Origin of the sequence: Streptomyces rubellus (assembly GCF_036323805.1) — a bacterium.
Taxonomy (GTDB): domain Bacteria; phylum Actinomycetota; class Actinomycetes; order Streptomycetales; family Streptomycetaceae; genus Streptomyces.
This window is the reverse complement of the sequence record NZ_JAZDCX010000027.1, coordinates 53178-95160: the sequence shown is the minus strand read 5'-3', so window position 1 is coordinate 95160 and position 41983 is coordinate 53178. Positions and strand designations below refer to the sequence as shown.

The 41983-nt window shown below is 73.9% G+C and carries 44 protein-coding genes and 1 pseudogene (1 of these 45 running past the window's edge); 15 read left to right on the top strand and 30 right to left on the bottom strand.

Features of this window, described 5'->3' with window-relative positions:
• Nucleotides 1-162: 162 nt before the first annotated feature.
• From V1L54_RS25525 to V1L54_RS25495, 7 genes are all read right to left on the bottom strand, one after another.
• Nucleotides 163-621 (bottom strand): protein-tyrosine phosphatase family protein, encoded by a 459-nt coding sequence (locus V1L54_RS25525; RefSeq protein WP_330120478.1) that lies wholly within the window; start codon nt 619-621, stop codon nt 163-165.
• A complete protein-coding gene (locus V1L54_RS25520; RefSeq protein WP_330120477.1) occupies nt 618-2183 on the bottom strand; it encodes a P-loop NTPase family protein in 1566 nt (521 codons plus the stop codon). The genes V1L54_RS25525 and V1L54_RS25520 overlap by 4 nt, the downstream gene beginning before the upstream one ends.
• A 2-nt stretch (nt 2184-2185) precedes the next feature.
• Nucleotides 2186-3631 (bottom strand): ATP-binding protein, encoded by a 1446-nt coding sequence (locus V1L54_RS25515; protein ID WP_330120476.1) that lies wholly within the window; start codon nt 3629-3631, stop codon nt 2186-2188.
• 14 nt (nt 3632-3645) lie between these two features.
• The gene (locus V1L54_RS25510; RefSeq protein WP_330120475.1) at nt 3646-5196 is read right to left on the bottom strand and encodes an SCO6880 family protein; all 1551 of its coding nucleotides are present in this window, start codon (nt 5194-5196) and stop codon (nt 3646-3648) included.
• On the bottom strand, nt 5193-6518 hold the full coding sequence (locus V1L54_RS25505; RefSeq protein WP_330120474.1) for a hypothetical protein: 1326 nt from the start codon (nt 6516-6518) through the stop codon (nt 5193-5195). The genes V1L54_RS25510 and V1L54_RS25505 overlap by 4 nt, the downstream gene beginning before the upstream one ends.
• Complete coding sequence (locus tag V1L54_RS25500) at nt 6508-7356, bottom strand: hypothetical protein (RefSeq protein ID WP_330120473.1); 849 nt, start codon at nt 7354-7356, stop codon at nt 6508-6510. The genes V1L54_RS25505 and V1L54_RS25500 overlap by 11 nt, the downstream gene beginning before the upstream one ends.
• Before the next feature lie 481 nt (nt 7357-7837).
• On the bottom strand, nt 7838-8146 hold the full coding sequence (locus tag V1L54_RS25495; protein ID WP_100202093.1) for a DUF8827 family protein: 309 nt from the start codon (nt 8144-8146) through the stop codon (nt 7838-7840).
• 110 nt (nt 8147-8256) lie between these two features.
• Between V1L54_RS25495 and V1L54_RS25490 the strand changes: the two genes are divergently transcribed.
• Both V1L54_RS25490 and V1L54_RS25485 read left to right on the top strand, forming a co-directional pair.
• The gene (locus V1L54_RS25490) at nt 8257-9225 is read left to right on the top strand and encodes an NlpC/P60 family protein (protein WP_330120472.1); all 969 of its coding nucleotides are present in this window, start codon (nt 8257-8259) and stop codon (nt 9223-9225) included.
• Between the two features lie 247 nt (nt 9226-9472).
• Entirely contained in the window at nt 9473-10135 is a 663-nt protein-coding gene (locus V1L54_RS25485; protein WP_330120471.1) for a phosphatase PAP2 family protein, read from the top strand.
• A gap of 124 nt (nt 10136-10259) precedes the next feature.
• Here the strand turns inward: V1L54_RS25485 and V1L54_RS25480 are convergent, their stop codons facing one another.
• The gene (locus V1L54_RS25480) at nt 10260-10454 is read right to left on the bottom strand and encodes a hypothetical protein (RefSeq protein WP_330120470.1); all 195 of its coding nucleotides are present in this window, start codon (nt 10452-10454) and stop codon (nt 10260-10262) included.
• A gap of 87 nt (nt 10455-10541) precedes the next feature.
• Between V1L54_RS25480 and V1L54_RS25475 the strand changes: the two genes are divergently transcribed.
• On the top strand, nt 10542-11423 hold the full coding sequence (locus V1L54_RS25475) for an SCO4651 family lipoprotein (protein ID WP_503676907.1): 882 nt from the start codon (nt 10542-10544) through the stop codon (nt 11421-11423).
• A gap of 150 nt (nt 11424-11573) precedes the next feature.
• Nucleotides 11574-11777, top strand: a complete 204-nt coding sequence (locus V1L54_RS25470; RefSeq protein ID WP_330120468.1) for a hypothetical protein — start codon at nt 11574-11576, stop codon at nt 11775-11777.
• Between the two features lie 84 nt (nt 11778-11861).
• On the opposite strand, the gene V1L54_RS25465 is transcribed toward V1L54_RS25470, so the two are convergent.
• Nucleotides 11862-12182, bottom strand: a complete 321-nt coding sequence (locus V1L54_RS25465; protein ID WP_100202088.1) for a metal-sensitive transcriptional regulator — start codon at nt 12180-12182, stop codon at nt 11862-11864.
• A 203-nt stretch (nt 12183-12385) separates the two neighbouring features.
• Here V1L54_RS25465 and V1L54_RS25460 point away from each other — a divergent pair, with 203 nt between their 5' ends.
• Nucleotides 12386-13006 carry a DUF47 domain-containing protein gene (locus tag V1L54_RS25460; protein ID WP_330120467.1) on the top strand — a complete coding sequence of 207 codons (621 nt, stop codon included), beginning with the start codon at nt 12386-12388 and terminating at the stop codon, nt 13004-13006.
• 5 nt (nt 13007-13011) lie between these two features.
• Nucleotides 13012-14007: an inorganic phosphate transporter gene (locus V1L54_RS25455; RefSeq protein ID WP_330120466.1), complete on the top strand. Its 996-nt coding sequence runs from the start codon at nt 13012-13014 to the stop codon at nt 14005-14007.
• Between the two features lie 141 nt (nt 14008-14148).
• On the opposite strand, the gene pstB is transcribed toward V1L54_RS25455, so the two are convergent.
• The 4 genes from pstB to pstS form a co-directional block, all read right to left on the bottom strand.
• The gene (gene pstB, locus V1L54_RS25450; RefSeq protein ID WP_330120465.1) at nt 14149-14925 is read right to left on the bottom strand and encodes a phosphate ABC transporter ATP-binding protein PstB; all 777 of its coding nucleotides are present in this window, start codon (nt 14923-14925) and stop codon (nt 14149-14151) included.
• Between the two features lie 33 nt (nt 14926-14958).
• A complete protein-coding gene (gene pstA, locus V1L54_RS25445) occupies nt 14959-16038 on the bottom strand; it encodes a phosphate ABC transporter permease PstA (RefSeq protein WP_330120464.1) in 1080 nt (359 codons plus the stop codon).
• Complete coding sequence (gene pstC / locus V1L54_RS25440; protein WP_330120463.1) at nt 16038-17018, bottom strand: phosphate ABC transporter permease subunit PstC; 981 nt, start codon at nt 17016-17018, stop codon at nt 16038-16040. Before pstC ends, pstA begins: the two co-directional genes overlap by 1 nt.
• Before the next feature lie 149 nt (nt 17019-17167).
• On the bottom strand, nt 17168-18298 hold the full coding sequence (gene pstS, locus V1L54_RS25435) for a phosphate ABC transporter substrate-binding protein PstS (protein ID WP_330120462.1): 1131 nt from the start codon (nt 18296-18298) through the stop codon (nt 17168-17170).
• A 433-nt stretch (nt 18299-18731) separates the two neighbouring features.
• On the opposite strand from pstS, the gene V1L54_RS25430 reads away from it, so the two are divergent.
• Both V1L54_RS25430 and V1L54_RS25425 read left to right on the top strand, forming a co-directional pair.
• Nucleotides 18732-19871: a C40 family peptidase gene (locus V1L54_RS25430; RefSeq protein WP_330120483.1), complete on the top strand. Its 1140-nt coding sequence runs from the start codon at nt 18732-18734 to the stop codon at nt 19869-19871.
• Between the two features lie 155 nt (nt 19872-20026).
• Complete coding sequence (locus V1L54_RS25425; protein WP_330120461.1) at nt 20027-21313, top strand: PP2C family protein-serine/threonine phosphatase; 1287 nt, start codon at nt 20027-20029, stop codon at nt 21311-21313.
• A gap of 36 nt (nt 21314-21349) precedes the next feature.
• Here the strand turns inward: V1L54_RS25425 and V1L54_RS25420 are convergent, their stop codons facing one another.
• The 5 genes and pseudogenes from V1L54_RS25420 to V1L54_RS25400 all read right to left on the bottom strand — a co-directional run bounded on the left by V1L54_RS25420 (nt 21350) and on the right by V1L54_RS25400 (nt 25632).
• On the bottom strand, nt 21350-21697 hold the full coding sequence (locus tag V1L54_RS25420; protein ID WP_330120482.1) for a DUF2516 family protein: 348 nt from the start codon (nt 21695-21697) through the stop codon (nt 21350-21352).
• A 103-nt stretch (nt 21698-21800) separates the two neighbouring features.
• Complete coding sequence (locus V1L54_RS25415) at nt 21801-22685, bottom strand: hypothetical protein (protein WP_330120460.1); 885 nt, start codon at nt 22683-22685, stop codon at nt 21801-21803.
• Entirely contained in the window at nt 22682-23140 is a 459-nt protein-coding gene (locus V1L54_RS25410; protein ID WP_330120459.1) for a helix-turn-helix domain-containing protein, read from the bottom strand. Before V1L54_RS25410 ends, V1L54_RS25415 begins: the two co-directional genes overlap by 4 nt.
• Nucleotides 23141-23266: 126 nt before the next feature.
• Nucleotides 23267-24556 (bottom strand): annotated as a pseudogene (locus tag V1L54_RS25405) (sensor histidine kinase); the annotation flags it as partial.
• A 110-nt stretch (nt 24557-24666) separates the two neighbouring features.
• Nucleotides 24667-25632, bottom strand: coding sequence for a helix-turn-helix transcriptional regulator (locus V1L54_RS25400; RefSeq protein ID WP_330120458.1), 966 nt, complete (start codon nt 25630-25632; stop codon nt 24667-24669).
• A 64-nt stretch (nt 25633-25696) separates the two neighbouring features.
• On the opposite strand from V1L54_RS25400, the gene V1L54_RS25395 reads away from it, so the two are divergent.
• Both V1L54_RS25395 and V1L54_RS25390 read left to right on the top strand, forming a co-directional pair.
• A complete protein-coding gene (locus V1L54_RS25395) occupies nt 25697-26329 on the top strand; it encodes a TIGR03086 family metal-binding protein (RefSeq protein WP_330120457.1) in 633 nt (210 codons plus the stop codon).
• Nucleotides 26330-26383: 54 nt separating this feature from the next.
• A complete protein-coding gene (locus V1L54_RS25390) occupies nt 26384-27127 on the top strand; it encodes an HAD family hydrolase (RefSeq protein ID WP_330120456.1) in 744 nt (247 codons plus the stop codon).
• Here the strand turns inward: V1L54_RS25390 and V1L54_RS25385 are convergent.
• Entirely contained in the window at nt 27099-28130 is a 1032-nt protein-coding gene (locus V1L54_RS25385) for a DUF368 domain-containing protein (RefSeq protein ID WP_330120455.1), read from the bottom strand. The two genes, V1L54_RS25390 and V1L54_RS25385, sit on opposite strands and share 29 nt — an antisense overlap.
• Before the next feature lie 378 nt (nt 28131-28508).
• On the opposite strand from V1L54_RS25385, the gene wrbA reads away from it, so the two are divergent.
• Both wrbA and V1L54_RS25375 read left to right on the top strand, forming a co-directional pair.
• A complete protein-coding gene (wrbA, locus tag V1L54_RS25380; RefSeq protein WP_330120454.1) occupies nt 28509-29120 on the top strand; it encodes an NAD(P)H:quinone oxidoreductase in 612 nt (203 codons plus the stop codon).
• Between the two features lie 189 nt (nt 29121-29309).
• The gene (locus V1L54_RS25375; protein ID WP_330120453.1) at nt 29310-29867 is read left to right on the top strand and encodes a GNAT family N-acetyltransferase; all 558 of its coding nucleotides are present in this window, start codon (nt 29310-29312) and stop codon (nt 29865-29867) included.
• Between the two features lie 116 nt (nt 29868-29983).
• Here V1L54_RS25375 and V1L54_RS25370 read toward each other — a convergent pair whose 3' ends face one another.
• From V1L54_RS25370 to V1L54_RS25350, 5 genes are all read right to left on the bottom strand, one after another.
• Nucleotides 29984-30418 carry a VOC family protein gene (locus V1L54_RS25370; protein ID WP_330120452.1) on the bottom strand — a complete coding sequence of 145 codons (435 nt, stop codon included), beginning with the start codon at nt 30416-30418 and terminating at the stop codon, nt 29984-29986.
• Between the two features lie 86 nt (nt 30419-30504).
• A complete protein-coding gene (locus V1L54_RS25365) occupies nt 30505-31392 on the bottom strand; it encodes an LLM class F420-dependent oxidoreductase (protein ID WP_330120451.1) in 888 nt (295 codons plus the stop codon).
• Nucleotides 31393-31518: 126 nt separating this feature from the next.
• On the bottom strand, nt 31519-32229 hold the full coding sequence (locus tag V1L54_RS25360) for a class I SAM-dependent methyltransferase (RefSeq protein WP_330120450.1): 711 nt from the start codon (nt 32227-32229) through the stop codon (nt 31519-31521).
• A 78-nt stretch (nt 32230-32307) separates the two neighbouring features.
• Nucleotides 32308-33240 (bottom strand): DUF3152 domain-containing protein, encoded by a 933-nt coding sequence (locus V1L54_RS25355; RefSeq protein ID WP_443076783.1) that lies wholly within the window; start codon nt 33238-33240, stop codon nt 32308-32310.
• A gap of 117 nt (nt 33241-33357) precedes the next feature.
• On the bottom strand, nt 33358-34395 hold the full coding sequence (locus V1L54_RS25350; RefSeq protein ID WP_330120449.1) for a sulfotransferase: 1038 nt from the start codon (nt 34393-34395) through the stop codon (nt 33358-33360).
• 354 nt (nt 34396-34749) lie between these two features.
• Between V1L54_RS25350 and V1L54_RS25345 the strand changes: the two genes are divergently transcribed.
• The gene (locus V1L54_RS25345) at nt 34750-35283 is read left to right on the top strand and encodes a hypothetical protein (protein WP_330120448.1); all 534 of its coding nucleotides are present in this window, start codon (nt 34750-34752) and stop codon (nt 35281-35283) included.
• A gap of 78 nt (nt 35284-35361) precedes the next feature.
• On the top strand, nt 35362-35553 hold the full coding sequence (locus V1L54_RS25340; RefSeq protein ID WP_330120447.1) for a glycine zipper domain-containing protein: 192 nt from the start codon (nt 35362-35364) through the stop codon (nt 35551-35553).
• A 42-nt stretch (nt 35554-35595) separates the two neighbouring features.
• Here V1L54_RS25340 and V1L54_RS25335 read toward each other — a convergent pair whose 3' ends face one another.
• The gene (locus V1L54_RS25335; RefSeq protein WP_330120446.1) at nt 35596-35859 is read right to left on the bottom strand and encodes a hypothetical protein; all 264 of its coding nucleotides are present in this window, start codon (nt 35857-35859) and stop codon (nt 35596-35598) included.
• A 358-nt stretch (nt 35860-36217) separates the two neighbouring features.
• Here V1L54_RS25335 and V1L54_RS25330 point away from each other — a divergent pair, with 358 nt between their 5' ends.
• Nucleotides 36218-36784, top strand: a complete 567-nt coding sequence (locus V1L54_RS25330) for an NADPH-dependent FMN reductase (RefSeq protein ID WP_330120445.1) — start codon at nt 36218-36220, stop codon at nt 36782-36784.
• Nucleotides 36785-36836: 52 nt separating this feature from the next.
• Here the strand turns inward: V1L54_RS25330 and V1L54_RS25325 are convergent, their stop codons facing one another.
• The 5 genes from V1L54_RS25325 to V1L54_RS25305 all read right to left on the bottom strand — a co-directional run.
• A complete protein-coding gene (locus V1L54_RS25325) occupies nt 36837-37256 on the bottom strand; it encodes an ankyrin repeat domain-containing protein (RefSeq protein ID WP_330120444.1) in 420 nt (139 codons plus the stop codon).
• 126 nt (nt 37257-37382) lie between these two features.
• Nucleotides 37383-38678 carry a PP2C family protein-serine/threonine phosphatase gene (locus V1L54_RS25320; protein WP_330120443.1) on the bottom strand — a complete coding sequence of 432 codons (1296 nt, stop codon included), beginning with the start codon at nt 38676-38678 and terminating at the stop codon, nt 37383-37385.
• A 523-nt stretch (nt 38679-39201) separates the two neighbouring features.
• Nucleotides 39202-39930: an HAD family hydrolase gene (locus V1L54_RS25315; protein WP_330120442.1), complete on the bottom strand. Its 729-nt coding sequence runs from the start codon at nt 39928-39930 to the stop codon at nt 39202-39204.
• Nucleotides 39931-39937: 7 nt separating this feature from the next.
• Nucleotides 39938-41167 carry a phosphotransferase gene (locus V1L54_RS25310; protein WP_330120441.1) on the bottom strand — a complete coding sequence of 410 codons (1230 nt, stop codon included), beginning with the start codon at nt 41165-41167 and terminating at the stop codon, nt 39938-39940.
• Between the two features lie 131 nt (nt 41168-41298).
• On the bottom strand, nt 41299-41983 hold the 3' portion of the coding sequence (locus tag V1L54_RS25305) for a winged helix-turn-helix domain-containing protein (protein ID WP_330120440.1). Its footprint extends 203 nt past the window's final position; the window shows 685 of its 888 coding nt (coding positions 204-888); the start codon falls outside the window, past its right edge — the gene reads right to left on this strand; its stop codon occupies nt 41299-41301.

Below are 41983 nucleotides of genomic sequence, written 5' to 3'. Positions count from 1 at the left end.
ATGGGGGACCGTGTGGGAGAGTAGGACGCCGCCGAACAATTCTGTGAGAAAGCCCTGCGGGCCCTTTGGGTCCGCAGGGCTTTCTTGCGTTCCGGGAATTTCCGGCTCCGGATTTCGGTTACGGCTGCCGGCTGATGAAGCGAATGGGACGGGCGTGAGCCCTCAGTCCGGGAAACGGCGTACGAAGCGGCGTTGCCGGGGGGTCTCGACGGCCCGGCGGGAGTAGTGGTCCCGGACGTAGGCGACCGCCTCCCGGGCCGGTACCCCGTCCAGGACGGCGAGGCAGGCCAGCGCCGTGCCGGTCCGCCCGTACCCGCCGCCGCAGGCGAGTTCGACGCGTTCGGCGGCGGCACGCTCCCAGGCCTCCCGCAGCGCCCCGGCGGCGGCCGTACGGTCGGAGGGCAGCCGGAAGTCGGGCCAGCGGACCCACCGTGCCTCCCAGTCGACGGCGGGCGGTTCCCCGCCCAGCAGGTACAGCGCGAAAGTGGGGCGCGGTCCCTCCGGAAGAGGACGCCGCAGACCGCGTCCGCGGACCAGTCGGCCCGAGGGCAGGCGCAGTACGCCCGGCGCGGTGGGGTCCCAGGTGCCGGGAGGGCCGTGCCGGCCGGGCGCGCCGGTCACGGCACGGGCCTCGACGGGGTCGGTCCGGCCTCGGCGAGCCGCGGCCACCAGACGCGCGCCTGGTCCTCGGAGCGCAGCAGCGCCAGGGTGGGCATGCCCACCGTCTCACCGGAGGTCAGAAGCTCGGGGAGCTGGGGGATGGGGGCCACCGACGCGACGTTGTCGAGGACGAGGGTGAGTGGTGGGTCGAGCCGGCCGGCGGATGACCCTGCGGCCATGCGGCGGCCGTGCTCGACCACGCTTGCGGTGAGGGCGGTGAGAAGCGGCATCGTGCCGGGGGCACGGCGCGGGTCCTCCACGGACTCGCCCATCACATAGAGCGTTCCCCCTTCGGAGGCAAACGATTCCAGGGCGGCCGAATCCGTGCGCGGCGCGGTGCAGGCGTTGCGCACGTGCAGCTGGGAGAGGGACGCGAGGACGCCGCGGACGAGACGGACGGCGGCGTCCCTGCGCTCCGGGTGGGCGATGAGGGTGGCCTCCAGCTCGCCCGCCGCGCCGGACGCCGCTCTCGGGTGCGTGCGCAGGATGTGAACCGCCTCGGTCGGCGAGCCCGCGGTGGCCGAGGCCCAGCGGTGGACCTGCCGGAACGGCTCGCCGGCGACGGCGGCGGCGTGGAGCCAGCAGCCCAGCAGGGTCTCGGCGGCGCTGTGGGTGGTCGCCTCGGCGCGGGCGGGGCTGCGCACGGGGGCGAGCAGGGCGGCGGCGCGGGCGGCGGCGGTACGGCGGTCCTCGCAGCCCTGGTGGGGGGACCAGCGCAGCCGGGTGGGCGCGTCGGTGAGTTGACCGGGGTCGTAGAGGAGGACGGGGCCCAGTTTGGCGCGGGCTCCCACGGTGTCCGCCCACAGGGCGGGATCGGCGGTGACGACGAGGGCGGGGCCGGGGGCGGCGCGCAGGGCGTCGGCGGCCCGGTCGGCGTGCTCGCGGCCGTGGCCGTACACCACGCCGGCGGGCGGCCCGGCGAACGCCTCGGGTACGGGACGCGCCCGCACGGCGGGCTCGGGGGCCGGGGGAGCAGAAGGAGCCGGGGAAGGCGCCGGGGACGCCGGTCCGGGCGGCGTCGCGGGGACGGGGACCTCGTGGTGGGGCGGGTCCGCGGGCGACGCGGTGCGGGGGGCGGGTACGACCGCGGCCGGCGCCTCCCCCACCGGGCCGCGCCGGGCGTTCGCGCGGCGGGCCGCGCGTACCGCGCGCAGGCGGGCGAGGGTGCCGACGGCGAAGACCGCCAGAACGGTCAGGACCATCAGTTCGCCGATGAGGACGCCCCAGAACAGGCCGGGCCCCGGCAGGGCCTCGGCCGGGGTGTCGGGCCAGGCGGCGGCCAGGTCGGACGGTTCGGCGAGCAGGGCGCGCATGGCCGGCGGGGTGCGGGTGAAGGCGGTGCCCGGCGGCCAGGCGCCGTGGGCCAGGAGTCCGGCCAGCCCGGTCGCGGTCCAGCACGCGGTGGTGACGGCGAGCAGGAAGCCCAGCAGGCCCACCAGCAGTCCGTCCGGGATGCCGCGCTGGGAGGAGGAGGGCGCGGTACCGCCGCCGTTCCCCGGTGCTCTGCCGTGGCCGTACGGCACCGTCAGGCCACCGTCTCGTCGGCGTGCGCGAGCCGCTCCATCTCCGCGGCTCGGGAAGCGGTCTCGGCCTCGAACTCGTCGGCCACGGTGTCCTCCAGGGGTACGGGTGCGGCGGAGTCCACCGAGTCTGCCGGGTCCGCCGAGGATTCCGTCATGGCGCGGTCGGTGAAGACCAGCGGCTTCTCCGCCTCGGTGATCAGGTGCTTGACGACCTGTACGTTGCCGTTGACGTCCCAGACGGCGATGCCGGGCGAGAGGGTGGGGATGATCTCCACGGCCCAGCGGGGCAGCCCGAGCACCTTTCCGGTGGCGCGGGCCTCGTCGGCCTTCTGGGCGTAGATCGTGCGGGTCGAGGCCATCTTGAGGATGGCCGCGGCCTCCCGGGCCGCGGCGCCGTCCACCACGTCGGACAGGTGGTGGACGACCGCGACGAAGGACAGGCCCAGCCGCCGCCCGAACTTCAGCAGCCGCTGGAAGAGCTGGGCGACGAACGGGCTGTTGATGATGTGCCAGGCCTCCTCGACCAGGAAGATGCGCTTCTTCCGGTCGGGGCGGATCCAGGTGTGCTCCAGCCAGACGCCGACGATCGCCATCAGGATCGGCATGGCGATGGAGTTGCGGTCGATGTGGGAGAGGTCGAAGACGATCAGGGGCGCGTCGAGGTCGATGCCCACTGTCGTCGGGCCGTCGAACATGCCGCGCAGGTCGCCGTCGACCAGCCGGTCCAGGACGAGTGCCACGTCCAGGCCCCAGGCGCGGACGTCCTCCAGGGCGACGTTCATCGCCTCGGCCGACTCCGGTTCGGGGTGGCGCAGTTGCTCGACTATGTCGGTCAGGACGGGCTGGCGGCCGGTGACGGTCCCGTTGACGTAGGAGTGGGCCACCTTCAGGGCGAAGCCGGCCCGCTCGTCGAGGCCGTGGCCCATGGCGACCTCGATGATGGTGCGCAGCAGGGCGAGCTGGCCGGTGGTGGTGATGGACGGGTCCAGCGGGTTGAGGCGGATGCCCTGGTCGAGCGCGGCCATCGGGTCGAGGCGGATGGGGGTGACGCCCATCTGCTCGGCGATCAGGTTCCACTCGCCGACGCCGTCCTCGCCCTGCGCGTCCAGGACGACGACCTGGCGGTCGCGGAAGCGGAGCTGGCGCAGGATGTAGGTCTTCTCCAGCGCTGACTTGCCGTTGCCGGACTCGCCCAGCACCAGCCAGTGCGGGGCCGGGAGCTGCTGGCCGTAGAGCTGGAAGGGGTCGTAGATGTAGCCCTTGCCGCTGTAGACCTCGCGGCCGATGATCACCCCGGAGTCGCCGAGGCCGGGGGCGGCGGTGGGCAGGTAGACGGCCTGGGCCTGGCCCGTGGAGGTGCGCACGGGCAGCCGGGTGGTCTCCGTCTTCCCGAAGAGGAGACCGGTGAAGGCGTCGGTGACGGCGGTCAGCGGATCGAACGCGGTCATGTGGATGCGCCTCCTCAGCGGCGGATGCCGGTCGCGAACGGCAGGGTGTTCACGAACGCGCGGTGATGCTCGCGGTCGCACCACTCCAGCTTCAGGTAGCTCTTTCCGGCCGACGCCCGGATCGTGCGCTTGTCCCGGGCCAGGGCGTCGGGGTTGCGGGAGGAGACGGTGAGGTAGCCGACGAGGTTGACGCCCGCGGCTCCGGAGGCCAGGTCCTCGCCGCGCTGGTCGATGCGGCTGTGGGCGGCCACGTCGCGCGGGTCCACGGTGCGGTTCATCTTCGCGGCGCGGCTGGCCTCGGCGGCGTCGTTGGTCTTCTCCGTCAGCATCCGCTCGATGGCGATCTCGGTCGGTTCCAGGTCCATGCAGACGGCCACGGTGCGGATCACGTCCGGGGTGTGGACCAGCAGCGGGGCCAGGAAGTTGACGCCGACCGGGGTCATCGGCCACTCCTTGACCCAGGCGGTGGCGTGGCACCAGGGGGCGCGGGTGGCCGACTCGCGGGTCTTGGCCTGCAGGTACGTCGGCTCGGACGCGTCCAGCTCGGCGGGCCAGGCGTTGCGCCGGGTCATGGCCTGGATGTGGTCGATGGGGTGGTCCGGGTCGTACATGGAGTGGATCAGGGACGACATCCGGGCCTGGCCCAGCGGCTGCCGCACCCGGATGTCGGCCTCGGTGAGGCGGGCGCAGATGTCGGTGAGCTCCCGGGCCATGACGACGGCCAGGCCCTCGTCGCGGGTGAGCCGGCGGCCGGTGGCAGAGCGGGTGGCCTTGGCGATCGCGGCGGCCTCGGCGGCCAGGTCGCGGCTGTGGTGCATGCAGGCCACCAGGTAGGCGCGGTGCTGCTCGCTGGAGGTGGAGACCATCGACAGGAGCTGGTCGTAGGAGTCCTTCAGCCAGGGTGCGGCCCGCTCGTCGCCGCGCTGCGCGACGTCCTTGGTGTGGGCGTCGGGGTCGGCGGGGAGGGTGCGGGCGAGCATCTGGAGGCGGGTGACGAAGCCGTCGCCGTTGGCCACGTGCTTGAGCAGGGTGCCGAAGCGGTCGACGAGGGCCTCCTGGTCCTCGCTGTCGCGCAGGCCCACGCCCGGTCCCTCGATCTCGATGGCGGCGGTGACGGTGCGCCGGTCGGCGTGGAGCAGGACGGCGATCTCGTCGGGGCCGAAGGGCGCGGACAGCCAGGTGACGCGGCCGACCCCGGGGGGCGGCGGGATGTCCACCTCGGTGCCGTCCAGCCGGACGCCGGCCTCGGCGGCGGCCGAGCGGTAGGCGGTGCCGCGCCGCAGCAGCCTGCGGTAACTGCGGTTGATCTCGAACCACTTGTAGTACGTCCGCCCGCGGTAGGGCACGTACACCGCGGCCAGGGCGAGCATCGGGAAGCCGACCAGCATGACGATGCGCAGGGTCAGCTGGGGGACGAGGAGTCCGCTCATCATGCCCAGGAAGGCGCCCGCGACGATCAGCGCGATCTCGCCCGTCTCCCGGTTCCTGCCGACGATGGCGTTGGGACGGGCGCGGCCGATCAGATACGTGCGGCGCGGTGCGACGGTGTGGGACGGGGTCGTCACCCGCGATCACCTCCGGTACGAGGGCTGGTGGAGCCGCCGCCTGTGCCGCGGGGCGGGGGCGGTGCTGCGGGCCGGGCGGGCTGGGGGGCCTGGGCGCCGCGGGAGGCGTGTGCGGCGACGCCTCCGGAGACGGGGTTGGCGGGTCTGGGCGTGCCGCCGGACGGGCCGCCGCCGCCCTCCGCGCCGCCGCGGGCGCTGTGGGTGTTGATGCCCTGGCGGAGCATGGCGGCGGGGGAGGAGACGACGGCGGCGGCCGTACGGGAGGCCGGGTCCGCGCTGGCGTTGCGCTGGCGCACGATCTCGTCGCCGAAGCCGGGGACGAAGCGGTAGATCATCGCGCTGGCGAAGATGGCGAGCAGGATGATGGCCAGGCCGGAGACGATCGCGGAGAAGGAGTCGGGGCCCTCGTCGCCGGCCAGCGCCCCGGCCAGGCCGAGGACGATCACGACGACCGGTTTGACGAGGATCACCGCGATCATGATGCCCGCCCAGCGGCGCACGTGGCCCCACATGTTCTTGTCGACGAGCCCGGCGTAGACGACCGTCCCGAGCAGGGCGCCGACGTACAGCAGGGCGGCGCGGATGACGAGCTCCAGCCACAGCACGCCGGCGGCGAGGACGGAGACGAGGGAGACGACGATCAGCATGATCGGTCCGCCGCCGATGTCGTCGCCCTTCTTGAGCGCCTCGGAGAAGGCGCCGAAGAAGGCGTCGTTGTCGGCGCCGGTGCCCGCGGCGATCGCGTCGGTGACGGCGTCGGTCGCGGTGACCAGGGTGTAGAGGAGCAGCGGGGTGAAGGCGGAGGCCAGCACCGTCAGCCACAGGAAGCCGATGGCCTCGGTGATGGCCTCGGTGAGCGGGATGCCGCGGATGGCGCGCTTGGCGACGGCCAGCAGCCACAGGGTCAGGGTGAGGATCGTCGAGGCGGCGAAGACGACGGCGTACTGGCGCAGGAAGGCCGGGTTGGTGAAGTCGACGGTGGCGGTGGCGGAGACCGCCTCGGAGAGCTTGGTGACGATCCAGGCGGCGGCGTCGGCGCAGCCCTGGGCGAGGGAGGCCAGCGGGTCCAGGGTGGTGGACAGGGGCTCGTTGGTGCCCCCGCCGCCGGAGCCGCCTTCGCCCTCGCAGTACTCCCGCGCGGCGCCGCCGATCTCCGCGCACGGGTTCTCGCTCGGTTCGCTCCCCGGCTCGTCTCCGGGCTCGTCCTCCGGTGCCGGCGTCGGGTCCGCGGCCGCGCGGGCGGCCAGCCAGAGCCCGCCGGCCTGTACGCCCGCGAGGAGCGCGGCGAGCGACAGGACGCGGCGGCGGCGGTCAGCGCGCATAGGTGAACCCTCCGTACTCCTCGACGGCCTTGCTGATGTCCTTGGCGGTGGCGGCCCGGTCGTCCCCCGGTACGGGGGCGGGGCCGTCCTGCTGGGAGTCGCCGGTGATCTTCCAGTCGGAGCCGGTCCAGCGCAGTTCGAAGGTCCAGGTCTTCCAGGCCGTGGTGACGGGGACGGTGGAGTCCTCGCCCGCCATGCCGATGAGGCTCGTGTACCAGACCTCGACGGTGGCGTCGCCGTCCGCGTACTCCGTCACCTTGGTGCCCACCGGGATGGCGCGCGAGACGAAGGTCATGCCCGCGGGGGCCTCGCCCTGCGGGGTGAGGCCCAGCCGCTCGAGGAAGTCCGGCGAGTACGCCTCGTCCTGGCGTTCCTTCAGCGGGGCGGCGGCCTCGGGGGTGTAGAGGTTGTCGACGATCCGGTGCCGTTCCGCGGTGTTGAACATGCCCGTCCCGCCCAGCGCCACCGCGTAGTTGGCCGCGGCGCTCTGCGCGCCCTGCTCGGTCTCGGGGAAGCCGGCGGGGATGCCGCCCACCCGGGTGCCGACGGGGCGTTCGCCGGTGGGGGCGGTGGGCGGTGCGGCGCGCCCGTCGTCCCGGCGGCTGTCCGACGGGCCGTCACCGCCCCTGGTGGCGATGGCCAGTGCGGCTATCAGCAGGGCGACGACGCCCACCACGGTCAGCATGTTGCGGCCCACCCGGACCGGCTGCCGCCGGGGATCGTCGTAGGCGTCGACGACGTCGTCCTCGGGGAGGCGGGTACGCGTGCGGACGCGGCCGCCCGCCCCGGGGCCGGGACGCCGCTCGTCGCCGTACCCGCCGTCACCGCCGATGCTCATCGCCGTATGCCCTCTCGGTCGCCCGGTCGCCGCCCGGTTGGCGTGCCGCTCCCCTCACGACGGTAACGCCGCCCCGGCGGTTGTGGGGTCCGTGCGTACGGGATCGCCTCCGCACGGTGACCGGCGCGTTCGCGGTGCCGGTGGCGGTGCGGAGGGCGTACGCCGGGGGCCAAAGGGGGCGGGGCGTGGACTGGCGCATGGCTGGGGGTCTTCTTCCGGTGTGGGCGTTGGCGGCCGTACGGGGGGCACGGCGGGGCGCCCGGGCCGCCTCGGCGGCCGCGTGCACCGTTCCGCCTGCCACGGTGACGTGGCAGGTCTCACATGAGGTCCGCCGGTCCGCCGCCGACCGGGCACGGCCCGGGCTCCTGGCCCCACGGGCATGCGGTACGGCCCTGCCGGGCAGGCAGAGCGGGCGCCGGGGGCGGGAGTCGGGAGGCCCGTGATCGGGGGAGGGCCGGGGAGAGGGGGGCGGGGGGCGGCGCTACACGGCCATTCCGTAGACGATGGTGAAGACCGTGCCGAGCGATCCGATGATGAAGACGCCGGTCAGTCCTGCCACGATCAGGCCCTTGCCCTGCTCCGCGCTGAAGGTGTCGCGCAGTGCCGTGGCGCCGATGCGCTGCTTGGCGGCGCCCCAGATGGCGATGCCCAGGCAGAGGAGGATGGCCACGGCCATCACGACCTCGATCATCACCCGGGCCTCGTTGCCCAGAGATCCGAACGGGCCCCAGTCGGGGGCGATTCCGCCGATGATGGTGTTGATGTCGCCCTTGTCGGCCGCATAAAACATGATGTGTTCACCGCCCCGGGTGGGTTGTTGGAAGACGTTTCCTTATGGATTCTGACACGGTCGCGGTCGAATCGGCAGTGAACCGGGTTCCGGTGAGGGAGGGTTGAGGGGTGCGGAAGGCGTGGGTGGCCGTCGGAGTCGGCTTCGGGCTCGTCATGTGCTTCATGGCGCTGCTCGTCGTCGGCACGTACAGCGCCGCTTCGAGCCTCTTCGGCGGTCGCGGGGGGAGCGTCGCACTGGCGAAGAACGCGGTGCCGGCGGCGTACGAGCCCCTGGTGGCGCGGTGGGGCAACGAGTGTCCGGAGCTCAACCCGGCGCTGCTGGCGGCCCAGCTCTTCCAGGAGAGCGGCTGGAACCCCGGTGCGCGGAGCCCCGCCGCGGCCCAGGGCATAGCCCAGTTCATCCCGGGCACCTGGGCGACGCACGGCGTCGACGGGGACGGCGACGGGGACCGGGACGTGTGGGACCCCGCGGACGCGATCCCCGCGGCGGCGAAGTACGACTGCGCGCTGGCGGAACAGCTCAGGGGCGTACCCGGCGATCCGACGGACAACATGCTGGCCGCCTACAACGCCGGCCCGTACGCGGTGGTCAAGTACGACGGTGTGCCCCCCTACCGGGAGACGCAGAACTACGTACAGGTCATCCGGAAGATGGAGAAGAGCTTCGCCGCGCCCGCCGGGCGGCTGTCCCCGACGAAGCAGGCGGCCGGGGCGATCGACTTCGCGCAGAAGAAGCTCGGGACGCCGTACCTGTGGGGCGGTGACGGGACGCCGGAGGACGGCGGGCGGTTCGACTGCTCGGGGCTGACGAAGGCGGCGTACGCGAGTGTGGGCATCGAGCTGCCGCGCGTCGCCAACGACCAGTGGAACACCGGCCCGCACCCGAAGCGGGACGAACTGCTCCCCGGCGACCTGGTGTTCTTCGCCCACGATCTGAGCGACTCGAGGTCGATCTATCACGTGGGGATCTACGTCGGCGGTGGCTATATGATCGACGCGCCGTACACCGGTGCCACGATCCGCTTCGACCCGATCGACACCCCCGACTACTTCGGAGCTACCAGGCCGACGGCCTGAGGCGGGTGCCGACGGCCTGAGGCGGGTGCCGGCGGGCACCGGGAACTCCGCGCGGGCCCGGCCGGCGGCGGGCTCGGAGCCGGTTCCGGAACCGTCCGGAGGCAGGGAGCGGATCACCCTCCGGTAACGTCCCGGTGGTCGTTCGGTGGAGGTTGGAACGCGCGGCCCGGACAGGGCGTTGTCCTGTCCGGACAGGGCATTCCGCTACCACGGGGGTCGGCAGCGACGAGTGAAGGGCAGCATCACCATGGACGAATGGGACAATCCTGACGTCGGGCTGCTCTACGACATCAACGGATTGGCCAGGGAAGCCCCCAGCTGGGCCGACCACCTGATGGAGTACGTCGGCGAGTACGGCACCGTCGTGGCGCTGATGGTGCTGGGCCTGTGGGCCTGGTGGACCGCGCGGCGGCGGCCGGACGCGGTGGCGGCCGTGGCCGGGCTGGTCTGGGCGCCGGTGGCCGCCGGGGTGGCGCTGCTGGTGAACGTGCCGATCCGGGGGTTCGTGGAGCGTCCCAGACCCTTCCTGACCCATGACGGGCTCGAGGTGCTGGTGGACGGCAAGACCGACTTCTCGTTCGTCAGCGACCACGCGACCCTGGCGATGGCCCTCGCCGTCGGGATCTTCATGGTGAACCGGAAGCTGGGGACCCTCGGCATCCTGGTGGCGGTGTTCGCGGGGGCCTGCCGGGTCTACATGGGGGTGCACTACCCCACCGACGTGATCGGCGGGCTGGCGCTGGGCACGGCCGTGACGCTGCTGCTGGCCCCCGCGGCGCTGGCGCTGCTGACCCCGCTGCTGCGCGCGGTGGCCGCCTCCCGGGCCGGGGTGCTGGTGCGGACTCCGGAGGTGGCGGCGCTGAACGTGGCGGCGGAACGGCGGGAGCACGACCGCGACCTGGCGGCCTGACACCGGCCCCGGCCTCCGGCGCCCACCGCCCGGTCCCTCCCGGACCCCTCCCGCCCCTCCCGGGCCCCGGCCGGCTTCTCCGGCCGGGGCCCGGCCGTTTCCGGGCCGCGCTCCCCGGAGCCGGTCAGCCCTCCGTGTGGGCGGCCGCGTCCGCGCGGGCCCGCCCCCGGGCGCGCCGGGCGGGGCCCCGCCAGCCGCAGCTGCAGACCGCGCTGCAGAACGGGCCCGTCTCCGTGGTGGAGGTGCGGTGCGTCTCCGGTGCTGCCGGCCGCTCCGCGGAGTCCCCTCCACCGTCCCCCCAGGTGTCCTCCCACTGCACCCGACCACGGTACCGGCCGTGACGGCGGGTGGTGGGCGTCGTTGAACGGATCGAGTTGTGAGACGCGGTCCTGGGGGTCGGCAGACGATGGTGACGCGGCGCGGCCGGAGGAGGGGGGCCGTCACGGCCGCCGTGCTCCGCGCCGGAACGGTGCTGGCGGTACTGGCGATGCCGGCCACCACCGGGTGCTCCGCACCGGACGCCGCCGGCGCGCCGACCGCGGCCGAGGCGCGGGCCGCCGTACGGGAGGCCGCCGGGGCGCTGGCGAGGTCGGGCACCTCCCGGACGCACACGCGGGTGGAGACGGACAGCGGAGGCACCCGCGTCGTCATCCGGGGCACGGGCGTCTTCGACTACGGGACGCGGACCGGGCTGCTGCGGGTGGTGCCGCCGCCCGTCCCGAAGGCGCCGGCCGCCGGGGAGGACCGGCGCCGGCCGGTCACGGCCCTGGTCACACCGGGCGCCCTCTACCTGGGGGACCGGGGTGCCGGGGTCCCCGCCGGCAAGTGGGTGCGGGTGGACGCCGCCACGCTGCCCGACGGGAACCTGGTCACGGGCGGCGCCACCGACCCGATCACCGCCGCCGAACTGCTGCGCGGTGTGAGGTCGGTCTCGTTCCGGGGCGAGGAGCGGCTGCACGGGGAGGCGGTGCGGCACTACCGCGGCACCGTGGACCTCGCGGCGGCGGCCCGGTCGGCCCGGCCGCCCTGGCGGGAGAGCCCCGCCGCGGCCGCGGCGGGGCTCTCCCGCCGTACGGTGCCCTTCGACGCGTACGTCGACGGGCGGGGACGGCTGCGGAAGATCCGGCAGCGCTTCGTCCTCCCGTCCGCGGCGGGCGGCCCGGGCGGGGCGGCCGGGCAGGAGGTGCCGGTGGTGTCGACGACGACGCTGTACGGGTTCGGGGTGCCGGTGGAGATCGCCCTGCCCGGGCCGGGGGACGTCCACACCGGCCGGATCGCCGTGCCGTAGCCGCGGTAGGGCGACCCGGGCGGGCCGGGCCGGCACCGGAGTCGTAGCCGATGACGGTGGCGTTAAATGGCCCGGACGTGTCATGCCCGGAAGGCGCGCCCCTTCCTACCCTGGGGAGTGGACGCGTGAGAGGGGAGCTGTGAGGAGGTGGTGCGGGTGTCCGGGAAGAGCGGCGGTCCCCTGGTCCAGGACCACGTGGCCCTCGCCGAGATCGAGCTCTACGGCGAGCTGATGATCGCGGCCTCGGCCGCGGCCGAGGAGCGGCTCAGCCCTGCGCGCATCGACGAGGTGCTCCGGGTCGGGTCCGACCCGGCGGGCCGGGGCGCCCGCGAGAAGGCCCGTCCGGCCGTGTGACGGCCGGTGCCGGACGGGCCGGCCGTACCCGGCCGCCCGCGTCTCCCCCGCCCGATCCCGCCTGACCGCGCCCGCCGCGCGCGGTCAGGTGCGCAGCAGCCGGGCGATGGCGGCCGTGGCCTCCTCCACCTTGGCGTCGATCCCCTCGCCGCCCTCGGCCGCGGCGTGGGCCACGCAGTGGCGCAGGTGCTCCTCCAGCAACTGGAGGGCGAACGACTGCAGGGCCTTGGTGGAGGCCGAGACCTGGGTGAGTATGTCGATGCAGTAGACGTCCTCCTCGACCATGCGCTGCAGACCGCGGATCTGTCCCTCGATCCGGCGCAGCCGCTTGAGGTGGGCCTCCTTCTCCTTGGCGTAGCCGTGCGGACCGTGGACGGTCTCGGGGCGGGTCTCGGCGGTCGTCATGCGGTCCTCCCGTGGACATCGTGAGGAAATACCCCCACTGGGTATATCGTACCGAATCCCCCTTCCCGGAGGGATCTCCGTGGTGGATCCCGGGTGCTAGGGGCGTGCCTCGATGGGTAACACTGAATGACGCCGGTCCGCTGTGATCGGTTGATGCACCCGGCATCATCGAGACCGACAACCATGCACCCCGAGGAATCCCAGTGCGCTTTCGTCTGACCCCCAGGGAGACGAGCTTCTACGACATGTTCGCCGCCTCCGCGGACAACATCGTCACCGGTTCGAAGCTCCTCATGGAGATGCTCGGGACGGAACCCGCGGCACGGGCCGAGATCTCGGAGCGCATGCGTGCGGCCGAGCACGCCGGCGACGACGCCACCCACGCGATCTTCCACCAGCTGAACTCCTCGTTCATCACACCGTTCGACCGGGAGGACATCTACCGGCTCGCGTCGTCGCTCGACGACATCATGGACTTCATGGAGGAGGCCGTCGACCTGGTCGTCCTCTACCAGATCGAGGAGCTCCCGCGCGGGGTCGACCAGCAGATCGAGGTCCTGGCCAGGGCCGCCGAGCTGACCGCCGAAGCGATGCCGAACCTGCGGACGATGACCAACCTCACCGAGTACTGGATCGAGGTCAACCGGCTGGAGAACCAGGCCGACCAGATCCACCGCAAGCTGCTGGCCCATCTGTTCAACGGCAAGTACGACGCCATCGAGGTGCTGAAGCTCAAGCAGATCGTGGACGTGCTGGAGGAGGCGGCCGACGCCTTCGAACACGTGGCGAACACGGTGGAGACCATCGCGGTCAAGGAGTCCTGAAGCACGTGGACACCTTCGCGCTCGTCCTGACCATCGGGGTCGCGCTCTTCTTCACCTACACCAACGGCTTCCACGACTCCGCGAACGCCATTGCCACCTCGGTGTCCACCCGCGCGCTCACCCCGCGGGTGGCCCTGGTGATGGCCGCGGTGATGAACCTGGCCGGCGCCTTCCTGGGCAGCGGGGTCGCCAAGACGGTCAGCGAGGGGATCATCGAGACCCCGGACGGCCGGAGCGGCATGGGCATCCTGTTCGCCGCGCTGGTCGGTGCGATCACCTGGAACCTGATCACCTGGTACTTCGGCCTGCCGTCCTCCTCCTCGCACGCCCTGTTCGGCGGCATGGTGGGGGCGGCGCTGGCGGGCGGCACCACGGTGTACTGGTCGGGGGTGCTGGAGAAGATCGTCATCCCGATGTTCGTCTCACCGGTCGTCGGGCTGCTGCTCGGCTACCTGGTGATGGTGGTCATCATGTGGCTCTTCCGCAGGTCCAACCCGCACCGCGCCAAGCGCGGCTTCCGCATCGCGCAGACGGTGTCGGCGGCGGGCATGGCGCTCGGCCACGGTCTGCAGGACGCCCAGAAGACGATGGGCATCGTGGTGCTGGCCCTGGTGATCGCGGACGTCCAGGACCACGGCCAGATCCCGATCTGGGTGAAGGTCTCCTGCGCGGTGATGCTGTCGCTGGGCACCTACGCCGGCGGCTGGCGGATCATGCGGACGCTGGGGCGCCGGATCATCGAACTGGACCCGCCGCAGGGGTTCGCCGCCGAGACGACGGCGGCCTCGGTGATGTACACGGCGTCGTTCGTGTTCCACGCGCCGATCTCGACCACCCACGTGATCACCTCCGCGATCATGGGCGTGGGCGCCACGAAGCGGGTGAGCGCGGTGCGCTGGGGGGTCGCCAAGAACATCGTGCTCGGCTGGTTCATCACCATGCCGGCCGCCGCGGCGGTGGCGGGGTTGAGTTACTGGGCGGTGTGGCTGGTGGCGGGGTGAGGGCGGGCTCGTCGGGCCCGGCCGGACGGGCCCGACCACAAGGGCGCGCCCGCCCCCCGGTGAGCCGGGGGGCGGGCGTCTCGTCTTGCGGTGGCACCGCCATGCAGCACCGCAGACGACCGGGCGGGCCGTTCGGGCTGATCAGCCGAAGCGGCCCGAGATGTAGTCCTCGGTGGCCTGCACCGAGGGGTTGGAGAAGATGCGCTCGGTGTCGTCGATCTCCACCAGCTTGCCGGGCTCGCCGACCGCGGCCAGGTTGAAGAACGCGGTGCGGTCCGAGACGCGCGCGGCCTGCTGCATGTTGTGGGTGACGATGACGATCGTGAAGCGCTCCTTCAGCTCGTTGATCAGGTCCTCGATGGCGAGGGTGGAGATCGGGTCGAGCGCGGAGCACGGCTCGTCCATCAGCAGCACCTGCGGCTCGACCGCGATGGCGCGGGCGATGCACAGCCGCTGCTGCTGGCCGCCGGAGAGGCCGGAACCGGGCTTGTTGAGGCGGTCCTTGACCTCGTTCCAGAGGTTGGCGCCCTTGAGGGACTTCTCGACGACGTCGTCCAGTTCGGACTTCTTGTAGGAGCCGTTGAGCCGCAGGCCCGCCGCCACGTTGTCGTAGATCGACATCGTCGGGAACGGGTTCGGCCGCTGGAAGACCATGCCGATGGTGCGGCGTACGGAGACCGGGTCGACCCCGCTGCCGTACAGGTCCTCGTGGTCGAGCAGCACCTTGCCCTCGACGCGCCCGCCGGGGGTGACCTCGTGCATGCGGTTGAGGGTGCGCAGGAAGGTGGACTTGCCGCAGCCGGACGGGCCGATGAAGGCGGTCACGGAGCGGGGCTCGACGGACATCGAGATGTCCTCGATGGCCTTGTGGGAGCCGTAGTAGGCGGTGAGGCCGCTGACGTCGATGCGCTTGGCCATGGGAATCACTTCTCTTCCGCGTGTGCGGCCGGGTCAGCGGCCGGTCTTCGGGGCCTTCCAGCGGGCTATGCCGCGGGCCACTATGTTCAGGATCATCACGAAGGCGATCAGCACCAGGGCCGCGCCCCAGGCGCGGTCGTAGGAGGCCTCGTTGCCGTTCGCCCACTGTTCGTAGACGTAGTAGGGCAGGGAGGACTGGGCGCCCTCGAAGGGGTTGTTGTTGATCGACTGGGCGCCGAACACCAGCAGCAGGATCGGCGCGGTCTCACCGGCGATACGGGCCACCGCGAGCATCACGCCCGTGGTGATGCCGCCGATCGCGGTGGGCAGTACCACCTTGAGGATGGTGCGCCACTTGGGCACACCCAGCGCCAGGGACGCCTCGCGCAGCTCGTTCGGGACGAGCTTGAGCATCTCCTCGGTGGAGCGCACGACGATCGGCACCATCAGGATGGCCAGTGCCATGGCGCCGGCGAAGCCGGAGTAGCCGAAGTCGAGGATGATGATCCAGAAGGACAGGATGAACAGGCCGGCCACGATCGAGGGGATGCCGGTCATGACGTCGACGAAGAAGGTGACGGCCTTGGCCAGCTTGCCGGTGCCGTACTCGACCAGGTAGATCGCGGTGAACAGGCCGATGGGCGCCGCCATCAGGGTGGCGATGCCGACCTGCTCCATGGTGCCGATGAGCGCGTGGTAGATGCCGCCGCCGGGCTGGAGGGTGATCACACCGCTCATCGAGTGGGTGAGGAAGTAGCCGTCCACCACCTTGGCGCCGCGGGCGACCGTCTCCCAGATCAGCGAGGCCAGCGGGAGCGCGGCCAGCAGGAAGCTGACCCACACCAGGCTGGTGACCAGCCGGTCCTTGGCCTGGCGCTTGCCCTCGACGGCCGTGGTGAGGGCGTAGGTGGCCGCCACGAAGAAGACCGCGGCGATCAGACCCCACTGGATGCGGCTGTCCAGCCCGAACGCCAGGCCGATCCCGGCGCCGACACCGGCGGAGAGCAGGCCCAGGCCGAGGGGGGCCCAGCGCGGCAGCCGGGGCTGCCTGAGGGTGCGGCCGCCGGGGGGCGGCACGGTGACCGGAGGCTTGTCCATGACTGTGTTGCTCATCAGGCGTTCGCCCCCGAGTACTCCTTGCGGCGCGCGATGATCAGGCGTGCGGCGCCGTTCACCAGCAGGGTGATGACGAACAGGACGAGACCGGAGGCGATCAGCGCGTCCCGGCCGGTGTCGCCGGCTTCCTTGAAGCCCGCGGCGATGTTCTGCGCGAAGGTGCCGCCGCCGGGGTTGAGGAGGCTGGCGTTGATCACGAAGCTCGGGGAGAGGACGGTCGCCACCGCCATCGTCTCACCGAGGGCCCGGCCCAGGCCGAGCATCGAGGCGCTGATCACGCCGGAACGGCCGAACGGCAGGACGGCCATCCTGATGACCTCCCACCGGGTGGCGCCGAGCGCGAGCGCGGCCTCCTCCTGCATCTTCGGGGACTGCTTGAAGACCTCGCGGCTGACGTTGGTGACGATCGGCAGGATCATGATCGCCAGCAGGATGCCCACGGTGAACAGCGAGCGCGGGGCGCCGCCGTTGTAGGCGAAGACCCCGGTCCAGCCGAGGTACTCGTCGAGCCAGGTGTACAGGCCGGTCAGGTGCGGCACCAGGAACAGGGCGCCCCACAGGCCGTAGATGATGCTGGGGACGGCGGCGAGCAGGTCGACGGTGTACGCCAGCGGGGTGGCGAGCCGGCGCGGCGCGTAGTGCGAGATGAACAGGGCGATGCCGACGGCCACGGGGACCGCGAGGACCATCGCGATGATCGAGCTGACGACCGTGCCGTAGGCCAGGACCGCGATGCCGAAGACCGGCGGGTTGGCGTTGGCGTTCCACTCGAAGGTGGTGAGGAAGTTCCCCTCGTTCTCGGCGAGGGCGACCAGGGCGCGCCAGGTGAGGAAGACCGCGATGGCGGCCATGATCACCAGCAGCGCGATGCCCGAGCCCTTGGACAGGCCGAGGAAGACGCGGTCGCCCGGCCTCCTGACCGGCCCCCCGGGTGGCGCCTTCGTTGGATCGACGGAAGCGGTGGGTGCTATATCCATTTCTTCTCCGGTCTGGTGCGGGGTGTCGGCCCCTGGCGGCGGTGCACCGGATGGATCTCGTGCGGACGGAACTGCTGGGGGGCGTACGGGCGTACGGGCGTACGGCCGGGCGGCCGGTCCCGCTGGTGCGGGGCCGGCCGCCTCGGACGTCAGGAGAGGGAGTCGATGGTGCTGCGGACCTTGGTGATGATCTCGTCGGGGATCGGGGCGTAGCCGGCGTCGGCGAGCGCGCCCTGGCCGTCCTCACTGGCCGTGTAGGTCAGGAAGGACTTGGTCAGCTCCAGGGACTCCTTGTCGTTGCCCTTGTCGCAGACGATCTCGTAGGTCACCAGGACGATCGGGTAGGCGCCGTCGGCCTTGGTGGCGTAGTCCAGCTCCATGGCCAGGTCGTTGCCCTCGCCGACGACCTGGCCCGCGGCGATCGCCGTGGAGGCGTTCTCGACGGTGGCCTCGACGGGCTCGGCGGCCCCGGTGTCGAGCTTCACGGTCGGGATGCCGTTGCCGTCGGCGTAGGACAGCTCGAAGTAGCCGATGGCGCCGTCGTTGTTCTTGACGTTGGTGGCGACACCGGAGGAGCCGTCCGCCGACTGGCCGCCCTTGCCGGCCCAGGCCTTGGCGGGCTCGTACTTCCACGCGTCGGGGGCGGCGGCGTGCAGGTACTCGGTGAAGTTGTCGGTGGTGCCCGACTCGTCCGAGCGGTGGAACGCCTGGATCTTGGTGGAGGGGAGGTCGGCGTCCGGGTTCAGCTTCTTGATCGCCTCGTCGTCCCACTGGGTGATCTTCGAGTCGAAGATCTTGGCGATGGTGTCGGCGTCCAGGACCAGGTCCTCCACACCGGCCAGGTTGTAGCCCACGGCCACCGGGCCGCCCACCATCGGCAGGTTGATGCCCTTGCCGCCCTCGCAGACCTGCTGGGACTGCTGGACCTCCTCCTCCTTCAGGGCCGAGTCGGAGCCGGCGAAGCCCGTCTTGCCCTGGAGGAACTCCTGGATGCCCGCACCGGAGCCGGTGGGCTTGTAGTTGATCTCGACGCCCTCACAGGCCGCCTGGTAGTTCTTGACCCAGATGTCCATCGCGTTCTTCTGGGCGCTGGAGCCGGAGGCGAGGAGGTTGCCCTCGCCGGCGCACTTGATGTTGCTGGCGGCCTTGGAGTTGCCCTCCGAGTTCGTGCCTCCGCCGGTGTTGTCGTCGGAACCGCAGGCGGTCAGGACCAGGGCGCTGGAAACCGCGACGGCGCCGACGGCGATCGCGCGGAGGCGGTGGGTGGGCTGAAGCTTCACTTCGTTCAGTTCCTTCCTGGGCCCGCCGGTGGGGTCGGCAAGCGATGGGTTTCTCCGGGTGTCGTTCACAGCATGGGGAGCCGTCCGTGTCCGCCGGCGACCGGACGCGCCTTGCACAAGGCTGAAATTAGGCAGGACAGGTGAAGTGCCCGACGGCCGAGAGTGAACGAGAGGTGAACCTCGGCAGACGGTGCAGTTGCGTGGGCCGCCGCCGGGCAGGGAAGTGGCCGGTTCGCGTCCCTGTCGCTCCGCCCGGCGGGCATGGCACTATCCGCGGCAGTGGCTCGTTACGCGCGGGTAGACGCGGGGCCCGGGCGGACCGGGCGGGGAAGGGAGACGCGTGGCAGGGCAGGGAGGTGGGGCCGCGGCGGCCCGCCGGGAAGGAGCGGCGCGGGGTGCCCGGCTGAGAGCGTTCGCCGGGAGGCCCGTGCGGATGTCCGTCTGCGCGCTGCTGTGCGCGCAGCTCGGGCTGCTGACGGTGGCGGCGGGGACCGCGCACGCGGAGCCGGGGCCGGGCGGGTCCGGCTCCGGGAGTGGTGTCCGGGAGTCCGCCGGGCCGCCGGACGGCGGTCCGGGCACCGGGGAAACAGGGGACGCCGGGGACAACGGGGACACCACCGCCGAGGACACGGCGAGCGCCGCGCGGCTGGAGGAGCTCCGCAGGCGGATCGAGGCGCTGCACGACAGGGCCGAGTCGGCCACCGAGAAGTACAACGCCGCCGGTGAGCGGGCCGAGCGGCAGCGCTCGGAGATCGTGCGGCTGGCCCAGGCGATCGTACGGACCCGGAGCCAGAAGGAGACGCTGGCGGACCGGATGGGGGCGATGGCCCGTGCGCAGTACCGCGGCAGTGGCCTGCCGTCCGGCGCGCGGCTGCTCCTGGAGGACGACCCGGAGGCGTTCCTGCGCGATCTCGGTCTGCTCGGCAAGGGGGACGAGGCGGCCGGCCGGCTCATCGGGAAGCTGCGCAGGGCCGAGAAGGACCTCGACGCCTACGCCGAGGAGGCCACCGGCCGCTGGGCGAAGCTGGAGGCGGACCGGAAGAAGAAGGCGGCGGCGAAGAAGAGCGTCGAGGCCGAGCTGGCGAAGGCCGAGAAGCTGGAGTCGCGGCTGGCGGCCGGGGAACGGGAGCGGCTGCGGCGGCTGGAGGAGCGGACGGCCCGGCTGCGGCAGACGAGATGGCTGGCGACCGGTGTGCTGGAGGAGATCGACGACCGGGCCTCGGAGCACGGGAAGAAGGCCGTCGCGTACGCCATGGCGCAGCTCGGCAAGGACTACGAGTGGGGCGCCGAGGGCCCGGCCACCTTCGACTGCTCGGGGCTGACCCTGCGTGCCTGGGAGGCCGCGGGCATCACGATCCCGCGCACCTCGCAGGAGCAGTGGAAGCGACTGCGGAGGGTGGAGATCACCGAGATGCGTCCCGGCGACCTGATCGTCTACAAGGCGGACGCCAGCCATGTCGGGATGTACGTGGGCGACGGCGTGATGGTCCACGCCCCCCGGACCGGACGGCAGATCACCACGGCCGGAGCGGGCTCGCTGCCGATCCTGGGGGTGGTGCGTCCGGATGCCTGACGGACCTCCGAGGGACACCGCGGGCCGCCTTTCGGCCGTTTGGCATATGCAGAAAGGCATTCCGTGCGCCCCGGGGGGACCGCTATGGTCACCCGGGGCGTCTTGCGAACCGACGCCCCGGGTGCCCCTCGGGGGGAGGGAAGAGGACTGGGAACATGCCCGTATCGATGGGCCGTGAGCTGGTGACCGCGGTACCGCCGCGACGGCCGGACGGACCGGAGGCCGCGCCCCCCGGCGGCCTGACGCTGCTCGTCATCGAGGACGACCCGGCGGGTTCCCTGGCGATTCCCGAGCTGCTGGACGCCTCCGGGGGCCGGGTGCGGGTCCGTACCGCCCGCAACCTCACCGAGGCCGAACGGCTCCTCACCGACGACGTCCACTGCATCCTGCTGGACCTGGCACTCCCCGACAGCACCGCCGGCGGCGCGGAGGACGGCGGCGGGCCCGGGGCGGACGGTGGGGACGGCGGGGAGCTCGGCATCCTGCGCCGGGTGCTGCGCATGGCGCCCCGGCACGCGGTACTGGCGCTCACCGCCGAGGACGACGCCGAACGCGCGGCCGAGGCCGTCCGGGTCGGCGCCCAGGACTTCCTCTTCCGCGGCGAACTGGACGGCCGGGTGCTCAGCCGGGCCATCCGTTACGCCGTCGAGCGCAAGCGGGCCGACCTGGCGCAGCGGCAGCTCACCGAGTCGAGGCTGCGGGCCCAGGAGAACGCCCGGCTGGAACGCGGTCTGCTGCCCACCCCGCTGCTGGGCGGCTCGGAGCTGCGGTTCGCCGCCCGCTACCGGCCGGGCCGTTCCCGGGCCCTGCTGGGCGGCGACTTCTACGACACCGTGCGCACCGCCGACGGCACTGTGCACGCCATGATCGGCGACGTGTGCGGACACGGCCCCGACGAGGCGGCCCTCGGGGTGGAGCTGCGGATCGCCTGGCGGGCGCTGACCTTCGCCGGGCTCTGCGGCGACCAGCTCCTGGGCACCCTCCAGCGGGTGCTGGAGCACGAGCGGCCCAGCGATGAGATCTTCGCCACCCTCTGCACCGTCGACATCGCGCCCGACGGGCGGCGGGCCGGGCTGTGCCTGGCCGGCCACCCCGCGCCGCTGATCGCGGGCACCGGACGCGGCCCCCGGCTGCTGCCGCACGAGGACATCGGCGGCCCGGCACTGGGCGTCCTGCCCAACGCCCGCTGGCCCCGCATGCAGGTGGAGCTGGGCGGCACCTGGAGCCTGATGATGTACACGGACGGGCTCATCGAGGGCCGGACCGGCCAGGGCGACCTGCGGCTCGGCCAGGACGGCATGCTCGGCATCGTCGGGCGGCTGATGGCCGCCGGACTGCGCGGCGAGGCCCTGCTGGACGCCGTGCTCGCGCAGGTGCGCGAACTCAACGGCGGCGAGCTCACGGACGACGTGGCGGTCCTGCTGCTCGACCGGGGACAGTGAGGCGCCGGGCCCCGTCCGGAACCGCCCGGCCCCGGCTCAGCGGCCCCCGTTGTACGGGCCGTAGGGGCCGTCGCTGCTGCTGCCCCGGCGGAAGCCGCCCCGGCCGCCGCCCCCGCCGATCTGGATGAGCGCGGGCCGTACGTCCACCATGTACACGATGTTGGCGATCAGGCCCGCGATCCGCAGGAAGAGGAAACCGGGGACGAGGAGGTTCACCGCGAGGGTCACCCCGAGAAGGATCAGCCAGAAGCCCTTGGTCTTCTTGTCCGCGGCACGGTAGGCGTCCTCGCGGCGCATGACCGCGTCGACGAAGCAGAAGATGCTGAAAACGAGCAGACCCAGGAAAACCCAGGACATCAGCCCGTAGAAACCGTCCAGGAGCACGCTGGCCACCATCCCGTCCACACGCCGGTCATCGGCTCCCCACGCTACCGGCCCCGGGGCCGGACACGAAGGGTGTGCCCGGCCCCGGCCGGAACCGGGGACCTCAGGACTGCGACTTGTCCTGCTTGCCCTGCTTCTCCTGCTTGGGGGCGGACTTCTCGGCCGTCCCGCCCCCGGCGGCCTTCTTCTCGGCGGTCTTCTTCGCGACCGTCTTCGGAGTGGCCTTCGACGCGCCGGTCTTCGAGGTGCTCCGCTTCGCGGCGGTGCCGCCGGCGGCCGAGCTGCTCCGGCGGGCCGTGCTCCTGCCGGTCTCCGCCTTCTTCGCGGCACCGGCCTGGGAGGTCCGGGTGCGGGGCTTGGTGGCCGCCCTGGCCCGCGGCTTCTCCTCGCCCTCCGTGATGGTGACCTCGGTCGTCCCGCCGCGCTCGCGCGCGATCTCCCGCGGAGCCTCCTCGGCGGCGCCCTTGCCGTCGCCCCCGTCCTGCTCACCGCGCCAGGTCTGCACCGCGCCGCGGCCGCGCTCGGCCAGCCCGTCGTAGCCCTCGCGGGCCTTGACGACGTACTCGGCGGCGATCCCGACGCTCTGCAGGGCCAGGTGCTGGGCCTGCTCGCGCAGCTTCTTCAGATCCGCCTTCAGGTCGGCCTCGCGCAGCTTCTTCAGATCCGCCTTCAGATCCGCCTCGCGCAGCTTCTTCAGGTCCTCGTCGATCCCGGACAGCGCCGAGGTCAGCCGCGACTGGGTCTCCTTCGCCTGCCGGGCGACCCGCTCCTGCACGGCCTTGGGGTCGGTGTCCTTCACCTTCCGCACGGCCGCGAGACGCTCGGGCGCCGTCTCACGGATCTTGTCGATCACCCCGGCGGCGAAGTACAGCGGCCCGGAGTTGGCCAGCATCCTGCGGATGTCGTCGGCCTTGTTGGTCTTGTCGGTGGTTTTGTCACCGGCCTTGTTGGTCTTGTCGGTGGTCTTGTCACCGGCCTTGGTGTTCATGACGATTCCTCCTGGTCATGGCCTGGTCGTGGACTCCTGGGCTGCGTCCCGGAGGAGGGGGCGTCCCCGTTCTCCCCGGTCTCCCCGGGGGAGGCGCGGACGTCCTCGGTGTGTCCGTTCTCCTTGCGGAACGACTCGTAGATCTGGAGCAGGACCTGCTTCTGCTGCTCGCTGATCGACGTGTCGGCCAGGATCGCGCCGCGCACCTCCAGCCCGGCCTGGTCCTTCTCGTCGAGGATCCCGGCCCGGACGTAGAGCGTCTCGGCGGATATCCGCAGCGCCCTGGCGAGCTGCTGGAGGATCTCCGCGCTGGGTTTGCGCAGTCCGCGTTCGATCTGGCTGAGATATGGATTCGACACCCCCGCGGCGTCGGCGAGCTGCCGCAGGGACAGCTGCGCGGTGTGCCGCTGCTCCCGCAGGAACTCGCCGAGACTGCCGACATGCAGTGAAGCCATGTCTCCACCGTGCCTTGCTCCGCTAACTTTTGCAAGCAAGTGCTTGCAGGAGTGTTGCACGCCATACGGCGCGGGGCTGCGGGTGTGCGGGGCGGCCGTCCGTTCCCGGCAGAGCGGAGAGGTGCGTCATTTTCCGGCTGGGGCGGGGTGTTGGGGGAGGCGTAGCTGGAAGCATGCTCCGAGGGTCCGGGGGGCCAGGGTGAGGGTGCCTTGGTGGCGGTGGGCCAGGTCGCGGGCGATGGCGAGGCCCAGGCCGGTGCCGCCGTGGTCGCGGGAGCGGGCGTCGTCGAGCCGGACGAAGCGTTCGAAGATGCGCTCGGCGTCCTCGGCGGGCACGCCCGGTCCGTCGTCGTGCACGGTGAGGACGACCAAGGCGTCCTGGTTCCGGACGGTGATCTGGACGCGGTGTGCGGCGTGGAAGACGGCGTTGTCGATGAGGTTGCGCAGCAGCCGTTCGCACTCGCCGGGGTTTCCGTGTACGTGTGCGGGGGCGGTGCTGTCGCACGTGAGGGTCAACGGCCGTCCGGCGAGGGGGTGTTCCTCGGTCAGCCGAGAAGCGAGGGCTGTGAGGTCGACGGTTTCGGAGCCGTCCACGGGGGTGCGGGTGTCGAGGCGGGCGAGGAGGAGCAGGTCTTCGGCGAGGGCCTGGAGGCGGCGGGTCTGTCGTGCGGCGGTGGTGACCGCTGCGGGCCAGTCGGTGCGTTCCGGGCAGGCGAGCGCGACTTCCAGTCTGGCCAGCAGTGTGGTGAGGGGGCTGCGCAGTTCGTGAGCGGCGTCCGCGACGAAGCGGCGCTGCCGGGCGGCGGCGTTGTCGAGGCGCTGGAGGGTGGTGTTGATGGTGGTGGCCAGGGCGGTGATCTCGTGTCCCGTGGCGGGGACGGTGACGCGTTCGCGGGGGTCGCTCGCGGTGACCGAGGCGGTGAGGACGCGGATGGCTTCGACCGGCCGCAGCGCGATTCGGACGGTGAAGTGGACGGCGGCGGCGATCAACGCCAGGCCGACGAGCCCCGCCCGCAGCAGCAGGCGGTCGGTGGTCTCGGTGATCACCTCGGCTGTGTCCGGAAGCAGCACCACGTAGGCCCGCAGCGTGGCGTCGGCGGTGACGCCCAGAGCGGCGGCTTTGTCGCTGCTCAGTTCACCGGCCCGGATATCGGCGTACAGGACCGGGTAGGTCCCGCCGGCCAAGTCGAGTCCGTGCCCGGGGTTGTAGTCGCGGCGCTCCGGTATGCGGAGGGGACGGATCGTGCAGCCCCAGTCCGCACCGTCGTCCGGTGAGGCGGAGAGCGCGGACGGGGCGGGCAGCACATGGCGGGCGCCGGGGTCGAAGTCGTCCATGTCCCCGCCGGAGGCGACAGCGGTGCGCCGGCCGGTCGCGACGACCTCGTACGGCACGGCGCTTCTGCGGCCGGGAACCACCGGGTCCGCGCCCGCGCGGGGCCGGAACCGGGGGATCGCGACGGGAGGTCCCGGGCGGAGCACCGCCCCGCTGTTCCCGCCGTGCCCGCCGGTCCGGGGACGCCACGGCCCTACGGGCCGTCCTGCGGCGGCGGGCCGTAGCGGGCGGTGAGGTCGGCCGCCAGGCGGGCGAGGTGTGCGCGGGCCTCGGGCGGGGCGAGGACCTCGACCCGGGGGCCCAGCCCGGCCAGCCGGGAGGCCACCGCCTGCGGGGTGGGACCGTCGACCTCGATCTCCAGCGGGCCGCCGTCCGGCGGGCGGCCGGTGACGCGCAGCAGCCCGCCGAACAGCCGCCGCAGCAGCGGCTCGGCGGCGGGCTCGGCCCGGGCCCGTACGGTCGCCGCGCTCAGCCGCTCCTCCAGCTCCCCGGCCAGGGAGCGCCACAGGGCGGCGAGGTCGAAGCCCTCCGGCCGGACGACGGGCTCGCCGGTCGGCTCGACGGAGACGATCCGGTCCAGGCGGAAGGTCCGCGGGCCGCGGTCGGTGCCGGCGACGAGATACCGGGCACCGGCCTTGGTGACCAGGCCCAGCGGGTGGACGGTCCGCTCACCGGCGGGCCTGCCCGGCGCGGCGTAGCCGAGCCGGACCCGTACCCCGTCCAGCACGGCCCGCTGGAGGGCCGCCGACAGAGGGCCGCCGGGGTCGGCCGGGGCGCGGGTCCAGTCCGTGCCGTCGGCGACGGCGGCCCCGGCGGCGGCCTCGGCGCCCGGCCGCAGCGGCGCGGGCAGCGCCCGCACCAGCTTGCGCAGCGCCGTCCGCAGCTCGGGGGTGACCGCCGACGGTCCGGCCAGCAGGAACAGTGCCCGGATCTCGGCGGCGGTCAGTCCGCTGAGATCGGTGCGGGCGCCGCCGACCAGTGACCAGCCGCCGCCCCGGCCGCGCCGGGCGTAGACGGGTACACCGGCCAGCGCCAGCGCCTCCAGGTCGCGCCGGGCCGTGCGCTCGGACACCTCCAGCTCCGCGGCCACCTCCGCCGCGGTCACCTGCCCGCGCGTCTGCAGGAACAGCAGTGTCGCCACCAGCCGGTCGGCTCTCATACGACTCGATTCTGCTCCGGAAACCGGTCAGGAGACGGCCGGTTCGGTCAGCAGGATGGGCTCCATGACCGAAACCACGAGCGCAACCACGAGCGGGGCCGCTGCCGGAGCCGGCGGCGTCGAGCCCCGTACCGGCCTCGGCCGGGCCGTCGCCCTGGCCGGGACCGTCCTCGCCGCCGTCCGCCCCGAACAGCTCGGCGACCCCACCCCCTGCCCCGACTACACCGTCCGGCAGCTGGCGGACCACCTGATCGCCGTGCTGCGCCGGGTGGCCGCCACCGGCCGCGGCGGGGACCCGCGGGACCTGCCGGGCCTCGCCGAGGGCGTCACCGACGCGAGGCGGGCGGCCGTCTGGGCGGACGCCGCCCGCGAGGCGGTCGCCGCCTGGTCGGACCCGGCGGTCCTGGACCGTCCGCTGCGGGCACCGCACGCGGTGCTGCCGGGCGCGGCGGTCGCCCTCGTCTACACCGCCGAGCTGACCGTCCACACCTGGGACCTGGCCGCCGCGACCGGGCAGCGGCCCGCCTGGGACCCGGAGGTGCTCGGCACCCTCCTCGCCGCCCGGGACCGCGTCATGCCGGCCGGCCGGCGCGGCGGTCCGGTGCCGTTCGGGCCCGTGGTGGACGTCCCCGCGGACGCGCCCGCCGCCGACCGGCTGGCGGCCTGGTACGGGCGGCGGCCGCCCGGGGCCCGCTGACCCGCACGCCCGGACGGTCGTCCGGGGCCGGGGGCCCGGTGCCAGAGTGGGGCGGTGACGACCGACGCCCTCTCCGGCGGCCCCTTCGGCGCGGTGCTGCGCGACCTGGACAACGTCATCCGCTTCTACGACACCTCCCGCCTGGCGGCGCTGGAGCGTGCCGCCGGGCTGCCGGCGGGCACCACGGCGGCGGTCGCCTTCGCCCCGGAGGTGGACCTGCCGCTGCTGCTGGGCCGGGTCACCCGGCGGCGGTGGGCGCGGTCCGTCGCGCTCGCCCTGGCGGAGCGGGAGCCGGGGCTGCCGTACGCGCGGGCGCGCGAGCTGGGCGAGGCGCTCGCCGGGGCACCGTTCCGGGCGGACGCGGCGGTGGTGGCCCTGCTCCGCCGGGTGCGGGAGCGCATGCCCCTGGTGCTGGTGACCAACGCCTCGCTGGAGCTGGACGAGGACCTGGCGGCGATGGGGCTGACCGGCCTCGCCCACCGGGTCGTCAACAGCGCGCTGGAGGGGGTCGCCAAGCCGGACCGGGGGATCTACGAGATCGCCGCCGCGCGGGCGGGGGTCCCCGCCGCCCGCTGCCTGTTCGTGGACGACCGGCCGGAGAACGTCGCGGCCGCCGCCGCGCTCGGCATGACGGGCCTGGTGTACCGCGGCCCGGACGGACTGGCCGGGGCGCTGGGCCTCCGGCCGGCCCGTCCGGGCCGCGGGGAAGGGGAAGGGGAAGGGGAGGAGAGGGAGCGGCCGGGGGCGGGGCCCGGCGGGGCCGGACCGCTCAGCGGGACGGGTCGCGGGGCGGGGTGAGGATCATGGTGTCCTCGGACCGCGCCGCCTCGGCCGCCCGCAGGTCGGCCGTGGCGCGCCGGGACGCCACGCGGTGCTCCGCCACCGCGAACCCCGCGACCACCACGAAGCCCAGCGCGCACAGGCCGATCGCCGCGCCGATGTGCTCGTCGGGCGCGAGGAGGGCGCGGTCCTCGTCCTGCCAGGGCCACAGCGCCCGCAGGCAGCCCGCCACCACACCGGTGAGTATCACCAGGGTGATGCGCTCCCGGTGGGTCAGCAGCCACTGCATCAGCTTGACGAAGGAGGCCAGCCCCAGCAGGGCGCCCAGCGCGAAGAGGCCCAGATAGCCGAACTCCCGCTCGTTGACGGCGGACAGCGTCCGCTCGTACAGCCCGAAGGTCAGCAGCAGGAACGAGCCGGACAGCCCCGGCAGCACCAGCGCCGACACCGCGATCGCCGCCGCGGCGACGATCACCACGGGGGTGGCCTCCACCTCGCCGGGCGGCAGGCTGACGATCACGAAGGCGGCCGCGGCGCTCACCAGGGCGATGAGCGCCTCGCCCGGCCGCCAGGACGCGGTGCCGCCGCCGCGCAGCGGCGCCCGGGAGGCCATGGAGAACGGCACCCACAGCGAGGCCAGCACCAGGCCGAAGAACAGGGCGCGGCTCTGCACCGGCTGGCTCTCCACCCAGTGCTCGACCAGGCCGGCCATCAGGATCAGCGCGGCGAACATGCCGAGCAGCAGCGGGACGATGACCCGCCACTGGACCTGCCGGACCTCCGCCGCGGCCCGGGACACGCCCCGGCCGCGGGGGAGGTCCGCGACCGCCAGCCGGGCGGCGCTGACCAGGTGGCTCGCCGAGCCGATGGCGGTCTCGTACACGCCGACCACGAGTGCCACCGTGCCGCCGCTGACGCCCGGCACGGTCTCCGCGGTGCCGATGAGCGCGCCGCGTACCACGTCGAGACCGCGGGCGGGCCAGGCGGACGCCGCCGCCCTGTTTCGCTGGGTGTCCCCCACCAGAGCTCCTTCGCTGCTGTTCGGGTGCTGCGTATCGGGTGCTGCGTGAGCGCGGCACGGGTGCCGTTCGCGGCCGGACGACCGGGCCGGTACGGCTGTCGGGGCCATTGTTCCGGATCCGGTGGAGTGCTCCGGCCCCGGGCCGGAACGGGGACCGGCCACCGGGGAGGGTTTGGATCTTTTCGGGCGCGGAACCCGGGTGGCGCCGTCCGGCCGGGGGCGGCCGTCAGCGGTGAGAAACGGCGGATGGCGTGTAGAGCGTGGCAAAAGGTGCAAATGGTTCGGTGGTCCGTACGGGGCGGCCGAGCACGGGCACGCGGGCCGGGACCGGTTCGGCACCACCACCGCCGCCGATGTGAACGAGGAGTCGTCGCACACATGAGCAACGTCAAGCTGGCCATCATCTACTACTCGTCGACCGGCACCATCCAGAAGATGGCCGACCGGCTGGTCGAGGCCGGGCAGAAGGCGGGCGCCGAGGTCCGCCTGCGGCATGTCGAGGAGCTCGCCCCGCCGCAGGCCATCTCCTCCAACGACGAGTGGGCCCGGCACTACGAGCAGATCAAGGACGAGCCGAAGGCGAGCCCCGACGACATCGTCTGGGCCGACGCCGTGCTGTTCGGCACGCCCACCCGGTACGGCAACGTCGCCAGCCAGCTCAAGCAGTTCATCGACACCCTGGGCCCGCAGTGGATGCAGGGGCTGCTGGCCGACAAGGTGTACGCCGGTTTCACCGCCTCCCAGACCGCCCACGGCGGCCAGGAGTCCACCCTGCTGACGCTCTACAACGTCATCATCCACTTCGGCGGCATCCTCGTCCCGCCGGGCTACACCGAGCCGCTGAAGTTCGTGGACGGCAACCCCTACGGCGTCTCCCACGTCACTGGCCCCGAGAACAACGCGCCGCTCACCGAGGCGGAGTACGACGCGCTCGACCACATGGCGCGGCGCGTGGTGACCGTCGCGGGCAAGCTCAAGGGCGGCGGCTGACCGGCGGCCGGCCGGCGGGAAGGACGGCACGGCCCCGTCCTTCCCGTGCCCGTGCGGGGACCGGTGCGCGGGAAGGCGGGAAGGCGGGAAGGCGGGAAAGCCGAAAACCGGCCGGTTTTCTCCGCGGGGGAGGTCCGTTCGGCCCGAAAAGCCGTTGGGCGGCGGGCGGGCGTCGGGCATCGTGCCCCCATGAGCCCCACGCCTCCCGACCTCGTCGCCCTCCGCCCGCTGGACGCGGAGCTGCTGACGGAACTGCTGGCCACGGCCGTCGCCGACGCCGACCCCGCCGAGGTGATGCCACCGGACGCCCCGGCGGGCGCCGCCGGGTGGACCGAGGCGCGCCGGGAGGCGTTCCTGCGCTTCCACCGGTCCCAATCCCTGGGCCCGGCGCCGGAACAGGCCACCTACGCCGTCGTGGTGACGGAGCCGGGGGAGGCCGGGAGGCCGGCGGAGCGGGTCGCGGGCGCCGCCCGGCTGGCCCCGCGCCCGGAGCCGGGCGCGGTCGAGGCGGGGGTGTGGCTGGGCCGCTCCTACCGGGGCCGGGGCGTGGGCACGCGGGTGTTCGCCCGGCTGCTGGCGGCCGCCCGGGAGCGCGGCGCCACCCGGCTGTACGCGCACACCACCGCGGGCAACGCCGCCGTCCGGCGGCTGCTCACGGTGGCGGGCGCCGACCTGGAGCGGCACGGCGACGGGACCGTCACGGCCTGGGTGCGGCTGGAACGGCGGCCGGTGGCCGGGCCGGGGTGACGCCGCGGTCGGACCGGAACAGGGGACGCCGGCCGCGGACGGCCCTGCGGGGGCGGCCCGGGCCTTCCCGGAGCGGCGGGGCGGTGCCCGCCCCGCCGGCGCGCCGAGTGGGGGCGTCAGGCGGACGCCGGGACGCGGAGCTCCACCGCCACCAGCACGTTTCCGTACAGGTCGGCGAAGTGCAGCGAGCTGCTGTCGGCATCCTCCCGCTCGTCCCGGATCCGTATGCCGTGCTCGCGCAACCGCCCGGCGACCGCGGCCAGGTCGCCGGTGTAGAGCACCAGCAGCGGCTGCCCGCCGGTCTGCCGCCCGACCAGCGCGCGCTCCCGCTCGCCGGTGGCGGGCATCAGCCACAGGCCCGTGCCCTCCTGTCCGGGAACGCCGACGTGGAGACAGCGGTAACCGCCCGCCGTGCCGTCGTACAGCACCCGGAAGCCCAGGACGTCGCGGTAGAACGCCAGGGCCTCGTCGGCGTCCGACACCAGGACCACCAGGCGGCCGAGAGCGGTGAACGGACCGGGCGCGGGGCGGGGATCGCTTGAGGAGCTCATGGCGGGACCCTAGCCGCGCCCTCCGACAGTGCCCGTCCGGTGACCGCGCCCCTGCGGGCCGGGACGGGCAGGGGCGCCGAGGGCGGTCAACCCTCGGCCGCCGTGAGCGCGGCGAGCCGCCGCCAGCCCTCGCGCGGCAGGCCGCCCTCGGCGGCTCCGCCGACGAGCTGGAAGGCGATGTGGTCGGCCCCGGCCGCCCGGAACTCGTCCACCCGGGCCCGGATCCGGTCCTCGTCGCCCCACGCGAACAGCGCGTCCACCAGGCGGTCGCTTCCTCCGCCGGAGAGGTCCTCCGCGGTGAAGCCGCCGCGCAGCCAGTTGTCGGTGTAGTTGGTCAGGCCCAGGTAGAACGACAGGGCCTCGCGCGCCAGGGCGCGGGCCCGCTCCGGGTCCGTCTCCAGCACCACGCCCAGTTCGGGGGCGAGGACGGGTCCGGTGCCCAGCGTCTCGCGGGCCGCGGCCACCTGGGCGGACGTCACCAGGTACGGCAGGGCGCCCGCCGCGCGCTCCGCGGCCAGGCCCAGCATCCTCGGACCGAGGGCCGCCAGCACGCGCCGCCCGGCGGGCACCGGCCGCCCGGCGGAGTCCAGCTCGTCCAGATAGCCGGACATCGACGCCAGCGGGCGCCGGTAGCCCGTCACCATCTGGGGGTGGCTCACGCCCAGGCCCAGCACGAAGCGCCCGGGGTGGGCGGCCTCCAGCTCCGCGAACCGCGCGGCGGTGTCCGCCGCCCCGTGCCGCCAGATGCTCTGGATCGCGGTGCCCACGGTGATTCCGCCGACGGCCGCGACGACCGGCGCGGCCTCCTCGACGGTGCTGTGGCCGAGCCACACGGTGCCGAAGCCCAGTTCCGCCAGCTCGGCGGCGGCCTCCGTCAGCAGGGCCGGGTCCGCCCCCGGGAACCCGCCGAAGACGCCGCGGCGCCCGATGAGCTCTGCCAGGGAACGCGTGCCGCCCGTCGTGCCGTCGCCCATGTGCTGCCTCCCGGTGTCGGTGGTCACGGCGGGCGGGCCCGCCCGCCGTCCTGACGATGTCCCAACTCCGGGCGGCGGACGCGGTATTTCGCCGTCAGCGCCCGCCGTGTCGCCGCCGGGCGGCCGTCAGATGTCCGCCAGCAGGGCGTACCGCTCGTCGTCCACCGGGCCGTCCCACAGTTCCGTGTCGTCCTCCAGCCGTACGACACGCACCCGGACGGCCGGCGGTGCCACGGCGGCGGTCAGCGCCGCGGCGCCGACGCCCCCGTACCAGGGCAGTGCCCGGGCCTCGGGCACGTACGAGCCGGCGTCCCGCGCCGACTGCCGCCACCGGCCCTCGACCAGGACGAGCCGCCCGCCCGGCCGGAGCCGGTCGGCCCACCGGGCCAGCGCCCGCACGGGGTCGGGCAGGGTCCACAGCAGATGCCGGGCCAGCACGGCGTCGAAGCGCTGCCCGCCGGTGGGCGGCGACTGCGCGTCCCCCACCGCGAAGTGCGCGGTCACCCGCTCGGCGGCGGCCTTCTGCCGGGCCCGCTCGATCATGCGCGGCGACAGGTCGACGCCGGTCACCCGGTGTCCGGCCCGGGCCGCCAGCAGCGACAGCGAGCCGGTGCCGCAGCCGACGTCGAGCACGTCGGCGGGGGCGTCGGGCAGCCACCGCTCCAGCCGCCGCGCCCAGGCGGCGCGGACCGGTGCGGCGCGCAGCCCGTGATCCGGTTCGTCGTCGAAGGACGGCGCGGCGGCGTCCCAGTACGCGGCGACGGCCGCGGTGACGGCGGCGGTGACGGCGACCGGATCGCCGCCGCGGTGTCCGGAGTGCGCGAAGCGGCGGCTCATAGGATCATCCTCACACCCGCGGGGCGAATCCGGAACGGAAACCGGCAGGGCACCCGGTGGACGCCGGACGGGCGACGGTCAGGGGACGCTCGGGCCGCCGAGGTAGTTGCCGTCCTCGTCGTACGGCCAGGCGTTGGCCACACAGCCCTTGAGGCCCTTGATCTGCTGCATCATCGCGGGCGCGGGCCGCCCGGGGCCGGGGCACGTCTCGTGGCCGTGGCCGATGCTGTGCCCGACCTCGTGGTTGATGATCAGCGCCCGGTACTCGGAGACGGGGCCGGAGAACTGCGGCGAACCCAGCATCCAGCGCCTGAGGTTGACCACCACGGTGCCGCCGATGCTGCAGTTCAGCTCGCCGCGGGTGTCCAGCCCGGCGGCGCCGCAGAGGGCGTCGGCCGTACCCGGGGTGGCTATCTTGACGGTGAGGTCGGCCGGGCCGGAGGAGACGGGCCGGAAGCCGTTCACTCCGTCGTTGGTCCAGCCGCGCGGGTGGGCGAGTACCGCGGCCACCTCCCGGGCGGCCTGCCCGGCGGAGACGTCGATGCCCTCCTCCACCTGCACCCGGTAGGTGCGGATGGTGCCCCGGCCGACGGTCTCGCCGTCGGCCCGGGCGGTGGTGAAGGTGCCCGGGCCGGTCGCGGGGACCTCGGTGGTCTCCCCGGGGTTCTTGCCCGGGGTCTTCCCGGGCGACGCGGACGCCGGCGGGGAGGAGGCCGGGGCCGAGGAGGGCGGGACCGAGGCAGGCGGGGAGGCCGACGGGGCCTCGGTGTCCGGGACGGACGGGGACGGCGTGGGGGAGGCGGTGCGGTCCGGCGTGTCACCGGCGGCCGCGTCGCCGGGGGTGCCGGTGCCCTGCTGGACGAGGAGGAAGCCGCTGCCGGCGAAGGCGCCGAGTGTCAGCACCGAGGCCAGCACCCTGGTGTGCGGGCGTTTCCGGCGACGGCTGCCGCGGCCGCGGCGGCTGTCGCGCCGGGCGGTGTACTGGCGTCGGTCGGTGCGGCGGCGCCCCACGATGCAGTTCTCCCTGGGCCGGGTACGGACGGTCGGTCAGCTGATGGGTCATCGGCTCGTGGGGGAGACCGGCGATCACCGTAACACCGCCGCGCGACAGACCGGTGCAGGTTTCAACTACCGTTGGTGGCCGCGTCCGTACGCCTCGGCCAGTGCCCGCTCGCCGGGCTCGCACGCCTCCCGCAGCGCGTTCAGCTCGCCCGGCGGAAGCCGCAGCGCCGCCCCGCGCCGGCCGGGGTCTAGCAGGGCCCGGCCCGCCGCGAGCCACTCCGGGCCGGGCGCCACCCCGGCGAAGGCGGCCAGCCGGGAGAGCTCCTTCTCCGGCGCGTCCAGCAGATTCTCGTACGACAGGGCCATACGGGACGTCTCCGGCACCTTCTCCAGCTCCGCCAGGCACTCGGTGACCAGCCGCGACCACAGGGCGCCGAACACGGACACCGGGATCGCCCGGTCGAACACCAGCCGGGCGTCGAAGGGGTCCGCCAGCAGGCCGCCCAGGTCCGGCGGCAGCGACCGGGCGTGCTCCTCGGTCAGCTCGGCGCCGAACTCCAGCCCCAGGGCGGCGTAGATCTCCCCCAGCAGGGTGATCAGCCGGAAGCCGGTGTGGCGGCTCATCGACAGCGCGCAGTCCGGGCCGCCGCGGTACAGGTGGACCAGCCCCGCTTCGGGGAAGCCCGTCCGCAGCCGGGGCACCCACCGCACCGAGAACCCCGAGCGCTCCACCACCGCCCGCCGCCCGAACCGGTCGGCCAGCAGGCCGAAGAGCGCCCGGTACTGGTCCTCGGCCGGGCGGCGCGGCCAGGCGGGGACGTGGAGCGCGAGCTCGTCCAGCAGGCCGTCGGGGTCGTCGGTGAGGTGCGGGAGCACCATCAGACAGAGCGCCGGGATGCCGCCGGCCTCGGCGGAGAACCGCCCGGGGGAGCGCGGATAGAGGAACTCGGGGATGGCCGCGCCGCTGCGGATCATCCGGTCGAACGTCGGGTTGGGATCGGCGAGAAGGCGCCAGAACTCCTCGCCCGTCAGCTCGCCCTCGGGCATCCCGCCCAGGCCGATGGAGGCGAGCAGCTCGTTGAGGCTGAGGACGTCCGGGTGCCGGTTCAGGACGCGCGACAGGGCGGTCGAGCCGCTCCGCCCGGTCCCGACGACGAAGGTCAACGGCCGTACGGTCATCCACCGCCCCGATCGAAGTCGTGTGCTGCCGGTCACCGACCACCGCAGCGTACGGAGCCGGGCGGGACGGGGGCAGGGCGCCTTTCCGCCAACCGGGGCGCGGTCCGGGCGGCGGCGCACCCTCCGGCGGGACTGTCCGGTTCTCGCTCGTGTCCGGAGCGGAAGGGCCGGCGGTGACAACTCGGCGGCCGTTTCCGGCGTCGGAACGAATGAGGGCGGCGGAACGGGCCGGGCGGACCGGACGGGCAGGGCCGGGCCGTCACCGAGCAGACACAGACCGAGCGACGAGGCGGTCGGCGGGCCGGACACGGCGGCCGGCGGCCGCACGGGGGAGAGCGCATGCCGTACGACACCCTTCCCGTCCATGCCGAGGACGAGCGCTTCGGCGCGATCGGCATCTGGCTGGACGGCCGGGCCGGGACGCTGGAGGTCGAGGGAGCCTGGCCGTCCCCCGGCATCCCCACCGTCACGCTCGACCGGGACCCGCTGACCGAGGCGGAGCCCCACATCCCCATCGGCACTCGCGACGGCTCCCGGCTCACCCTGGTCGTCGGGGACGAGACCGCCCGCATCCGGCCCGGCCGGGGGCGTTTCCTGCGCCGCTCCTACGCGGTGGACGTCGTCCACCGGGGGAGCCGTTACCGGCTGGTGCCGGACTCCGCGGCGGGCAGCCGGCTGCTGAGGAACGGCCGGCCGCTCGGCAGGTTCTCCTCGGACGGCGACGGGGTGGTGCGGGCCGACTGGGCGGAGGACGCCGTGGTGGAGGCCGTGGACGCCGCCCTCGGCCACGCGTTGGCCGCCGCCTTCGGCACGGGGGGCCGGCCCTGGTGGGCGCTGGTGGCGGACTTCGCCGGTGACCTGATTCCCGACTGACCGGGGCGTACCGCCCGGGTGGGGGGCCGTGCACACTGTCTGCGTACGCGGAACGGCGAGCAGGACGGCGGTAGGGCGATGAAGGCGAACGAACTGGTGCTGGGCATCTCCGCGGGGGTGGCGATCGGCGTCGCCTTCGGGGTGGCCCTGTTCGACAGTGCCGCGGTGGGGATCGGGATCGGGGTCGCGCTCGGCGTGGTGCTCGCCGCCGTGATCGGCACCGTCCGGAGCCGGCGGGCGCCGTCCGGCGGCTCCGGGGACGGGCGCTGAGCCGGACCCCGCCGGTCCCGCCGGTCCCGCCGGCCGCGGCCGTCACGGCCGGGGGTGGCGGCTGCGGGCGTTGGCCGCGGCCAGCCGGGCGCTGAGCTGCTCGCGCGGGCTGAGCGGCCGGACCTCGTCCGGTGCCGCCTCCCACTCCCGCCCGCCGCTCAGCGGGCGCAGCCGGACCAGGCCGGGGCCGACGTCCAGCACGTCTCCCACCCGGCCGTCCCGCAGATCCCGTACGGCCGAGCCGACCGCCACCCCGGGAGGCTCCTCCTCCGCGTCCTCTCCCCGGCCGTTCCCGCCGCCGGTCACCGCGCCGCCCCCCGTCGTGCCGCCGGGCGCGGCGCGGCCGTGGCCGTCAGGGGGACCGGCCGGGGGGCCGCCCGCCGGGCGGACTTGACCGGGGTCGTCTGGTGTCGCCGGACTCGGGATCTCATCGTGCTGTCGCTCCGTGCTCTGGGGGCGCCCACCGAGGGGCTTGTGTCACCTTCTGTATCCACTCGGTCGCTCTGTGATGCGGAAGTCAACGCGGTGATGCCCCGGTTACCTCCCGCGGGCGACGGGGCGGCCTGCCCGGTCCGCCGCCGCGGCGGGTCGGCCTTGACCTCAAGTCAACTTGAGGCCGTAGCGTCCCGACCTGTCACCGGGAATCGGCGAAAGGAAAGCGGTCATGTCCTCAGCGGCAGCGCGACACGAACGGCGGAACGACCAGTACCGGCTCGCCGTGGTGCTCGGAAGTGTGCGGGAGGGGCGCTTCGTCACCACCGTGGGTGACTGGTTCGCCCGGCAGGCCGGCCGGCGCGACGACGTGAAGCTCGATGTGATCGACCTCGCACGGCCGGACGGGGACGGCCGCCCCTTCGGGGAGCGGATCGACGCCGCCGACGCCGTCGTGCTGGTGGTGCCCGAGTACAACCACAGCTTCCCCGGGCCGCTGAAGACCGCGATCGACTCCCTCAAGCCCGAGTGGCGGACCAAGCCGGTCGGCTTCGTCTCCTACGGCGGCCGGGGCGGCGGGCTGCGGGCGGTGGAGCAGCTGCGGCTGGTCTTCGCGGAACTGCACGCCGTCACCGTCCGCGAGGTGGTCAGCTTCCACGACGCCTGGAGCGAGTTCGGGCCCGACGGCGAGCCCGTGGACGCGACGGCGGCCCGGGCCGCGGACGGACTGCTGGACCAGCTCGCCTGGTGGGCGTTCGCCCTGCGCCGGGCCCGGGAGGACGCGCCGTACCCGGGGTGATCCGGGCCCGCCCAGGGCCCGCCCCGGGGCGGGCCCGCACGGCCCCGCGCCGTCACCGGGCGACGAGCAGCTCCAGCAGTTCGTCCCGGCCGAACACCCGCGCCGTGTCGATGGCCGAGGGCTGCCCGGCGGCGGGGTCGGCACCCGCCGCCAGCAGCATCCGGACCATCTCCGCCCCGTCCTTGAAGACCGCTCCCGAGAGCGGGCTCTGGCCCCGGTCGTTGATCCGGTTGGGGTCGGCGCCGCGCTCCAGCAGGGCCCGCACCGTGGGGGTGCGGCCGTAGTAGGCGGCCAGCATCAGCAGCGAGTCGCCCTTGTCGTTGGTGAGGTTGACCGGTACGCCCGCGTCCACGTACGCCGCGAGGGTGTCGGTGTCACCGTCCCGGGCCAGGTCGAAGACCCTGGCCGCGAGCTGGAGCACCTCCGGGTCGTGGGCGGGCTCGGTGCTCTCGGGGGTGGGGGCGTCGGACATCGTTCTCCTCCTCGTGCCTTTCGTACGCCGTGCCTCGCGTACGCCGGTCGGCCGCCGGGCGGCCCCACCTACGTATGCCCCGTACCGCGCCGCCCTCCCGCCGGGACCGGCACCGGCCGGCGGCGCTCAGAGCCGGATGACGACCAGGGCGGCGTCGTCGGCGGTGCCGTTGTTCATGCCGAGGTCATCCAGGAGGCTGTCGGCGATCTCCTCCGGACCCCGGTCGCTGTGCCGGGCCAGGCTCTCGGCGAGCCGCTTGAGCCCGACGTCGATGGACTCGTGGCGGCGCTCGACGAGCCCGTCGGTGTAGAGGATGAGGACCGAGCCGGGCAGGTAGGACGCGATCGCCTGCGGCCGGTGCGAGGGCCTGCTCCGGGCGGCCAGCGGGACGTCGGTGGCCTGGTCCAGCAGCTCGACCTGCTTGCCGGGGTGGCACAGCATCGGGGGGAGGTGCCCGGCACTGCTGTAGGTCAGGGTGCGCGTGTGGGTGTCGATGTCGACCTTGACGGTGGTGGTGGCCAGCGCGCCGTCCAGGGAGCGGGCGTACAGGTCCAGGCCGTACAGCGCCTGGGCGGGGCCGTCGGCGACGCGCATCGAGGCGCTGAGGGCGCTGCGCAGCTGCCCCATCACACTGGCGGCCTCCAGCCCCCGGCCGACGACGTCGCCCACGGCGACGGCGAAGCGGTCGTCGCTGAGGTTGATCAGGTCGTACCAGTCCCCGCAGACGTTCAGCGACTCCGCGGCGGGCCGGTAGCGCACGGCCGCGTTGCGCCGCTGGAGCGGCATGTGGGTGGGGAGCATGGCCTTCTGGAGGGTGAGGGCCACCTCGTGCTCGCGGGCGTGGGCCCGCCGCAGCCGCTCGTTGTGCTCGTACAGCTCCCGGGCGCGGGCGTAGAGCTCGGGCTCCGCGATCCCGCCGGCCGGCCGCGCCGGCTCCCCCCGGGCGGCCGGGTCCCCGGTACCGGAGAGGCTGTCGCGCACGTACGCCGTGGCGTCCTCGACACGACTGATGACCAGGACCACCTCGCCGTCCGGGCCGAGGACGGGGGTGTTGACCGGGCTCCAGTAGCGCTCCTCGTAGACGTCCGCCCTGCCCGGCAGGGGGATGTCGTACCGCTGGAGGACCATGGTGTCCGGTCTGCCGGTGGTCAGGACGCGCTCCAGGGAGGCCCTGAGGTTCCGCACCCCGTCGGCGTCCGGGTCGGCCGGGTTCTGCGGGAAGGCGTCGAAGAGGTACCGGCCGATCAGCTCCTCCCGGCCGCGGCCGGTGATCTCCAGGTACGCCTGGTTGGCCTCCACGATGACCAGTTCGGGGGTGAGCACCGACAGCGGGGTGGGCACGGCTCGGAACAGGGTGGCGTAGTCGATGTCGATGTGGCCGACGCGGCCGATGTGGCCGGTGTCGCGATCCGCCTCGATCATGACCCCTCCCCTCCCGTGCGCGGTGTCGGCCGAAGACCGGGAACCCGTCGTGGTGGCATCCGCCGACCGCCTGTCTCGCACACTACCCCGTGCCGGAGCCCGGCACGGGGGCGAGCCGGATCGTGGTCCGGCCGGTCCGGAGCGGGCCCCGGCGCCCGCCGCGCGGGCCTTCGCGAGGGCCTTTCCGCGCCGCGCCGCGAGGCGGCCGGGGCGGCGGGCCGGCAGCGGTGCGGAAGATCCGGTTCCGTTCTCCGGGCGGACGCCGGGTGGTTGTCACCCACTCGGCCCCCTCGACGGTCTCCTGCCGGTCTCCTGCCGGTCTCCTGCCGGTTTCCACTGTTCCGCCCCCGGCGCCCCGCCGGGGCGGGTGCGGCCCGGCGACCGGGGCGACGCACGCGACACTACCGGGCCGGAAGGGGACGATGTGACGGGTTCCACATCGTTTTCACACCTTCCCGGAACCCGGCGGGCACCGGAGGCGTCCGCCGCCCGCGGCGGTGCCGCCCCGGCCTCCCGCGCCGGTTCACCGGGGCGCGGGCGTGCCCGTCGCCGCGGCCAGCACCTCCTGCATCGACCGCACCACGTGCTCGGCCCCCGCCCCGCGGAGTTCGGCCTCCTTGCGCCCGTTGCGCGCGAAGCCGAGGAACGGCACCCCGGCCGCCCGGGCGGCGGCCAGGTCGCTGGCGGAGTCCCCGATCATCAGCGCGTCCCGTGCCGCGGTCCCGGTGGACCGCAGCGCCTCCAGCAGGCAGTGCGGATGGGGCTTGAGCAGCCGCAGGTCCGGGGAGCGGCCGTGGACGTGCCCGGCGAAGTGGGCGGCGAGCCGGCGGCCGCGCAGGTAGCGCTCCACCGCGAGCGGCGAGTTGTTGGTGGCCACGGCGACCCGGCGGCCGGTGGCCACCAGCGTCCAGATGAGGGGGTCGGCGTACGGCGTCGGCCGGGCGGTGTCGGCGGCGCGGAGCTCCTCCTCGGTCATCCTGGCCTCGACCCGCCGGGCGAGCTCGGTACCGTGCCGGTGCTCGGCGACGGCCCGCAGGATGAGATGGGTGTCGCCGGTCGCGAGCACCTCGGCGGTGAGCAGTTCCCGCTCGCCGCTCTCCCTGAGGAGGTCCCGCAGGCTCCCGGCTATGGCGGCCGAGGGGTGGCCCGAGAACAGCCGGCAGACGGGGCCGTCGAAGTCGAGGAGGACACAGGCCGCGGCCTCGACGAGACCGGCCGTGCCGCCCGCGCCGGTCCGTCCGTTCGGATTCACCTCCCAACTATCGCCGGGCGGTCGGCGGTTGTTCAACACCCGTCGGCCGCGCCACCGCCGCCCCGGCCGTCACCGCCGCCCCGGCCGTCACCGCCGCCCCGGCCGGGACCGGCGCCGCGGCGGGCTCCGGGTGGAGGACGGCGGGCGCGTGCTCGGCGTACCAGTCGTGGAGGGCCTCGCGGATGTCGTCCACGGAGACGGGGTCGAGCACCCTGAGCGGGCCCCGGGCCCGGGTCAGGGCCCGCCGGACGTCCCGGGCGGCGCGGTCGAGGGCGGCGCGGAGCCGGGCGCCGCCGGCGCGCGGCGGCAGGGACAGCGCGGCCCGCAGGGTGTCGGCGTAGACCGACTGGGCGAGCTCGAAGTCGACGTAGAGCTCGAGGTCGGTCTTCATCCCGGCCAGCCGGGCGCGGTGGCCCCGCCTCGCCATCTGCCCGCGCCACAGCTCCACGAGGAGCTCGCGCTCCCGGTCGGTGTACGCCATCCGCACCAGGTGGGTGGCGAGGTCGTGGAGCGGGTCGCCGTACAGGGCGATCTCCCAGTCGATGACGGCGATGCCCCCGCCGGGGGTCTCGATCAGGTTGTCGCGGTGGAGGTCGGTGTGCAGCAGGCCGAACGGCCGGGGCGCCAGGCTCCTCGCCTGCTCGCGGAAGGTCTCCATGGCCTCGGGGGGAATGCCGACGGCCTTGAAGAGCCGTCCGAAGTCCGGCTCGTTGGCCTGGTGCACGTGCTTCTCGGTGAAGGTGACGAGGGCTTCCAGGAAGCCGGCGCTGTCACCGTCCGCGGGCCAGCCGGCCGGGCGCGGGGGGAGGGCCTCCTCCGGGACCGTGCTCAGCTGGCCGAAAATCGACGCCATACGGACGAGGGTCCGGTCACCGAGCGCAGTGCCGCGCGGCGCGCGCGCGGAGAGCGGGGCGCCCTCGACGTAGGTGTACAGCGCGGTGTCCCCGGCCCGCCCCAGGTAACGGGGGACTTCCGCCAGGTACGGGTGCACGGCCGTGAGCACCTCGGCCTCGTCCCGCCACATCCGGGGAACGACCTGGACGGTCTTCCGGGGGGTGCGGAACGTGCCGAGCAGCCCGTCCGGCTCTCCCGCCGCCCGGGTGAGCGCGGGGGAGAGCCGCACCACGAGGTTGTCGTTGTGGTGGCCGCTGACCGTCGTGCTGTCGTCGCGGTGGCGGTGGTGTCGCTCGAGTTCCCGGCCGATCAGGTGGGCGGGGACCCGGGGGCGGGCAGGCATCGGCGGCGGTCCTGGGGTTCACGGGGCGGAGGGGGCCAAGGAGGGGCGAGAGGCGGCTGAGGCTAGCAGCCGTCTCCCACGGGCCGCGGCGACGTGCGCCGGCGGCAACGAGAAGTTCACACGGGGAGCGGTCAGGCGGGTTCGAAGGGCTGGGCTATGGAGTCCCACAGGGAGTCGAACCAGCGCTTCGAGGAGTCGACGAAGGCGGTGTCGTGCTCGTCCTGGGAACCGTCGCTCCTGACGTGCCGGAAGAGTTGGGTGCCCAGTCCCAGGACGTCGTGGATCTCCATCTCCTCGCCCCGGTAGCCGACCCTGTGCGGCACGACGTGGTAGTAGCCGAAGAGCGCCTCGGTGCCGTTGAGCAGGTACAGCTTGTGGGTCGGGGTGATCGGGACGCCGCGGAACTCCACCGAGACCTCGGGGACGAGACCGCGCACCTTGAGCGTCTCCAGGTGCCCGCGCAGGGCGCCCGCGTAGGTGTGCGTCAGCTCGTGCAGCCGCTCCAGGGGGCGCGGGTCGGTTCTGCCGGGGTCGGAGACCAGCCGGGGGAGGGCCAGGTCGGCGCTGACGCTGGGGAGGAGCACGCGGACGGTGAGCGACCGGGGGCGCAGCTCCTCGCGGCTGATGGCGATCATCGAGGGCGCCAGGGCGGTGTTGAGGGTCTCCGTGGTCAGGGAGAAGACGTCGACCGTGACGTGCTCGGCCCGGAAGGCGTGCAGCAGGCGGTCGGCGAGCTCGATGTCGGCCTTGCGCGGGGCCTCGTGGGCCGGGGCGCGCTCGGCGACCCGCGGCGGGGCGCCGCGGCCGGTGCCGGTG

What these genes read in the sequence shown, in the direction of transcription:
- V1L54_RS25515 (WP_330120476.1), bottom strand. Translation starts at nt 3,631, where the DNA reads ATGACCGCGTTCGATCCGCTGACCGCCGTCACCGACGCCTTCACCGGT.
- V1L54_RS25505 (WP_330120474.1), bottom strand. Translation starts at nt 6,518, where the DNA reads ATGCGCGCTGACCGCCGCCGCCGCGTCCTGTCGCTCGCCGCGCTCCTC.
- V1L54_RS25500 (WP_330120473.1), bottom strand. Translation starts at nt 7,356, where the DNA reads ATGAGCATCGGCGGTGACGGCGGGTACGGCGACGAGCGGCGTCCCGGC.
- V1L54_RS25495 (WP_100202093.1), bottom strand. Translation starts at nt 8,146, where the DNA reads ATGTTTTATGCGGCCGACAAGGGCGACATCAACACCATCATCGGCGGA.
- V1L54_RS25485 (WP_330120471.1), top strand. Translation starts at nt 9,473, where the DNA reads ATGGACGAATGGGACAATCCTGACGTCGGGCTGCTCTACGACATCAAC.
- V1L54_RS25475 (WP_503676907.1), top strand. Translation starts at nt 10,542, where the DNA reads ATGGTGACGCGGCGCGGCCGGAGGAGGGGGGCCGTCACGGCCGCCGTG.
- V1L54_RS25465 (WP_100202088.1), bottom strand. Translation starts at nt 12,182, where the DNA reads ATGACGACCGCCGAGACCCGCCCCGAGACCGTCCACGGTCCGCACGGC.
- pstB (WP_330120465.1), bottom strand. Translation starts at nt 14,925, where the DNA reads ATGGCCAAGCGCATCGACGTCAGCGGCCTCACCGCCTACTACGGCTCC.
- pstA (WP_330120464.1), bottom strand. Translation starts at nt 16,038, where the DNA reads ATGAGCAACACAGTCATGGACAAGCCTCCGGTCACCGTGCCGCCCCCC.
- pstC (WP_330120463.1), bottom strand. Translation starts at nt 17,018, where the DNA reads ATGGATATAGCACCCACCGCTTCCGTCGATCCAACGAAGGCGCCACCC.
- V1L54_RS25430 (WP_330120483.1), top strand. Translation starts at nt 18,732, where the DNA reads ATGTCCGTCTGCGCGCTGCTGTGCGCGCAGCTCGGGCTGCTGACGGTG.
- V1L54_RS25425 (WP_330120461.1), top strand. Translation starts at nt 20,027, where the DNA reads ATGCCCGTATCGATGGGCCGTGAGCTGGTGACCGCGGTACCGCCGCGA.
- V1L54_RS25415 (WP_330120460.1), bottom strand. Translation starts at nt 22,685, where the DNA reads ATGAACACCAAGGCCGGTGACAAGACCACCGACAAGACCAACAAGGCC.
- V1L54_RS25410 (WP_330120459.1), bottom strand. Translation starts at nt 23,140, where the DNA reads ATGGCTTCACTGCATGTCGGCAGTCTCGGCGAGTTCCTGCGGGAGCAG.
- V1L54_RS25400 (WP_330120458.1), bottom strand. Translation starts at nt 25,632, where the DNA reads ATGAGAGCCGACCGGCTGGTGGCGACACTGCTGTTCCTGCAGACGCGC.
- V1L54_RS25395 (WP_330120457.1), top strand. Translation starts at nt 25,697, where the DNA reads ATGACCGAAACCACGAGCGCAACCACGAGCGGGGCCGCTGCCGGAGCC.
- wrbA (WP_330120454.1), top strand. Translation starts at nt 28,509, where the DNA reads ATGAGCAACGTCAAGCTGGCCATCATCTACTACTCGTCGACCGGCACC.
- V1L54_RS25375 (WP_330120453.1), top strand. Translation starts at nt 29,310, where the DNA reads ATGAGCCCCACGCCTCCCGACCTCGTCGCCCTCCGCCCGCTGGACGCG.
- V1L54_RS25370 (WP_330120452.1), bottom strand. Translation starts at nt 30,418, where the DNA reads ATGAGCTCCTCAAGCGATCCCCGCCCCGCGCCCGGTCCGTTCACCGCT.
- V1L54_RS25365 (WP_330120451.1), bottom strand. Translation starts at nt 31,392, where the DNA reads ATGGGCGACGGCACGACGGGCGGCACGCGTTCCCTGGCAGAGCTCATC.
- V1L54_RS25360 (WP_330120450.1), bottom strand. Translation starts at nt 32,229, where the DNA reads ATGAGCCGCCGCTTCGCGCACTCCGGACACCGCGGCGGCGATCCGGTC.
- V1L54_RS25345 (WP_330120448.1), top strand. Translation starts at nt 34,750, where the DNA reads ATGCCGTACGACACCCTTCCCGTCCATGCCGAGGACGAGCGCTTCGGC.
- V1L54_RS25340 (WP_330120447.1), top strand. Translation starts at nt 35,362, where the DNA reads ATGAAGGCGAACGAACTGGTGCTGGGCATCTCCGCGGGGGTGGCGATC.
- V1L54_RS25330 (WP_330120445.1), top strand. Translation starts at nt 36,218, where the DNA reads ATGTCCTCAGCGGCAGCGCGACACGAACGGCGGAACGACCAGTACCGG.
- V1L54_RS25325 (WP_330120444.1), bottom strand. Translation starts at nt 37,256, where the DNA reads ATGTCCGACGCCCCCACCCCCGAGAGCACCGAGCCCGCCCACGACCCG.
- V1L54_RS25320 (WP_330120443.1), bottom strand. Translation starts at nt 38,678, where the DNA reads ATGATCGAGGCGGATCGCGACACCGGCCACATCGGCCGCGTCGGCCAC.
- V1L54_RS25310 (WP_330120441.1), bottom strand. Translation starts at nt 41,167, where the DNA reads ATGCCTGCCCGCCCCCGGGTCCCCGCCCACCTGATCGGCCGGGAACTC.